The organism is Algibacter sp. 2305UL17-15 (assembly GCF_040720935.1).
GTDB lineage: Bacteria > Bacteroidota > Bacteroidia > Flavobacteriales > Flavobacteriaceae > Jejuia.
Map to the genome: position 1 here is coordinate 57,672 of NZ_JBFDAE010000013.1, position 57,671 is coordinate 115,342.

The 57,671-nt window shown below is 34.4% G+C and carries 54 protein-coding genes (2 of these 54 cut by a window edge); 21 read left to right on the forward strand and 33 right to left on the reverse strand.

Going from position 1 to position 57,671, the window contains the following annotated elements; all coding sequences use genetic code 11:
- On the reverse strand, nt 1-2,807 hold the 5' portion of the coding sequence (locus tag ABXQ82_RS14060; protein WP_367060933.1) for a TonB-dependent receptor. The gene continues 310 nt to the left of window position 1, outside the view; 2,807 of the gene's 3,117 nt are visible here — the first part of the coding sequence; it begins with the start codon at nt 2,805-2,807; its stop codon lies off the left edge, out of view.
- Between the two features lie 250 nt (nt 2,808-3,057).
- Between ABXQ82_RS14060 and ABXQ82_RS14065 the strand changes: the two genes are divergently transcribed.
- From ABXQ82_RS14065 to ABXQ82_RS14110, 10 genes are all read left to right on the forward strand, one after another.
- On the forward strand, nt 3,058-4,131 hold the full coding sequence (locus ABXQ82_RS14065; protein WP_367060936.1) for a LacI family DNA-binding transcriptional regulator: 1,074 nt from the start codon (nt 3,058-3,060) through the stop codon (nt 4,129-4,131).
- Nucleotides 4,132-4,331: 200 nt separating this feature from the next.
- Nucleotides 4,332-5,690 (forward strand): MFS transporter, encoded by a 1,359-nt coding sequence (locus ABXQ82_RS14070; protein WP_367060939.1) that lies wholly within the window; start codon nt 4,332-4,334, stop codon nt 5,688-5,690.
- Between the two features lie 43 nt (nt 5,691-5,733).
- Nucleotides 5,734-6,414 (forward strand): beta-phosphoglucomutase, encoded by a 681-nt coding sequence (pgmB, locus tag ABXQ82_RS14075; protein WP_367060942.1) that lies wholly within the window; start codon nt 5,734-5,736, stop codon nt 6,412-6,414.
- A gap of 71 nt (nt 6,415-6,485) precedes the next feature.
- A complete protein-coding gene (locus tag ABXQ82_RS14080) occupies nt 6,486-8,795 on the forward strand; it encodes a glycoside hydrolase family 65 protein (protein ID WP_367060945.1) in 2,310 nt (769 codons plus the stop codon).
- Nucleotides 8,796-8,835: 40 nt separating this feature from the next.
- Nucleotides 8,836-10,953: a glycoside hydrolase family 97 protein gene (locus tag ABXQ82_RS14085; protein WP_367060948.1), complete on the forward strand. Its 2,118-nt coding sequence runs from the start codon at nt 8,836-8,838 to the stop codon at nt 10,951-10,953.
- Nucleotides 10,954-10,966: 13 nt separating this feature from the next.
- A complete protein-coding gene (locus tag ABXQ82_RS14090; RefSeq protein WP_367061106.1) occupies nt 10,967-12,946 on the forward strand; it encodes a glycoside hydrolase family 13 protein in 1,980 nt (659 codons plus the stop codon).
- Between the two features lie 75 nt (nt 12,947-13,021).
- On the forward strand, nt 13,022-14,203 hold the full coding sequence (locus ABXQ82_RS14095; protein WP_367060951.1) for an alpha/beta hydrolase-fold protein: 1,182 nt from the start codon (nt 13,022-13,024) through the stop codon (nt 14,201-14,203).
- A gap of 116 nt (nt 14,204-14,319) precedes the next feature.
- Nucleotides 14,320-16,197, forward strand: coding sequence for an alpha-amylase family glycosyl hydrolase (locus ABXQ82_RS14100; protein ID WP_367060954.1), 1,878 nt, complete (start codon nt 14,320-14,322; stop codon nt 16,195-16,197).
- A 71-nt stretch (nt 16,198-16,268) separates the two neighbouring features.
- Nucleotides 16,269-17,918: an alpha-amylase family glycosyl hydrolase gene (locus tag ABXQ82_RS14105; protein ID WP_367060957.1), complete on the forward strand. Its 1,650-nt coding sequence runs from the start codon at nt 16,269-16,271 to the stop codon at nt 17,916-17,918.
- 215 nt (nt 17,919-18,133) lie between these two features.
- Nucleotides 18,134-18,319 carry a hypothetical protein gene (locus tag ABXQ82_RS14110; RefSeq protein WP_367060960.1) on the forward strand — a complete coding sequence of 62 codons (186 nt, stop codon included), beginning with the start codon at nt 18,134-18,136 and terminating at the stop codon, nt 18,317-18,319.
- A 583-nt stretch (nt 18,320-18,902) separates the two neighbouring features.
- On the opposite strand, the gene msrA is transcribed toward ABXQ82_RS14110, so the two are convergent.
- The 3 genes from msrA to ABXQ82_RS14125 form a co-directional block, all read right to left on the reverse strand.
- Nucleotides 18,903-19,562: a peptide-methionine (S)-S-oxide reductase MsrA gene (gene msrA / locus ABXQ82_RS14115; protein WP_367060963.1), complete on the reverse strand. Its 660-nt coding sequence runs from the start codon at nt 19,560-19,562 to the stop codon at nt 18,903-18,905.
- Nucleotides 19,563-20,036: 474 nt separating this feature from the next.
- Nucleotides 20,037-20,816: a C4-type zinc ribbon domain-containing protein gene (locus ABXQ82_RS14120; protein ID WP_367060966.1), complete on the reverse strand. Its 780-nt coding sequence runs from the start codon at nt 20,814-20,816 to the stop codon at nt 20,037-20,039.
- 2 nt (nt 20,817-20,818) lie between these two features.
- The gene (locus tag ABXQ82_RS14125) at nt 20,819-21,913 is read right to left on the reverse strand and encodes a Nif3-like dinuclear metal center hexameric protein (protein WP_367060969.1); all 1,095 of its coding nucleotides are present in this window, start codon (nt 21,911-21,913) and stop codon (nt 20,819-20,821) included.
- Nucleotides 21,914-21,959: 46 nt separating this feature from the next.
- Between ABXQ82_RS14125 and lpxK the strand changes: the two genes are divergently transcribed.
- Nucleotides 21,960-22,967, forward strand: coding sequence for a tetraacyldisaccharide 4'-kinase (gene lpxK / locus ABXQ82_RS14130; RefSeq protein ID WP_367060972.1), 1,008 nt, complete (start codon nt 21,960-21,962; stop codon nt 22,965-22,967).
- On the opposite strand, the gene ABXQ82_RS14135 is transcribed toward lpxK, so the two are convergent.
- From ABXQ82_RS14135 to ABXQ82_RS14160, 6 genes are all read right to left on the reverse strand, one after another.
- Nucleotides 22,964-25,192 carry an ATP-binding protein gene (locus ABXQ82_RS14135; protein WP_367060975.1) on the reverse strand — a complete coding sequence of 743 codons (2,229 nt, stop codon included), beginning with the start codon at nt 25,190-25,192 and terminating at the stop codon, nt 22,964-22,966. The two genes, lpxK and ABXQ82_RS14135, sit on opposite strands and share 4 nt — an antisense overlap.
- A 77-nt stretch (nt 25,193-25,269) precedes the next feature.
- On the reverse strand, nt 25,270-26,148 hold the full coding sequence (lipA, locus tag ABXQ82_RS14140; RefSeq protein WP_367060978.1) for a lipoyl synthase: 879 nt from the start codon (nt 26,146-26,148) through the stop codon (nt 25,270-25,272).
- 194 nt (nt 26,149-26,342) lie between these two features.
- On the reverse strand, nt 26,343-27,587 hold the full coding sequence (locus ABXQ82_RS14145) for a divalent metal cation transporter (protein ID WP_367060981.1): 1,245 nt from the start codon (nt 27,585-27,587) through the stop codon (nt 26,343-26,345).
- Nucleotides 27,580-28,134 carry a sigma-70 family RNA polymerase sigma factor gene (locus ABXQ82_RS14150; RefSeq protein ID WP_367060984.1) on the reverse strand — a complete coding sequence of 185 codons (555 nt, stop codon included), beginning with the start codon at nt 28,132-28,134 and terminating at the stop codon, nt 27,580-27,582. The genes ABXQ82_RS14145 and ABXQ82_RS14150 overlap by 8 nt, the downstream gene beginning before the upstream one ends.
- Nucleotides 28,125-29,240 (reverse strand): glycosyltransferase, encoded by a 1,116-nt coding sequence (locus ABXQ82_RS14155; protein ID WP_367060987.1) that lies wholly within the window; start codon nt 29,238-29,240, stop codon nt 28,125-28,127. Before ABXQ82_RS14155 ends, ABXQ82_RS14150 begins: the two co-directional genes overlap by 10 nt.
- A 3-nt stretch (nt 29,241-29,243) precedes the next feature.
- Entirely contained in the window at nt 29,244-29,450 is a 207-nt protein-coding gene (locus tag ABXQ82_RS14160; protein ID WP_367060990.1) for a membrane or secreted protein, read from the reverse strand.
- Between the two features lie 146 nt (nt 29,451-29,596).
- Between ABXQ82_RS14160 and aqpZ the strand changes: the two genes are divergently transcribed.
- On the forward strand, nt 29,597-30,286 hold the full coding sequence (aqpZ, locus tag ABXQ82_RS14165) for an aquaporin Z (protein ID WP_367061109.1): 690 nt from the start codon (nt 29,597-29,599) through the stop codon (nt 30,284-30,286).
- A 101-nt stretch (nt 30,287-30,387) separates the two neighbouring features.
- Here aqpZ and ABXQ82_RS14170 read toward each other — a convergent pair whose 3' ends face one another.
- The 4 genes from ABXQ82_RS14170 to ABXQ82_RS14185 all read right to left on the reverse strand — a co-directional run bounded on the left by ABXQ82_RS14170 (nt 30,388) and on the right by ABXQ82_RS14185 (nt 34,002).
- Nucleotides 30,388-31,176, reverse strand: a complete 789-nt coding sequence (locus tag ABXQ82_RS14170) for an anti-sigma factor (protein ID WP_367060993.1) — start codon at nt 31,174-31,176, stop codon at nt 30,388-30,390.
- A gap of 11 nt (nt 31,177-31,187) precedes the next feature.
- Entirely contained in the window at nt 31,188-31,718 is a 531-nt protein-coding gene (locus ABXQ82_RS14175) for an RNA polymerase sigma factor (protein WP_367060996.1), read from the reverse strand.
- A gap of 80 nt (nt 31,719-31,798) precedes the next feature.
- Entirely contained in the window at nt 31,799-32,812 is a 1,014-nt protein-coding gene (gene murB, locus ABXQ82_RS14180; RefSeq protein WP_367060999.1) for a UDP-N-acetylmuramate dehydrogenase, read from the reverse strand.
- Nucleotides 32,812-34,002 carry a pyridoxal phosphate-dependent aminotransferase gene (locus ABXQ82_RS14185; protein ID WP_367061002.1) on the reverse strand — a complete coding sequence of 397 codons (1,191 nt, stop codon included), beginning with the start codon at nt 34,000-34,002 and terminating at the stop codon, nt 32,812-32,814. Before ABXQ82_RS14185 ends, murB begins: the two co-directional genes overlap by 1 nt.
- Nucleotides 34,003-34,124: 122 nt before the next feature.
- Here ABXQ82_RS14185 and ABXQ82_RS14190 point away from each other — a divergent pair, with 122 nt between their 5' ends.
- Nucleotides 34,125-35,462 carry an aspartyl protease family protein gene (locus ABXQ82_RS14190; RefSeq protein ID WP_367061005.1) on the forward strand — a complete coding sequence of 446 codons (1,338 nt, stop codon included), beginning with the start codon at nt 34,125-34,127 and terminating at the stop codon, nt 35,460-35,462.
- 40 nt (nt 35,463-35,502) lie between these two features.
- On the opposite strand, the gene ABXQ82_RS14195 is transcribed toward ABXQ82_RS14190, so the two are convergent.
- Complete coding sequence (locus ABXQ82_RS14195) at nt 35,503-35,931, reverse strand: DUF1573 domain-containing protein (RefSeq protein WP_367061008.1); 429 nt, start codon at nt 35,929-35,931, stop codon at nt 35,503-35,505.
- Between the two features lie 183 nt (nt 35,932-36,114).
- Between ABXQ82_RS14195 and ABXQ82_RS14200 the strand changes: the two genes are divergently transcribed.
- The gene (locus ABXQ82_RS14200) at nt 36,115-38,811 is read left to right on the forward strand and encodes a valine--tRNA ligase (RefSeq protein ID WP_367061011.1); all 2,697 of its coding nucleotides are present in this window, start codon (nt 36,115-36,117) and stop codon (nt 38,809-38,811) included.
- Between the two features lie 78 nt (nt 38,812-38,889).
- On the opposite strand, the gene ABXQ82_RS14205 is transcribed toward ABXQ82_RS14200, so the two are convergent.
- Together ABXQ82_RS14205 and ABXQ82_RS14210 are read right to left on the reverse strand one after the other, a co-directional pair.
- Complete coding sequence (locus tag ABXQ82_RS14205; protein ID WP_367061014.1) at nt 38,890-39,129, reverse strand: HepT-like ribonuclease domain-containing protein; 240 nt, start codon at nt 39,127-39,129, stop codon at nt 38,890-38,892.
- 102 nt (nt 39,130-39,231) lie between these two features.
- Nucleotides 39,232-39,531, reverse strand: coding sequence for a nucleotidyltransferase domain-containing protein (locus ABXQ82_RS14210; protein ID WP_367061017.1), 300 nt, complete (start codon nt 39,529-39,531; stop codon nt 39,232-39,234).
- A gap of 66 nt (nt 39,532-39,597) precedes the next feature.
- Here ABXQ82_RS14210 and ABXQ82_RS14215 point away from each other — a divergent pair, with 66 nt between their 5' ends.
- A complete protein-coding gene (locus ABXQ82_RS14215; RefSeq protein ID WP_367061019.1) occupies nt 39,598-39,846 on the forward strand; it encodes a hypothetical protein in 249 nt (82 codons plus the stop codon).
- Between the two features lie 149 nt (nt 39,847-39,995).
- On the opposite strand, the gene ABXQ82_RS14220 is transcribed toward ABXQ82_RS14215, so the two are convergent.
- The 8 genes from ABXQ82_RS14220 to rsfS all read right to left on the reverse strand — a co-directional run bounded on the left by ABXQ82_RS14220 (nt 39,996) and on the right by rsfS (nt 46,667).
- Nucleotides 39,996-40,574 (reverse strand): outer membrane beta-barrel protein, encoded by a 579-nt coding sequence (locus ABXQ82_RS14220; protein ID WP_367061021.1) that lies wholly within the window; start codon nt 40,572-40,574, stop codon nt 39,996-39,998.
- Between the two features lie 144 nt (nt 40,575-40,718).
- Nucleotides 40,719-41,876 (reverse strand): DUF6786 family protein, encoded by a 1,158-nt coding sequence (locus ABXQ82_RS14225; RefSeq protein WP_367061023.1) that lies wholly within the window; start codon nt 41,874-41,876, stop codon nt 40,719-40,721.
- A 16-nt stretch (nt 41,877-41,892) separates the two neighbouring features.
- A complete protein-coding gene (locus tag ABXQ82_RS14230; protein ID WP_367061026.1) occupies nt 41,893-42,159 on the reverse strand; it encodes an acyl-CoA-binding protein in 267 nt (88 codons plus the stop codon).
- Nucleotides 42,152-42,808, reverse strand: a complete 657-nt coding sequence (locus ABXQ82_RS14235) for a phosphatidylserine decarboxylase family protein (protein ID WP_367061029.1) — start codon at nt 42,806-42,808, stop codon at nt 42,152-42,154. Before ABXQ82_RS14235 ends, ABXQ82_RS14230 begins: the two co-directional genes overlap by 8 nt.
- Nucleotides 42,798-43,616 carry a phosphatidate cytidylyltransferase gene (locus tag ABXQ82_RS14240; protein WP_367061032.1) on the reverse strand — a complete coding sequence of 273 codons (819 nt, stop codon included), beginning with the start codon at nt 43,614-43,616 and terminating at the stop codon, nt 42,798-42,800. The genes ABXQ82_RS14235 and ABXQ82_RS14240 overlap by 11 nt, the downstream gene beginning before the upstream one ends.
- A gap of 14 nt (nt 43,617-43,630) precedes the next feature.
- Nucleotides 43,631-44,239, reverse strand: coding sequence for an LUD domain-containing protein (locus ABXQ82_RS14245; protein ID WP_367061035.1), 609 nt, complete (start codon nt 44,237-44,239; stop codon nt 43,631-43,633).
- A 109-nt stretch (nt 44,240-44,348) separates the two neighbouring features.
- Entirely contained in the window at nt 44,349-46,286 is a 1,938-nt protein-coding gene (gene ftsH / locus ABXQ82_RS14250) for an ATP-dependent zinc metalloprotease FtsH (protein ID WP_367061038.1), read from the reverse strand.
- Between the two features lie 9 nt (nt 46,287-46,295).
- Entirely contained in the window at nt 46,296-46,667 is a 372-nt protein-coding gene (rsfS, locus tag ABXQ82_RS14255; RefSeq protein ID WP_367061041.1) for a ribosome silencing factor, read from the reverse strand.
- Between the two features lie 93 nt (nt 46,668-46,760).
- Here rsfS and ABXQ82_RS14260 point away from each other — a divergent pair, with 93 nt between their 5' ends.
- Nucleotides 46,761-47,492: a biotin--[acetyl-CoA-carboxylase] ligase gene (locus tag ABXQ82_RS14260; RefSeq protein WP_367061044.1), complete on the forward strand. Its 732-nt coding sequence runs from the start codon at nt 46,761-46,763 to the stop codon at nt 47,490-47,492.
- On the opposite strand, the gene ABXQ82_RS14265 is transcribed toward ABXQ82_RS14260, so the two are convergent.
- Nucleotides 47,489-47,884 carry an SRPBCC family protein gene (locus ABXQ82_RS14265; RefSeq protein WP_367061047.1) on the reverse strand — a complete coding sequence of 132 codons (396 nt, stop codon included), beginning with the start codon at nt 47,882-47,884 and terminating at the stop codon, nt 47,489-47,491. The genes ABXQ82_RS14260 and ABXQ82_RS14265 overlap by 4 nt on opposite strands.
- A gap of 79 nt (nt 47,885-47,963) precedes the next feature.
- Nucleotides 47,964-48,608, reverse strand: a complete 645-nt coding sequence (gene pyrE / locus ABXQ82_RS14270; protein ID WP_367061050.1) for an orotate phosphoribosyltransferase — start codon at nt 48,606-48,608, stop codon at nt 47,964-47,966.
- Nucleotides 48,609-48,738: 130 nt separating this feature from the next.
- Here pyrE and ABXQ82_RS14275 point away from each other — a divergent pair, with 130 nt between their 5' ends.
- The 3 genes from ABXQ82_RS14275 (at nt 48,739) to ABXQ82_RS14285 (ending at nt 51,477) form a co-directional block, all read left to right on the forward strand.
- Nucleotides 48,739-49,320 carry an NUDIX domain-containing protein gene (locus ABXQ82_RS14275; RefSeq protein ID WP_367061053.1) on the forward strand — a complete coding sequence of 194 codons (582 nt, stop codon included), beginning with the start codon at nt 48,739-48,741 and terminating at the stop codon, nt 49,318-49,320.
- Nucleotides 49,321-49,391: 71 nt separating this feature from the next.
- Nucleotides 49,392-49,772, forward strand: coding sequence for a hypothetical protein (locus ABXQ82_RS14280; RefSeq protein ID WP_367061056.1), 381 nt, complete (start codon nt 49,392-49,394; stop codon nt 49,770-49,772).
- 91 nt (nt 49,773-49,863) lie between these two features.
- The gene (locus tag ABXQ82_RS14285; protein WP_367061059.1) at nt 49,864-51,477 is read left to right on the forward strand and encodes a SulP family inorganic anion transporter; all 1,614 of its coding nucleotides are present in this window, start codon (nt 49,864-49,866) and stop codon (nt 51,475-51,477) included.
- Nucleotides 51,478-51,652: 175 nt separating this feature from the next.
- Here ABXQ82_RS14285 and ABXQ82_RS14290 read toward each other — a convergent pair whose 3' ends face one another.
- From ABXQ82_RS14290 to ABXQ82_RS14300, 3 genes are all read right to left on the reverse strand, one after another.
- Nucleotides 51,653-52,111: a HEAT repeat domain-containing protein gene (locus ABXQ82_RS14290; protein WP_367061062.1), complete on the reverse strand. Its 459-nt coding sequence runs from the start codon at nt 52,109-52,111 to the stop codon at nt 51,653-51,655.
- Between the two features lie 156 nt (nt 52,112-52,267).
- A complete protein-coding gene (gene coaD / locus ABXQ82_RS14295) occupies nt 52,268-52,723 on the reverse strand; it encodes a pantetheine-phosphate adenylyltransferase (protein ID WP_367061065.1) in 456 nt (151 codons plus the stop codon).
- 95 nt (nt 52,724-52,818) lie between these two features.
- Nucleotides 52,819-53,826, reverse strand: coding sequence for a D-alanine--D-alanine ligase (locus ABXQ82_RS14300; protein WP_367061068.1), 1,008 nt, complete (start codon nt 53,824-53,826; stop codon nt 52,819-52,821).
- A gap of 339 nt (nt 53,827-54,165) precedes the next feature.
- Between ABXQ82_RS14300 and ABXQ82_RS14305 the strand changes: the two genes are divergently transcribed.
- A complete protein-coding gene (locus tag ABXQ82_RS14305) occupies nt 54,166-54,720 on the forward strand; it encodes a PASTA domain-containing protein (RefSeq protein WP_367061071.1) in 555 nt (184 codons plus the stop codon).
- Between the two features lie 23 nt (nt 54,721-54,743).
- Nucleotides 54,744-55,778: an RluA family pseudouridine synthase gene (locus tag ABXQ82_RS14310; protein WP_367061074.1), complete on the forward strand. Its 1,035-nt coding sequence runs from the start codon at nt 54,744-54,746 to the stop codon at nt 55,776-55,778.
- A gap of 159 nt (nt 55,779-55,937) precedes the next feature.
- Here the strand turns inward: ABXQ82_RS14310 and ABXQ82_RS14315 are convergent, their stop codons facing one another.
- The 3 genes from ABXQ82_RS14315 to ABXQ82_RS14325 form a co-directional block, all read right to left on the reverse strand.
- The gene (locus ABXQ82_RS14315) at nt 55,938-56,555 is read right to left on the reverse strand and encodes a hypothetical protein (RefSeq protein ID WP_367061077.1); all 618 of its coding nucleotides are present in this window, start codon (nt 56,553-56,555) and stop codon (nt 55,938-55,940) included.
- A gap of 174 nt (nt 56,556-56,729) precedes the next feature.
- On the reverse strand, nt 56,730-57,548 hold the full coding sequence (locus ABXQ82_RS14320; protein WP_367061080.1) for a class I SAM-dependent methyltransferase: 819 nt from the start codon (nt 57,546-57,548) through the stop codon (nt 56,730-56,732).
- Between the two features lie 57 nt (nt 57,549-57,605).
- Nucleotides 57,606-57,671, reverse strand: the 3' end of a protein-coding gene (locus ABXQ82_RS14325; protein WP_367061083.1) for a hypothetical protein. 1,779 nt of this gene lie beyond the right edge of the window; 66 of the gene's 1,845 nt are visible here — the last part of the coding sequence; its start codon lies beyond the right edge, outside the window; it ends in the stop codon at nt 57,606-57,608.

Here is a 57,671-nt window from a genome sequence, read left to right on the forward strand (position 1 = left end):
TTACCATCTAAAGACAATGCATTTTCTATCGCACCATGTGTTAAGCGTCTTGAGTTGTAAATTTCGCCATCTAACTGACCTCTAAAGCTTGCGCTGAAATCCCAGTTTTTGTAGTTCATGTTAAAACCAAAACCAAATGTCCAGTTAGGTTGAATAGCTCTATAATATCTATCGGCTTCTGTAATTCTTCCGTCATCGTTTAAGTCAACGAAAGAACCTAATATTGGGTTGCCATCGGTGTCATATACTTGTTTTAGAACCCATGCAGAACCTGCTTGTTCTCCTAAGGCATGTCTTAATAATATATTCCCTGTTCCAATAGCTAGTCCACCATTTGGAGCGTTAATTTGCTCAACTCCTTCTAAGTCAGTTACCTCAGTAAAATTATATGATAAATTACCATTAAATGACAAATTGAAATCATCATTTTGTACAGGGTTTAAGTTTAAGTTCAACTCAAATCCTTTACTTTCAGTGGACCCTACATTTTGAATAACCTGATCGCTTAAAGCTTGTCCTGGAGGAACTCCGGTTAACACTAATAAATCTGTTGTTTCTCTTTTAAAGATATCAAAAGATCCTGAAAGGAAGCTATTTGCAAAAAAGTCAAAATCCACACCTGCATTATATGTTGTGGTTTTTTCCCAAGTTAAATCTGGGTTAAACTCTTTAGCATTATATAAGTTAACACCAGAGATATATTGACTTTCTGGAGAACCAATTTCGAATAAAGGAATAGATGGGTAAAAACCAACCTGTCCAGAAATATCTTGTTGCCCAGTTTCACCCCAACCAAATCTTAGTTTAAAATCGTTAACAAAGTTTACATCTTTTAAAAAACTTTCCTCTTTTACTTTCCAAGCTAATGCCGCAGAAGGGAAATAGCCCCAACGGTTTTCTTCTGTAAAGAAAGAAGATCCATCTGCTCTAAAAGAAGCTGTAAGTAAGTATTTGTTAGCTAAATTAATATTAGCTCGTCCAAAGAATGATTGCAAATTCAATTCGTTAAAATATCTATTATTAGGATTTAATGGGTCTATATTTGGAATTCTTTGACCTGTTGTAGGATCATTTTCAAATTCATCTTTATTACCATCATTTTTAAAGTTTTGGTATGAGTATCCTGCTTGAACATCAAAATTATTAATGAAGAAGTCGTCAAATTCTTTGCGGTACGCTAGGTAAGATTCCATAGTAACATTTGTAATATGCTGTCTTTCTCCAAAACTTTTTCCTGGATTAAATATAAATGTGCCAGGTGGAACATTAGTATCTGGTACTAGTGTGTATGAATTAATTGCATTCTCAGAAAAAAGCTCTTCAATTTCAGCTCTTGCTGCTTCTAGACCTAAATTTACAACAGCACGTAATTCTGGTAAAAAATGCATCTTATAATCAAGTTCTATATTACCAAGTAAACGATCTACCTTTTCAGGACGTCTTCTTTGTAATAAAACGCCTAATGGATTGCCTGCTCCAATTTTTGCGTTTGGGTTATTAGGGTTATCCGGAGCTTGTAATTGTTGGTAGAAACCACCAAAAATAGAATTTCTATCGTAAATTGGTTTGGTTGGATCCATTGAAATAGCTCCACCTAATGCACCACCTTCATCAATAGAATTTTTGTCAACAACGGTTCCTTTAGCATTAATGTCCACTTTTAAATGATCATCAAAAAACTTGGGAGTCAATCTTAATGATGCCGTAATTCTCTCATAGTCATTAGTTTTTACAACACCTTCAGTTTCATTATAACCAATAGAGGCTCTAAAAGGAACTTTTTTCAATAAATTGGCTCTTACGCCAAAGTTATAGTCTTTAGTTATAGCTGTTCTATAAATTACATCTTGCCAATCGGTATTGTAAATTTCACGTTGGATAGGGTTACCATCCGCATCTGTTAAATTAACGATTGTACTTGGCTGATTATTATCAACGCTCCCAACAGGTACACCTAAAGCTTCTAAATTATTTGGAAAGTATGTTTGTGCAAATCTTACAAATTCATTGCCATTCATAACTTGAACTTGGTCACTTGGGCTAATATTACTTAACGAGGTTCTAGCAGAAAAATTAAATTTAGCTTCTCCTGAAGTTCCTTTTTTGGTGGTAATAATAAGTACACCATTAGAAGCACGAGAACCGTAAATTGCAGTTGCAGAGGCGTCTTTAAGAATACTGAAACTTTCAATATCGTTAGGGTTTATCAAACTTAACGGGTTTCCTACACCGGCAACACCCCCATTGTCTAGTGGCACACCATCAATTACGATTAAAGGCGAATTGTTACCAGAAAGTGATGAACCACCTCTAATACGAATATTCGGAGCAGCATCTGGTTGTCCACCAGCACTTGTTATCCTTACACCCGCTGCCTTACCTTGTAACAATTGATCTGGAGATACAACTGCACCTTGGTTAAAGTCTTCCGACGAAATAACATCAACCGCACCCGTTAAATCTTCTTTTTTAACGCTACCATAACCAATAATAACAATTTCTTCCAATTGTGCAGCATCCTCAGTTAATTGTACATCTAAGGTGGTTTGTCCAGAAAAAGTGATTTCTTGAGATTGATAGCCCACATAAGAAAATACAATAACATCTCCGTTATTTACTTCAATAGTATAATTTCCATCAAAATCTGTGGCGGTTCCAGTTGATGTGCCTTTAATAACGACATTTACCCCTGGAAGAGGGATGGAAGTTGATTGTTCTGTTACTGTTCCTGTTAAAGACGTTTGCCCGAATATATAGGCGGGTGCCAAAAACAGAAAAAACAGTAAACTATTAAGTGTTGATTTCATACAAATTAGTTTAATTAATAAGTCATTTTAGTTTGTTTATATTTCCACTTCTCATATCAAAACTATATAAACAAATTGTAAATAAACAATTCCGGATTACGAAATATTCTACGAAAACGTTTTCGTGTTGACAACTTTTTGGTTTTTTGGCCTAAAACTGAGAAAAGCATATATTAACGACCTATTAAATAATTTCATTTCTTTATCCATAACAGCCGAATAATTGCTATTTTAGGCTGAATTAAAGATTATGAAAAGAAAGATAACATTAAAGCAAATTGCTAAGGAATTAGACGTTTCGGTTTCAACGGTTTCCAAAGCTTTGAGCAATAGCAAAGAGATTAGTGAAGATACGACGCAAAAAATTCAAGCGTTTGCTAAACTATACAACTACAAACCCAATAATATTGCACTTAGCTTAAAGAATAGAAAAACTAAGACCATCGGTATTTTAATTCCAGAAATTGTACATCATTTTTTCTCAACGGTTATTCGAGGTATTGAGAGAGTGGCTAATCGTCGCGGATATAACGTTATTGTTGGCTTGTCCAACGAATCGTTTACAAAAGAAATCATTAATATGGAAATGCTTGCCAATGGTAGTATTGACGGGTTTATTTTGTCTATATCCAAGGAAACTTTACTAAAGCAAGATTACCATCATTTTAACGCTACAATTAATCAAGGCATCCCTATTGTAATGTTTGATAGGGTTGTAAATGAAGTGGATTGCGACAAGGTAATTGTTGATGATTTTAACGGTGCGGTAAAAGCTGTTAAAAGGTTAGTAGAAAACGATTGCAAAAATATAGCATTAATAACCACGATGGATTACGTTAGCGTAGGCAGATTAAGAACCCAGGGTTATTTAGAGGCTTTACAACTTAGTGGCATTGAGGCAGATTCTAATTTAATTTTAAAGATTGACGACAGCTTAGACGTTGAAAATAATTTGGATGTTTTAGAAACTGAAATAGTTCAATTTTTAAAGTCAAACCCCAATATCGATGGTATTTTTGCAGTAAATGAACTGTATGCCGTTTCGGCAATGAAAGTGGCAAGAAAACTAGGATTTAAAATCCCAGACGATATACAGGTTATTGGTTTTACAGACGGTGTGCTTTCAAAACATGCAACGCCTAGTTTAACAACGGTTAGTCAGCACGGTCAAAAAATAGGAGAGCAATCTGCGAATTTATTGATAGATAGATTGGAAGCAGAAGACGCCAAAACCGAGCAATACTTCACTAATAACGAGAAAAAAAGTGATTTTATAAAGGTGGTTATCGAGACCGAAATTATTGAAAGAGAATCCACTAAATAGTTTCGTTAAAAACTATTGGTGCTAAAATTTTATTAGGAAAAATAAAATTCTTTTTTATCTTTGATTCGAAATCAAGACTTATATTTTTACTTCTCACAATAAGTTTTGATAAGTTTTATCAATTTAGAATTATTGATTTTCATTAGTTCTATTGATATAGGATCGCTTATCAAATAGTATTCATTTAAACATACTATTTAATGGAAAAGCGTAAATTAAGTTTCTGGCAAATCTGGAACATGAGTTTTGGATTTCTGGGAATCCAAATGGGGTTTGCACTCCAAAATGCCAACGCAAGTAGAATACTTCAAATTTTCGGAGCCGACGTTCATGAACTGTCCTGGTTTTGGATAATTGCACCTCTAATGGGTTTGATTGTTCAGCCAATTATAGGGCATTATAGTGATAAGACTTGGGGACGATTCGGCAGACGAAAACCTTACTTTTTAGTTGGGGCCATTTTAGCTTCCATAGGTTTAGTGCTCATGCCACAAGCAGATATTTTTATAGCCTTCTTGCCAGCTTTATGGGTTGGTGCAGGAATGTTAATGATTATGGATGCCTCTTTCAATATTGCCATGGAGCCTTTTCGAGCTTTAGTTGGGGATAATCTAAGAACAGACCAACGTACTTTAGGCTTTAGCGTTCAGACGGCACTTATTGGTTTTGGGGCGGTTATTGGGTCATGGTTACCCTATGCTTTGACGAATTGGTTTGGAGTTTCTAATGAAACTGTTGCAGGAACTGTCCCTTTTAATTTGATTTTGTCTTTCATTATTGGAGCTATTATTTTAGTCGTTTCAATTTTAGTAACCGTTTTAACAACTAAGGAATATTCGCCTGAAGAACTAGATAGTTTTGAAGATGAAGAAGTACATGCCGATACCGTAGTTAAAGAAGGAGAGGAGGCAAAATCCAGTTTAATGGATATTTTTGAAGACTTCAAAAAAATGCCAACCACTATGCGCCAATTAAGTTGGGTGCAATTCTTTTCATGGTTTGGGCTTTTTGGGATGTGGGTATTTGCTACCCCGGCCATTGCGCAACATCTCTATGGTTTGCCATATACCGATAGTAGTAGTGCTGCATATCAAGATGCAGGAGACTGGATAGGGATTCTGTTTGGGGTTTATAACCTGATTTCTGCGTTTTATGCTTTTGCATTGCCTTACATAGCTAAAAAAATCGGACGTAAAAAAACACATTCCATATCTCTAATTATTGGAGGTTTAGGATTGTTATCCATCTACATTATGCCAGATAAAAATTGGCTTATTTTTTCTATGATAGGAGTAGGGATTGCTTGGGCAAGTATTTTGGCTATGCCTTATGCTATTCTTGCAGGCTCTATTTCACCAAAGAAAATGGGGGTTTACATGGGGATATTTAATTTCTTCATTGTAATACCCCAAATAATCAATGCCTTAATTGGCGGCCCACTTGTAAAATATGCTTATGGCAATCAAGCCATATTTGCTTTAATGATGAGTGGTGTTAGTTTTTTAATTGCAGCGTCTTTAGTTTATAAAGTTAAAGATGTTGATGATATAGTTCAATAAAATAATAAATATTCCCTCTCCTTCGGAGAGGGTTAGGGAGAGGATGAAAAAAATAGGAGTCATATTCGATTTAGACGGTGTCATCGTCGATACAGCAAAATATCATTTTTTAGCTTGGAAAGACCTTGCGGATCATTTGGGTTTTGAGTTTACCGAAGCGCACAACGAACTTTTAAAAGGTGTGAGTCGCGTAAGATCATTAGAGATTCTTTTAGATATCGGAAACGTTGAACTTTCCGAAGAAAAAAAGCAAGAATTTCTAATCAGTAAAAACGAAGAATATCTCAAGTATATTACTGAAATGGGACCAGAAGAAATTCTCCCAGGGGCAAGTGAATTATTGGATGCGCTTGATGCATTAGGAATTCAATATGTATTAGGTTCCGCAAGTAAAAATGCACCATTAATTCTAAAACAAGTCAATTTATACGAAAGATTTGCAGGAATTGTTGACGGAAATAGCGTTTCTAAAGCAAAGCCAGATCCAGAAGTGTTTTTAATAGGTGCTAAAAAACTCAATTTAAAACCAGAACAATGTATCGTTTTTGAAGATGCCATTGCGGGCGTAGAAGCTGCAAATACTGCAAATATGATTTCCATCGGAATTGGAGATGAAAAAACACTTCATGAAGCCGATTTTAATTTTAAGGATTTAACTGAAATTAGTTCAAGTTTTATCAAGGAATTAACGATTAGAAAAGAGAAAAAAGAACAAAGAATATAGATAAGAAAAAGTCGGTTGGGAAACTACGCCGTCTATTTTCTATGGTCTATTTTCTAATATCTTAAAAAAAAATGAATCAAGATTATATAAAACCAGATAATTGGTCTATCATAGAAGAAGGTTTTGATGCAAGTCGCGTTAAATCTTCCGAGAGCTTATTCAGTATTGGCAATGGTGCCATGGGGCAACGTGCTAATTTTGAAGAGCAGTATTCCGGTGATACCTTTCAAGGCAGCTATATCGCTGGGGTATATTATCCAGATAAAACCCGTGTGGGTTGGTGGAAAAACGGCTATCCAGAATATTTTGCCAAAGTATTGAACGCACCAAATTGGATTGGAATTAACGTTACAGTAAACGGCGAACCACTAGATTTAAGCACCTGTAAGTCTGTTGATAATTTTAAACGAGAACTCAATATGAAAGAAGGTTGGTTGTCACGCTATTTTAAAGCGACCTTAGCAAACGATGTTCAAGTTGAAGTATCTGTAAAGCGTTTTTTAAGTTTAGATTTAGATGAAATAGGTGTCATAAATTACGAGGTTACACCTTTGAATGTGGATGCTGAAATCATATTTCAACCGTATTTAGATTCAGGAATTACAAATGAAGATACCAATTGGGACGATAAATTTTGGGATACTACAGATGTAAGTCATGTAAACAATCAAGCTTTTATTGAAGCTAAAACCATGAAAACCGATTTCCATACCTGTACATTCATGGAATCGAAAGTTTACATTTCGGGTAAGCCCATTATGGTTGAGCATAACATAACTGCAGATTCAAATCTGGTGTCATTTAGTTATGCATACCCAGTAAAAAAAGGCGATGCATATAGCATTCAAAAGTTTGGTGGCTATACTGTAGATAGAAATCACGATAAATCCAAATTAGTAAAAGTTGCAAAAGAAGTTCTTAAAACCGCCACTAAAAAAGGGTTTAATCAATTGCTTGAAGAACAAAAACAAGCTTGGGAAACTATTTGGGACATAGCAGATATTACCATTGATGGCGATGTAAAAGCACAACAAGGTATTCGCTTTAATATTTTTCAATTGAACCAAACCTACCTAGGTAAAGATTCAAAATTGAATATCGGCCCTAAAGGTTTTACAGGCGAAAAATATGGCGGAAGCACCTATTGGGATACCGAAGCCTATTGCATTCCATTTTATATGGCAACCAAAGACCAAAAGGTAGCCAGAACACTATTAGAATACCGTTATAATCATTTGAAAAAAGCCATCGAAAATGCTGAAAAGTTAGGTTTTAAGAATGGAGCAGCTTTATATCCAATGGTTACCATGAATGGTGAGGAGTGCCACAATGAATGGGAAATTACCTTTGAGGAAATCCATAGAAATGGTGCTATTGCATTCGCAATTTATAACTACCACCGTTACACGGGAGATTACAGTTATATTCCAGAAAAAGGGCTAGAAGTTCTAATAGGGATTGCTCGTTTTTGGCAACAGCGTGCAAACTTTTCTTCAGATAAAAATCAATATGTTATCCTTGGTGTTACAGGGCCAAATGAATATGAAAATAACGTCAATAATAATTGGTACACAAACTATTTGGCAAAATGGTGTATAGATTATACGCTAGAGCAAATTGAGAGAATTGAAGTAGAATATACTTCAGACTTTTCAAGAATTGCTGAAAAAGTAAATCTGTCTAAAAAGGAATTGGCGTTATGGAAAGCTGTAGCAGATAACATGTATTTCCCGTATTCTGAAAAACATCAAGTGTATCTACAGCAGGATGGCTTTTTAGATAAGGAATTGATTTCAGTTAAAGATTTGCCAAAATCAGAAAGACCCATAAACCAAAAATGGAGCTGGGATAGAATCTTACGTTCACCATACATTAAACAAGCGGATACTTTACAAGGATTTTACTTTTTTGAAGATCAGTTTTCTGATGAAGAGCTAGAGTGTCATTTCGATTTTTATGAACCGTTTACAGTCCACGAAAGTTCATTGTCACCTTGTGTACACAGTATTCAAGCTGCAAAATTAGACAGAATGGAGCAAGCCTATACCTTCTATTTACGAACGTCTCGTTTAGATTTAGACGACTATAATCATGAAGTACACGAAGGTTTACACATTACGTCCATGGCAGGTACCTGGATGAGTATTGTTGAAGGTTTTGGAGGCATGCGTGTTAAAGACAACACCTTGTCGTTCACACCTAAAATCCCGAAACAATGGAAAGGCTATTCATTTAAAGTGAATTTTAGAAATCATATTATAAAAGTAAATATTACTCAAAATCAAACAAATTTTGAAATGATTTGTGGTGATGCTCTTGAGATTCTTGTTAACGATAAATCTTTAATGCTAAAAAATAAAGGATTACGCGCAGTAAGCTAATGAAGCTTTTGAAACCAATTTTAACGCTAAAACAAAAACCATGAAATTTTTATATATATTAAGTATAACTGTATTGTTTTCATTTTTCAATCTTGTTAATTCACAAGCATTGAAATCGCCCAATGGAGAATTGACCATGCAATTTTCTTTGGAAAAAGACGGAATGCCAACCTATGAGTTATCCTATAAAAACAAAGCAGTTATAAAACCAAGCCACTTAGGTTTAGAGTTAAAAGATGATGATACATCGTTATTGAATGACTTTAAAATCCTAAATACTGACACATCAACTTTTGATGACACTTGGATACCAGTTTGGGGAGAGGAAAAAGAAATTCGTAATAATTACAACGAATTGGCTGTAAGCCTAAAACAAAATAAAACCAATAGAATTGTTATGATTCGTTTTAGATTATTCAACGAAGGTTTAGGTTTTCGTTATGAATTTCCAGAGCAAGACAATCTAGTGTATTTCGTCATCAAAGAAGAAAAGTCACAATTTGCCATGACAGGAGATCATACGGCGTTTTGGATTCCAGGAGATTACGATACCCAAGAATATGATTATACAGAATCTAAATTATCAGAAATTAGAGGCTTTTCAGAAGAAGCGGTGACCGTAAACTTATCTCAAAAATCCTATTCTCCAACAGGGGTTCAAACCTCTTTAATTATGAAAACGAATGATGGTTTGTATATCAATTTGCATGAAGCCGCATTAATCAATTATTCATGTATGCATTTGAATTTAGACGATGAAAATATGGTATTTGAATCGTGGTTAACACCAGATGCAAATGGCGATAAGGGCTATATGCAAGCACCGTGTAACTCGCCATGGCGGACTATTATGGTAAGTGATGATGCACGGGATATTCTGGCATCAAAAATGACATTAAACCTGAACGAGCCTTGTAAAATTGAAGATACCTCATGGATAAAGCCAGTAAAATATATAGGCGTTTGGTGGGAAATGATTACCGGAAAAAGCTCATGGGATTATACCGATGAGGTAGCCGCGGTACAATTAGGTGTTACAGATTATTCAAAATTAAAACCAAACGGAACACATGCCGCAAATAACGCCAATGTAAAACGGCATATAGATTTTGCTTCAGAGCACGGGTTTGATGCGGTTTTGGTCGAAGGTTGGAACGAAGGTTGGGAAGATTGGTTCGGGCACTCAAAAGATTATGTATTCGATTTTGTAACCCCTTATCCAGATTTTGATGTTGAAGCTATTCATGCTTATGCAAAATCAAAAGGTGTTGAAATGATGATGCACCATGAAACTTCAAGTTCTGTTCGTAATTACGAGCGCCATATGGATAAAGCCTATCAGTTTATGAAAGACAATGGCTATAATTCAGTAAAAAGTGGTTACGTAGGCGATATTTTACCGCGAGGCGAAAACCATTACAATCAATGGATAGTAAACCATTATCAATATGCCATTGAAAAAGCAGCAGATTATAAAATCATGGTCAATGCCCATGAAGCTGTGAGACCAACGGGAATTTGCAGAACATACCCTAATTTAATAGGAAATGAATCGGCTAGAGGAACGGAATATCAAGCGTTTGGTGGATCAAAACCAAACCATGTTACCGTGTTGCCGTTTACGAGACTAATTGGAGGCCCGATGGATTACACCCCTGGAATTTTCGAAATGGATATTAGTAAATTCAGCCCAAATAATAATTCTCACTTAAACGCTACTATTGCAAACCAATTGGCGTTATACGTTACTATGTACAGCCCGCTCCAAATGGCAGCAGATTTGCCAGAACACTATGAGCAATTTATGGATGCCTTTCAATTTATAAAAGATGTAGCTATAGATTGGGATAAAAGTGTGTATTTAGAAGCTGAGCCTGGGGATTATATTACCGTAGCTAGAAAAGAAAAGGGAAGTGCTAATTGGTTTGTTGGTAATGTGAACGGGAATAAAAAAAGAACCTCAAACATCATATTTGATTTCCTTGAAAAAGGAAAAAAATATAAAGCTACCATTTATGCCGATGGTAAAGATGCGCATTACAAAACCAATCCGCAAGCTTATACCATTAAAACTAAAAAAGTGACTAGCAAGTCAAAACTTTCTCAATTATCAGCTCCAGGTGGCGGTTATGCGATTAGTATTGAAGAGATTAAATAAAAGCAATATTATGATGAGTAATTATTCAAAAACCCGAAAAATCAATAAACTTTCAATTTGGACTGTTTTTGTATGTGTATTTACTTTAAATTTAGCTTGTAAAAAAGAAGGAGATACAAAAATGGATAAGGTTAATGAAAATGTTTCGATAGTTGAAAAACAGGATGTTAACCGTATTGAACCCTTAAACTGGTGGGTAGGTTTTAAGAATCCAAAATTGCAACTTTTAGTGCACCACCCTAATATTTCCAAAAGAACCCCAGAAATTTCATATCATGGTGTTTCCATTGAAAATGTGCATAAAGCAGATAGCCCTAATTATCTGTTTATAGATTTGAATATTTCTGAATCTGCAAAGGCTGGAAAATTCAATATCACTTTTAAAGCAGAAAATAAAGAAGATTTAGTACATACCTATGAGTTGAAATCAAGAGTAAAACCATCAGAAGATTATATAGGTTTTGATAGTTCTGACGCTATTTATTTAATCACACCTGATCGATTTGCAAACGGAATGCCAAAAAATGATATTGTTGAAGCACTTAACGAGAATACTATCGACAGGAGTGATAATTATGCAAGACATGGTGGCGATATAAAAGGCATTACAAATCATTTAGACTATATAGAAGATTTAGGGTTTACAGCTATTTGGCCTTGTCCGTTATTAACTAACGACATGTCCAAAGGCTCTTATCACGGTTACGCTATTACAGATTATTATCAAATAGATCCACGCTTTGGCACCTTGGAAGCGTATCTGGAAATGTCCTCCAAACTATCAGAAAAAGGCATGAAGCTTATCATGGATCAAGTGGCAAACCATTGCGGTTTACAGCATTGGTGGATGAAAGATTTACCATTTAAGGATTGGATAAACCATCAGGAATATTATGAAAAGCATATTGATAATTGGGATGGCGGTAAGGACATTATCACAAATCACAGACGTACCACAAATCAAGATATATATGCCTCTAAAATAGATAAGCAGAATATGAATGTGGGTTGGTTTGTATCTGCAATGCCAGATTTAAACCAACGCAATCCGTTTATGGCTACCTATACCGTTCAAAACAGTATTTGGTGGATTGAAACTGCAAATCTTGGGGGTATTCGTCAAGACACCTATCCTTATCCGGACAAACATTTTATGAGCCGTTGGGCGGGCGACATTATGAACGAATATCCTAATTTCAGTATCGTTGGCGAAGAGTGGAGTTACAATCCGCTGTTGGTTGGCTATTGGCAGGATGGTGCAAATAATAAGGACGGTTACAAGTCAAATTTAAAATCGCCAATGGATTTCCCAATGCAACGCGCTATTGTTGAAGCCTTAAATGAATACGAAGAATGGGATAAAGGTTTGGTTAAAATGTATCAAGGTCTTGCAAACGATTTCCATTATGCAACGCCTAAGGATATTATGCTTTTTCCTGATAACCATGATATGAGTCGCATTTTTACCCAGCTTCACGGAGATATTGCCAACACAAAAATGGCATTGAGTTATGTACTGACATTACCTAGAATTCCGCAACTATATTACGGGACCGAAATTTTAATGAACGATTTTGATAAACCTGGAGACCACGGATTAGTGCGTACGGATTTCCCCGGAGGTTGGGAAGGCGATGCCATTAATGCGTTTACAGGCGAAGGTTTAAATGATGCCCAAAAGGATATGCAATCCTATGTAAAAAAACTTCTGAATTATAGAAAAAACAGTAAAGCTATCCATGAGGGTAAAACCATTCATTTTGCACCTGAAAATAGTGTTTATGTACTATTCAGAATCCATGGTGATGAAACTGTAGTACACATTATTAATAAAAATGACAGTCCTATAGAATTAGATTTGAATAGATTTGAAGAAGTGGGTTTAAAAGGGAAATCGGTTAAAAATATCATTACTGATTATCAGTTTTTCTGGGGAGATAATATCACTTTAAAGGAAAAGGGAAGTGTCATTTTGACAACTAAATTGGATTAAAAATAAATCATTATCGACCTGCGAGGTTTTAAAAACCTTGTAGGTCTCTTTTCAGTTGCAATTCAAAAACATCTAATGAAAAAACATCTACTTATCATATGTTGTATAGTTCTCCTATGGTCCTGTAAAAACAAGACGCAACAGGACGATAATACAATTTTAATCGATGAGCTGGTAACGTTTGTCATAAACGATTTCCCTAAAGCACATAATTTTGATGATGATATTTTCATTTCTGGAGATTTTGAAGGTTGGTCTGGAGGACAAGAACAATTCAAATTAAAAAAAGAGAATAACCAATATGTAATCACAATTCCTAAGTATAAAAAAAATATAAGTTATAAGTTTACAAAAGGAAATTGGGAAACAGTTGAGTGTGAACCAAATGGTAACCCCAAAGAGAACAGAACGTATTCATTTTCTAAATTAAAGGATACAGTTGTAATAAGTATTTTAAATTGGACAGATAAAAGACAACAAAACAAACCTTCAACCGCTACAAGTAACGTTCAGGTATTTGCAGAGAATTTCGAAATCCCGCAATTAAATCGAAAGCGAAGAATCAGTATTTATTTACCGCCAAATTACAGTACTTCAAAAGAAAGTTATCCGGTTTTATACATTCAAGATGGTCAGAATGTATTTGATGTTTCAACGTCGTATAGTGGCGAATGGGAAGTGGATGAAACCTTAAATAAAATGTATGACGAATCGGGTTTTGGGCTCATTGTTGTTGCTGTAGATCATGGTGGAGAAAAACGTTTAAACGAATATTCCCCTTGGAATAATGATAAATATGGAAAAGGAGAAGGGAAACTGTATTTGGACTTTTTGGTAAATATATTAAAGCCCGAAATAGATAAAAGGTTCAGAACAAAACTAGATAGTCAGAACACCGTAGTAATGGGTTCGTCTATGGGCGGTTTGTTTGCGCATTATGCAGCAATAGATCGACCGGATGTATTTGGAAAAGCTGGTGTGTTTTCACCATCATTTTGGTATGCGGATTCCGTGTTTAAGCTTCCGACAGTAACATCTAATTTAAAAGATAGTCGGTTTTATTATGTAGCAGGAGAAAAAGAGGGCAGCAATGTGGCACAACTCATGAACAAAATGGTAGGCTTAATAAAAGCGAATGGATTTTCAGAAAACCGTATTCACAATAAGATTGTTGAAAACGGAACGCATAGCGAATCGTTTTGGAAAACAGAATTCCAAAGTGCCATAAGCTGGTTGTTTAATATAGAAGAACAATAAAATGAAACCAGAATGATTAAAAACAACCATAAAAGACACAATAAAATGACTGTTTTTCTCAAACTGGTTATACCTGACTTCCGTTAAAGAGGTCTAAGCACTAAAAAAGTAAACAGATGAAATCAATAAAATACATATTAATAGCAATAGTAATGTTAGGATTAAGTTGTACGCAACAAAAAAAAGTAGAAAATAAAACTGCTAAAAAGGAGCAGATTACAAAAAAGAAACAAGTCGTTTACCAAGTATTTACAAGATTATTTGGTAATACAAACACCACCAATAAACCCTGGGGTACTATTGAGGAAAACGGTGTTGGTAAATTCAACGATTTTACACCAAAAGCATTAAATGAAATTAAGGATTTAGGCGTGAGCCACATTTGGTTTACGGGCGTGCCACACCATGCTGTAATTAATGATTACACGAACTATGGCATTTCAAATGACGATCCCGATGTTGTAAAAGGTCGTGCCGGTTCACCTTATGCAGTTAAAGATTATTACAATGTGAACCCAGATTTGGCGGTAAATGTAGAAAATAGGTTAGAGGAATTTAAAGCACTTATAAAACGCACACATGAAGCCGATTTAAAAGTGATTATTGATATTGTGCCTAATCACGTAGCTCGAAGTTATAAAAGCATTTCGAAGCCAAAAGGTGTAAGGAATTTTGGTGAAGACGATGATACATCGGTAACTTATCATGTAGATAATAATTTTTATTATAATCCAAAAGACGTATTTAAAGTGCCCATTTGGAAAAATGGTTATACGCCATTAGGTAAAGAAAAACATGTTTTAGAAGATAGTGAATTTCCAGAAAAACCTGCAAAATGGACAGGAAACGGGTCTCGGTTGTCGCAACCCGATATGGATGATTGGTATGAAACCGTAAAAGTAAATTATGGCATTTCTCCTGAAGGAAAAAAGGATTTTGACGAATTACCTGAAGATTTTGGAAATGAAGACTATATAACACATTATGGCTTTTGGAAAAACAAAACCGTACCAAATTCATGGGTGAAATTTAAGGATATAGCATTGTATTGGCTGGATATGGGTGTGGATGGTTTTCGTTATGATATGGCAGAAATGGTGCCCGTTGAATTTTGGAGTTATATGAATTCCAGTATCAAGATGAAAAATCCTGATGCGTTTTTATTGGCTGAAGTTTATAACCCAAAACTTTATAGAGATTATATAAAGAAAGGAAAAATGGACTATCTGTATGATAAAGTCCAATTGTATGATACCATAAAAAGTGTGATGCAAGGCAAAGGAAAAACAGATCATATTCCACCAATTCTTGATGATTTAATGGATATTGAACATCACATGCTACATTTTTTGGAAAACCATGACGAACAGCGTTTGGCAAGTCCGGATTTTGCTGGAAGTGCGGAAAAAGGAAACCCCGCAATGGTGGTTTCGGCAGCTTCTACAACGGCGCCAACCATGATTTATTTTGGTCAGGAAGTTGGTGAGGATGGTTCAGAAGAAACAGGATTTGGAGATCCAACCAGAACGTCAATATTTGATTATGTAGGTGTGCCGGCACATCAACGTTGGGTAAACAACAAACAATTTGATGGTGGGCAATTAACAGGTGAAGAAAAGGATTTAAGAGACTTCTATAAAAGAGTATTGAATTTTACAATAAACAGTAGCGCTTTGGCTGGGGATTATCAAGATATTCATTTGTATAATCGACTGAATACTAAAGATTACAATGATAAGGTTTTGTCTTTTGTGAGATGGAGTGATGATGAACAACTTATTATTGTTTCAAATTTTGATGCTGAAAACGGAAGTGAATTTGAACTGAAAATCCCTGATAGCGTCATCAAAAACTGGAATCTGAGTGATGATAGTTATGAGTTGACAGACCAACTATACAATGAATTTAGTGCAACCCTAAAGATTGAAAATGGTGTCGGTACCATCAAAATAAAGTTGGATGCATTAGAGGCTTTCATCTTAAAAATTCAATAAAAACTAATTAGACCTCTTAGTTTTAACCCTGATAGCTATCGGGACTTATAGGTCTTTGAAACACTAATAAAATGAAGTATTTTTTAATCGTAGTAGCATGCTTGGTTTTTTTTAATTGTGAAGACAAAAAGGAGGCACTTCTAGAAAAGCCAGAAACCCCTTTTGTTTGGGAAGCTGCAAATGTATATTTTTTATTGACTGATAGATTTAATAATGGCGACACTTCAAACGATGTTAATTTCAACAGGAATTTAGAAACAGGAAAGCTTCGTGGATTTGAGGGAGGAGATATTAAAGGAATCACTCAAAAAATAAAAGAGGGTTATTTTTCCGATTTAGGCATCAATGCCATTTGGATGACACCAATCGTAGAGCAAATACATGGCGGAACTGATGAAGGTACAGGGATTTCCTATGGATTTCATGGCTATTGGGCAAGCGATTGGACAAATCTAGATCCAAATTTCGGCACTAAAAAAGATTTACAGGAGCTGGTTGAAGTGGCTCACAAAAATGGCATCCGTATTTTATTGGATGCGGTTATAAACCATACGGGACCGGTTACCGATAAAGATCCCGTATGGCCTTCAACTTGGGTGCGTACCGAACCACAATGTGATTATGCGTCTTACGACAATACAATTTCGTGCACATTGGTTAAAAACCTTCCAGACATTAAAACTGAAAGTGATGAAGCTGTAGAGTTGCCACCGCAATTGGTTGAAAAATGGAAAGCCGAAGGCAGATATGAGCAAGAAGTTGCCGAATTAGATGCGTTTTTCAAAAGAACAGGATATCCAAGAGCACCTCGATTTTATATCATGAAATGGCTCACAGATTATATCACAGACTTTGGGATTGATGGCTATCGTGTGGATACCGTTAAACATGTAGAGGAATCTGTATGGCAAGAATTTAAGGCGGCATGTGATTTCGCTTTCGCGGAATACAAAAAGAACAATCCTGATAATGTTCTTGATGATAATGGTTTCTATTTGGTTGGAGAGGTTTATAACTACGGAATTTCAGCCACTAAAGCTTTTGATTTTGGAGATAAGAAAGTCAATTACTTTGACAATGCTTTTGATGGACTCATTAATTTTGAAATGAAATGGCATGCAGCTCAAATGACAACAGAAGAGCACTTCAAAAAATATTCAGAAATACTAAATTCAGATTTAAAAGGCTATAGTGTTTTAAATTATTTAAGTTCTCATGATGATAGTCAACCATTTGATGCATCAAGAGAAAAGGCTTTTGAAACGGCTACCAAATTGTTGTTATGCCCAGGCGCATCACAGGTGTATTATGGTGATGAATCTGCACGTTCTTTAGTGGTTGCAGGTACGGTAGGCGATGCCACATTGCGCTCTTTTATGAATTGGGAGGCTATTAAAAATAACCAAGAAACCAAATTGGTTTTGGAACATTGGCAAAAATTGGGGCAGTTTCGCGCCAACCATCCTGCTATTGGCGCTGGAGTACATCAAATGATAACGGAAACTCCTTATTTATTTTATAGAAGTTTTTCAAAAGGTGATTTTAAAGATTTGGTTGTAGTTGGACTGGATTTACCAATTGGCAAAAAAGTTTTAGATGTTTCGAAAGTATTTAAAAACGGTGATGAACTTCGCGATGGGTATTCAGGTGTTTCTTGCACAGTCAAAGCAGGTAAGGTTACTATAAATTCAGAATACAATATAGTGCTTTTAGAAAAGTAATCTTATTTTGAGATTAGATAATCTTTGCCCTTAACTAAACTATACTGTCGGTTGTCCTCGAATTTTTCACAGACTTGTAATCCTTGTTATTGGTTTTTGTATTCAAAATAATCTTGTTGAAATTGATTATTAAGATACTGAAAATCAATAGATTAAATAAGTTAATGGTGTTGTTTCTCAACTAATTAAGCTTGTTTTTTTCTTGTTCTCAATCCTTGATTTGCATATGTTGCAATGTATTAGATACTTCGGAATTTATAAAAGATACATTTGATATTGTGTTTACCGGTAATGGCGTAATTGGATGGTTGCCCGATTTAAAACCTTGGGGATTAAGTAAGGAATATGGCTGGAATCATGGTTTAGGTGAAGTGGTTTCTGCTTTAACTGAAGCGGGATAGCATATTGAATAGTTAAGAGAGTTTGATGAAAGTCCTTATGATGTGTTGCCTAATTTGATAAAGAACGAATCTGGGATGTTTGTGACAAAAGATAAGTTGTATCCTTTGATTTTTACTTGAGGGCTGTAAAAAATAGGAATTAAAGGTAAAAACTATCCTGTAACAATTAATGCAATTAAGCTGATTAGCCAAACCCAAAGCCCTATTTTTCCAACAGAATTCCAAATAGACCATTTAAGATTAGCTTTTCTAGAAGCTTTATAACTATTAAATTCTAAATTTCCACTTGAATTCCTGCTGTTGAATTTTTCTTCTTCTACTTTATACCCAAGTCTTCCACCAATAATAAAGAGTAAAAGACAATAAAAAACGTTTTGCTGAAAAGCGGATGCCCGGTTAAAACATCCCAAGCACTTTGTGAAAATTCCATTTATTTATATTTGAAAATTTAGATTAAAGTTCTAATAAAGTAAGTCATTTTCAACTTCTTATTGTAAAACTAAAATAGCGAACTTTTGTTAACTAAAATTGAGTTTAATAAAGTTGACTCTGAAGAGTTGATTTGAGCATGCAATATATACTATTAATGACTTTCCTTCAATAACTCCTCAGGAAACTGAGCCTGAAACCGTTTTAATCTTGGAATAGATACATTACGGATATACCCATTATTTGGATGTAAACGTTCGTAGTTTTGATGGTACGCTTCTCCCACCCAAAATTTTTGAAATGGATAGATTTCTGCTGCTATTTTAGCATCCAGTTTTTTTGCTAAGGCTTCTTTTTTTTCTAAGATGATTTTCTTTTGTGCGTCGTTTTGGTAAAAAATAATGGAGCGGTATTGAGAGCCTTTATCTGGCCCTTGTCCGTTAACTTGTGTTGGGTTTTGGGAGGCGAAATAGGCATCTACTAAGGTTGCAAAACTGACTATTTTTGGGTTGTAAATAACTTCTACAGCTTCTGCGTGTCCTGTGCGCCCAGTATTGCTGGCTTCGTAGGTAGGGTTTTCTGAATGTCCGCCAGAATAGCCGTTTATAACTTCGTCAACGCCTTTAATACTTTCGTAAATGGCTTCCACACACCAAAAACAACCACTTGCAAAATATGCTTTTGCTTTTCCGTTTTTAATGGGGACTTCAATGGGTTTTGCGTTTATAACAGCCTCTTGATCTTTAGTATTTTGGGCTGAGTTTTTACAGCTGAATAGGAGTGCTAAAACTAAAAGGGGGATAAATTTTTTCATAATGATTTTTCTTTTTCTAATAGACGTATAAAAATACGAAACCTTAATTCGTTGTTTGTGAAAGTTGTTTTAAAATGAGTTTGGTATTTATAGGTTCAGTTTTTGGGCTAATTATCACCATCACAAAATTTATATGTTTGATTAATCCTAAAGGGATTATATACTTATAGACACAATTTATGTTTTTTTTATTCGACCCTGACAGGGTCGTATTAAACATATCGCTGTTTTATTTTTCTATACCTATTTGAATCCTTCGGATTTTTTGGTTTCACGCTATCACTATCACCAAGATTTTGCTTAACCGCAGAATTTTTTAGTTTTCAGGATGACTCCGCGCAACTCTGTGCTCCCCCTGTGAATCTCAGCGTTACAACGCCCATAAGCCTTTTTAACTCAAGGAGTATCCAAAATTATTAGGCATAAAAAAACCCTCAGAAAACTGAAGGTTTTAAATATCTATTTAAAAATGGATTATAGTTTTTTAAACATTTTTTCCATTTTTGCTTTTTGTTCATCGGCTAAAGCGGCATCAACTAAAATGCGTCCGCTATGCTCATCTGTAATTACTTTTTTACGCGCTGCAATTTCTACCTGTACTTGCGGTGGGATTGTAAAGAACGATCCACCAGCTGCACCTCTTTCAATGGGTACAACCGCTAATCCGTTTTTTACATTCTTACGAATTCTATTATAAGCTTTTACCAAACGCTCTTCAATCTGTGTTTTGTAAGCGTCTGATTTTTCAATTAAAGCTTTCTCTTCTTTTTCAGTTTCGGACAAAATAGCATTCAATTCACTTTTCTTGTGTTTTAAATGTGTTTCGCGCTCTTTTAATTGCTCTTTTGTTGCAGCAATCACTTCTTTTTTCTGCTCTATTTGCGCCTTAAATTCCTTGATGTGCTTCTCAGCCAATTCAATTTCTAATTCTTGAAATTCTACCTCTTTAGAAAGTGAGTTGAACTCTCTGTTATTTCTAACATTTTTTTGCTGCTCACCATATTTCTTAATAAGTGACTTAGACTCTTCAATTAAGTTCTTTTTAGATGAAATATCGTTGTCTATTACCTCTAAACCACTAACAAGTTTTTCTAATCTTGTGCTTAATCCAGCAACTTCATCTTCTAAATCTCTTACTTCTAAAGGCAATTCTCCGCGTACATTACGGATTTCGTCAATGCGAGAATCTATAAGTTGTAAATCGTATAAAGCTCTTAAACGATCTTCAACACTAACTTCTTTCTTTTTAGCCATACTTAAAAATACTTAACAGGATTGGTATTTGTCTTTGATAAAACGACTGCAAAATTAGTAATTTTTTTTGTAAGATGCTCTACTAAACCATTTTTTGTGAATTGCTCACTTTCATAATGGCCAATATCGGCTAAAAGGATGCTGTTTTCGGCTGAAAAAAAGTCGTGATATTTTAAATCGGCAGTTATAAATGCATCAGCACCAGTAGCTTTTGCAGCATTTATTGCAAAACTCCCTGAGCCACCTAATACCGCTACTTTTTTAATGGTTTTATTTAAAAATGAAGAATGGCGAATAAAACCTGTCTGCATTTTAGTTTTAACATGGTTGAGAAAATCTGTTTCGGACATTGGTGTGGCTAATTCCCCAACCATTCCCATTCCGATATGCTGATTTTTGTTTTCAATGGTAACCACTTCGTAAGCTACTTCTTCATAAGAATGTGTGTTGAAAAGCGTTTGCAATATTCGGGATTCTAGATGTTTTGGGAAGGTTATCGTAATTTTAGTTTCGGTTTCTGTATGTGTTTCTCCTTTTTTTCCTTTTGTGGGAGACGATTGGTCATTGCCTCTAAAAGTACCGTAACCTTCTACGTTAAAACTGCAATTTGTGTAATTGCCAATACTTCCCGCGCCTGCATTGAATAAAGCATTTCTTAAAGTTTCAGCTTCGTTTTTAGGAACGTAAGTGGTTAATTTTTTGATGGTTTCGCTTTGCGGAATTAAAATACGTTTGTTAGCTAATTCTAATTGATTGCAAATTATAGCGTTTACACCTTTAAATGCATTATCAAGCGCAGTATGCATGCTATAAATGGCGATATCATTTTTAATGGCTTTAAGAACTACACGCTCCACATACGTTTTTCCTGTTATTTTCTTCAAACCTTTAAAAATAATAGGGTGGAAGCTTACAATAAGATTACAGTTTTCTGAAATGGCTTCGTCAACAACTGCTTCAAGCGTGTCTAATGTAACTAAAACTCCAGTCAGTTTAGTGTTTTTATCACCGACTAAAAGACCAACATTATCAAAACCTTCTGCATAGGATAATGGCGCCAGTTCTTCTAAATGATTAATAACATCTTGTACAATCATAATTAATTTGTTTGCTTCAAAGATAAAATATTATACATTCGCTTAAATGAAGCTTCTTAGAAAAATATTATTTCCAATGGTCCCTATTTACTATGCCATCACATGGTGTAGGAATATATTGTATGATTTTGGACTAAAAAAATCGACTTCTTTTGACTTGCCTGTAATTTGTGTTGGCAATTTAAGTGTTGGTGGTACAGGGAAAACCCCGATGATTGAGTATTTAATCAGACTTTTAAAAGACGACTATAAAGTGGCGACATTAAGTAGGGGTTACAAAAGAAAAACGGAGGGTTTTCAATTGGCTGACGAAAATGCGACTGCTGAAACTATTGGAGATGAGCCGTTTCAGTTTTACCATAAATTTAAAAATGAGATTAATGTAGCGGTTGATAGCAATCGCGTTAACGGCATTGGGCAATTATTAAAATTGAAACATTTGCCAGAAGTGGTTTTGTTGGATGACGCCTTTCAGCACAGAAAAGTGAAAGCGGGATTTAATATCATGCTTACGACTTATAATAATCCATATTTTAAGGATACCGTTTTGCCTACGGGCAATTTAAGAGAGCCAAGAAGTGGTGCAAAAAGGGCGCACATAATTGTGGTTACAAAGTGTCCTAAACATATGAGTTATTATGAGAAAGTGGGTTTTTTACGTAGAATTAATGCAACAAACGATCAACAGGTTTTTTTTAGTTCCATTTCTTATGCAGATGAAGTTATTTCTGAAAATGCAGCGTTGCAATTAAATGAACTTAAAGATTTTGCTTTAGTGACGGGTATTGCAAATGCAAGTCCGCTCATCAAATTTCTAAAGAATAAAAATTTGAAGTTTGAACATTCAAACTTTAAAGACCACCATGAGTTTTCTGCAAACGATATTTCAGCATTAGAATCTAAAAAACTCATAATTACTACAGAGAAAGATTTTATGCGTTTAAAACAGTATAAATCACTAAAAGACAAATTGTTTTATTTACCAATAACAGTATCAATTTCTGATGGAAATAAATTTAATGAAGCAATTCTGAATTTTATGAAATCCTATTAAGCAGTCGCCGTATTTTTACTAGAAAGCGCATTGAACAGTTTTTTCTCAAACTCTTCTTGCTTGAATGGCTTAGGAATAATATCCGTAAATCCTGCTTCATCAAACTCATGCATTTTATCTTCTATCGTTACCGCAGTAAGTGCAAAAATAGTTAACTCTTTATCAAAAGTCCGCACGATTTTGGTAGCCTCAATACCACTAATCCCTGGCATGTGGATATCCATTAAGATAATATCGTATTTGTTGGTCTTAATCATATCAACAGCAGCTTCGCCATTATCAACAATTTCACAGTAAAGATCCATTTTGTTAAGAATCTTTTTTGTTATCATTTGGTTGATCTTGTTGTCTTCAACAACTAAGATTTTCACGGTACTTAGATCTATGTTAGAAGGTCTGGCATCTAATTTTTTGACTGCTTTTTTAGCCGATTTTTCCTTTTCCGCATTATATTCTAAAGGAATTTCAAAGAAAAAAGTAGTGCCTTTTCCTAATTCACTTTGCAAATAAATTTTACCTTTTAAAATATCAATCAATCCTTTTACAATCGATAACCCTAGACCAGTACCGCCATATTTGCGATTAATTTGAATGGACCCTTGTGAGAAACTTTCAAACATATGGTCTTGTTTTTCTTTGGTGATACCAATACCGTTGTCTTCTACCTCGAAACGGAGTTCGTATATGTTATCCTTCTGACCAATTTTGTAAACCCGTATCCAAATATCTCCATCCTTTGTAAACTTAATAGAGTTACCTATTAAATTAATAAGGATTTGAGAAATTTTTAATTGATCTGCAATAAAGTTTTCCGGTAAATCTTTATCGTATTCAAAATGAATGGTGATGTTATTGTCTATTGCCGAATTATTTAAGGCTAAAACAATATTGTTGATTTTCTTTTTAAGGCTGAATGGTTCAGGATCTATTTCTACTTTATTAGCTTCAATTTTATTAATCTGAAGAATATCATTGATGAAAGTCAATAAATAATCTCCTGAAAACTTCAATGATTTTAAATGTTGAATTTGTTCAGGTTTCGGATTTTCATCTAAAAGCATGTTGCTCAAACCAGTAACGGCGTAAAGCGGTGTTCTTAATTCATGAGTAACAGTTGACAGGAAGTTGGCTTTGGTTTTTGAAGCTAGTTCCGCTTTTTCTTTGGCAATAATAAGTTCATTATTCTTTTTATGAAGCATATTATTGGTCTTAAGCCTGATGTTATTATTCTTGTACAGCGATAATGTTAGCAGCGATAAAATAGTAATTAACGCAACGCTCAAGATAGATATTAGTGTGCCTAAATCGTTTTGACTTTTTGCTTCTTCAAGTTCAGCTTTTTGCTTTTTATTATTCTCAATTTGATCGTTTATTAAAAACTGAATACGTTTTTCAGGCGAAAGATTTGCTCGTTTTACTCCTCTTAATGAATCTGATAGGTTTATATGATATTTTAAGTAATTATTGGCAAGTTGATGGTTTTGAGTGTTTTCGTAAATTGTACTTAGAACTAAATATGCAGTGTTCTTAATGGTGTTATAACCGTTGCTTTTGGCAATTGCTAAACCTTCTTTAGTGAAATTTAAGGCTTTTTCAGGTTCGTTTAAAGCATCATAGACTTTCCCATGACACACCAAAGCACTACTTAAAATTTTGTTTAGTTCTTTTTTTCTGGCGATAACTACAGCTTGCTCAACTAGCTCTCTAGCTTTTCTATAGTTTTTTAATTCAAAATATGCATTACCCTCGGCTAGAAGTGTTTCCGCTAGTTCTAAATCTAGTTGTTCTTCTTGAAATTTAGATTTCGCCGCCCTATAAGAGTCTAGGGCCTGATAAATATTGTTCTTGGCCATGTAAACATCACCAAATGTTTTAAACGAACGACCAAGGTTTTTGTTGTCGTTAGTAATGCGCTGCATTTCAACCGCTTTGTTCAAAGATTGTATAGCAACATCTTCTTCTTCTATAATAAGATGAAGTTTTCCTTTTATGGATTGAATAAGTCCAATGCTTTTTTTATTGTTGGATTCTTCAGCAAGTGCTAATGCCTCATCTAAAGTTTTTTGAGCTTCAAAGTATTTGAAGTTTGAGATATCATTTTGCGACTGCTCAATCCTATAGTTAATGTTATTTTGTATAATTTCAGGGTCTTCCTCAAGAGTTTGAGAAAACATACTGAATGATAACAACATTAAAACTATATATATGTTTTTAATTTGGGACATTTTAGTTTTAAATAGGTGGACAAATATAATTATTTATTCGATAAAGTACACCTTTTTTCCGATAAATTGCGTTTTGTCTAGTTTATATGCTTTTGAGCCTTGTATGACGAACGCACCAAGGCACTACTTTCTACATGTCTAAATCCTAGATTAAGCCCAATTTCTTTGAATTCATCAAACTCGTCGGGGTTAATAAAACGTTTCACTGGCAAATGTTTTTTACTAGGCTGTAAATATTGTCCAATGGTTACAACATCTACATTATTATCTTTTAAATCATGCAAAGTCTCGATAACTTCTTCCCTGGTTTCTCCCAAACCTAGCATAATGCCTGATTTTGTGCGTCTTTGACCTTGCTGTTTTAAATACTTTAAAACACCCAAGCTTCTGTCATATTTCGCTTGAATACGCACTTCTCTCGTTAATCTTCTAACGGTTTCAATATTATGGGAAACCACCTCTGGGGCAACATTAATAATTCTATCAATGTGATTTTCAACACCTTGAAAATCAGGTATTAATGTTTCTAAAGTCGTCTCAGGATTCATTCTGCGTACTGCATTAACAGTTTCAGCCCACATGATACTGCCCATATCTTTTAAATCATCTCTATCAACACTCGTTAAAACCGCATGTTTAATTTGCATGATTTTTATGGATCGCGCTACCTTTTCGGGTTCATCCCAATCCACGGTTTCTGGTCTTCCAGTTTTTACGCCACAAAACCCGCAAGAACGTGTACAAACATTTCCAAGAATCATAAAGGTTGCAGTACCTTCTCCCCAACATTCGCCCATATTAGGACAGCTTCCAGAAGCACAAATGGTGTTGAGTTTATATTTATCAACCAGACCTCTTAATTCGGTATATTTTTTACCAGTTGGCAATTTAACACGCAACCATTTAGGTTTGGGGTGTCGCTCTGGTAATATGTTGGAAATAGTTTCTTTTTGCATCGTTAAAAAATGAAATGCAAAGATACGAAGTATTCTTTTAAATGCGCTTTAGAAAAAGTTTCACAGGGACACACGGAGAAACACAAAGTAGCACAGAGAGTTCTTGATTTTATATGGAATTTTAGCATTGTAGAATTATTAACAAATTTCTCAGCGAATCTCAGCGAAAACTCAGCGCATCTCTGAGTAATAACTCATAAAGTAGTGAGATACCACACGCTAAATCCAATTAAAAAGATAATTCCCAACCAACTTAAAATATGTAAATTTTTTGATGGGCGCCAGGCTTTGGGTGTATGCTTACTGGAAATAAGTTTGTAATTTATTATGGCATAAAAAGGTGCAGTAATGAATGATAGAATTGTTGCAATTTTAATTAATAGCCCCATTTCTGAACCTAGAAATAAGAATATGTAAATTGTGCCAAGGCATAACAGTATGATCCAGAAGAGATAACCGAACTTAAAAGGTTTGTTTAAAAGCAATTCTGAAGTTCTATCCATAGACCTTGGCGAAGCATCTAGCGTCGTTAACGTTGTACTAAACATAGTCGTAAATGCTGCAACGCCAATAATAATGTACGCCCAATCTCCTAAACTAGTAGTGTACATGTCTATTAATTGTCCCGCAAAAACATTAGCAGAACTACTAAAAGTTTCACCACTACTAAACATCACCAAAGCACCTAATAAAACGAACCCAATGCCCAATACGATTGTGCCAATGTACCCCACATTAAAATCGAAAAGCGCACCCTTGGTTGAAAATGACTTTTCACTTTTCTTTTTTTCTAGTGTCCAGAGCGAATGCCAAACAGAAATATCCAATGGTCCTGGCATCCAGCCCATAAAAGCGATTAAAAAGGCTATTTCTAGATTGTTTTCTGGAAGAACTTGGGCCATTGAAAGTGCTGTTGTGTTATTAAATAATGCCATGGTTACGGCAACGACTGTGCTTATGGAAAGCGTAATGATAATCACCTTAATAAGATGGTCTAGCAATTTATATTTCCCGAGAAGAAGAAGCGATAGACAAATACCCAAAATTATAATGGACCAAATTTGAACACTGGAAATACTAAAGCTTCCTACAGTAATTGGTGCAAAATCATAAAATAGGGTAGAGGCAATACCTGCGGTAACAATGGTTACAGCCATTTGTATCACAAACATAGTGCCCAGTGTAATTATATAGTAAGCAATTAAAGTGCCTTTACCTAGTTTTTTGTAACCGTCCAAAAGACTTTCTCCTGTGGCTGCGGCATAGCGAGGGCCGTATTGAAAAAATGGATATTTAAAGAGCGTAACTAAAACCAGCGCCCAAATTAAGCCCAAACCAAAATCTGCCCCAGCTCTTGTGGATTGTACCAAATGCGAAACCCCAATGGCTGCACCAGCAAATAGTAGTCCCGGACCTAGATTTTTAAGTTTATTAATCATTTTGGGTTTTAATTACTTCTGCAAGTAATTTTTTAGCACGCAATAATTTTACTTTCACGTTATTGATAGGTTCATTAAGTTCTTTTGAAATTTCTTTATAGCTTAATTCTTGAAAGTACCTCAGGTTTATAATCGTTTGATAATGAGGTTTTAACTTCTTAATGTCACGTAATAGTTTTGCGAGATTCTGTTCCGTAATTAACTTATCTTCAACGGAAGGTGATTCGTCTAAAACCTGAAATGCTTTTGTGTCATCATCTTTAGAAATAGCATGTTTGATAGAGTTTTTTTCTTTCCGAAGTAAATCAATATGAATGTTTTTTGAAATAGTGATTAACCATGTTTTGAACTTGTAATTTTCATCAAAAGTTGCTATTCTGTCAAAAGCTTTTGAGAATGTTTGGATGGTAATATCTTCGGCATCATTTTCATTTTGAACGCGTTTTAATTGAAAACCATATACAGCGTCCCAATATAAATCCAATAAGTAATTAAATGCTTTTTGGTCGTTTTTTTTAGCGCGAGAGATGGCTTCTTCTATTTCCAATGCTTGGGTTTTGAGATTTTATTTGATATAAATATAGCTAATTGAAAAGTTATTAAAAAGATTTCTAAAAAGGGCAGAAATGGTAATAAATCTTTTTCGTGAAGTTTTTTTGCTGAAAACACATAGACAATATACTGAACGGTAATTCTAAAAAGGATAAGGCAAATAGCAAGAATTGGAGCGTATAATACAGATAAAAGCAATATCGCCAAACCCCAAAATAGTACATTGGTAATATAGAACAACGCTAATAAAACTTTATGGTTTCTCTTATAGTATTTTGCAGTAGAAACATGTCTTCTTTTTTGTACATACCAGTCTTTAAAAGATTTTTTAGGGATAGAGCTTGTCAAACTTTTTTCTGAAAAGCAGATAGCAGTATTTGAGTTTGTAGCCGCTTCATTTACAAATAAATCATCATCTCCAGAACTTATGTTCATATGTCCCATAAAGCCATTCACTTTAAAGAACTGCTTTTTTGTATAGGCTAAATTTCTGCCAACACCCATGTATGGCATTCCTAGTTTTGCAAACGAAAAATAAGAGATAGCCGCAGTAAGCGTTTCAAACCTGATTAACTTATTTAAAAATGAATTTTTGATTTTATCGTAAGCACCATAACCTAATACAATTGATTTTTCTGAATTAAAATGGGATGCCATTTCAGAAATCCAATGCTTTGAAAGGGGTTTACAGTCTGCATCCGTAAATAATAACACATTATGTGTTGCTGCTTTTACGCCTAATGTTAATGGATATTTTTTATTGCCCCAAAAAGTTTCCAAAGGCTTAACGTTAACAATTTTTATGTTTTCATGCTGATTAGCGAAGGTTTCCATAACCTCTAAAGTGTCGTCATGAGAACCATCATTAATCAACACAATTTCAAAATTTTTATAGTCTTGATCAATGATTGAAGGTAAAAACGTTTTTAAGTTTTCGGCTTCATTTTTAGCACACACAAGAACTGATACAGGTGTGTTTGATCTTTTATTTGAAGTTTTTTGTTTGAGAAAAGCAAATCTTCCAAAAATATTGAGATAGAAAATCACTTGAATTAAAACAACGCCCATAAAGGCGTAGAGGGCAATATCAAGAAACACCATGTACTATTTCGAATGTTGAGGTTCGTTACAGTCGCTAAATTGGTCAGGTGTTTTTCCGCAAAAACCACATGAGTCCCCATCTTTATTAAGCATAGGGTTTTGGCTAGCGCAAGTACCCGCAAATTTACCATCTTTTTTTGCCCAAATTTTTATGGCAATTCCAGCAACGCCAAGACCTAAAAGAACAAGTGTGATTAAAAGCAATTTCATGAAAAATATTTTATACAAAGATACAATTTTTAGTATTTTTTTATTGTCGAGAGGCTTATAATTATTTGTTTGTGACTTTTTGAATTATTAGGTGTCTCATTACTAATCATTTATATTTTGATTACTAACCAATTAAATCACATAACATTATGAAAAAATTATTTGCAGAATTCTTCGGGACTTTTTGGCTTGTTTTTGGAGGTTGTGGTAGCGCTATCTTTGCTGCCGCTTTTCCAGAATTGGGTATAGGATTTGCTGGTGTAGCACTAGCATTTGGTCTTACCGTATTAACAATGGCATATGCCGTAGGACATATTTCGGGCGGACATTTTAACCCAGCAGTTTCCTTAGGTTTATGGGCTGGTGGTAAGTTTGAAGCCAAAGAAATTATAGGTTATATTATTGCTCAATTAATTGGAGCAATTGCTGCTGCTGGAGTTCTATTCCTTATTGTATCTGGCAAATCTGATTTTACAGATATTGGGGGTTTTGCATCAAACGGTTATGGAGCGTTATCTCCAGGAGGTTTCAGTATGATGTCGGTTTTTATCGCTGAGTTTTTACTAACCCTATTTTTCCTTTTAATTATTTTAGGAAGCACAAACGTTAGAGCACCGAAAGGGTTTGCGCCAATAGCTATTGGTTTAGGTTTAACCTTAATTCACTTAATAAGTATCCCGATTTCAAATACATCTGTTAATCCAGCGAGATCTACAAGTCAAGCATTATTTGCTGGGGGCGACTTTACTGCCCAACTATGGTTGTTTTGGTTAGCGCCAATTGCGGGTGCTATTGTTGCAGGTTTTATACATAAAGCATTTTTCGATAAGGAATAAAAAGAATAACCCTGATAAGAGTTATTAATAGCAAGTAAAAAGCCTCTTTCCATTTGGAAAAGAGGCTTTTTCAATTTTGAGATAGTCCGTTTGTTAAAAATTTATCGTAAACTAATTTCGGCTACTGTATTTTCTAAAGAAGCTACTGTGTTTCCTCCTCTAGGTTCAATTGTAATATTTAAACCATTTGCATTTTCAGTAAAAGGAATCCGTTTCAATTGTCTATCGGTTTCAGTCAAAATACCCAAGCTTACCATTTTACCTTGTAAATCTGCCCAGATTTGATAACATTTTTCTTCTGGTAATTGTGGTAAGGATACCACATCTATCATTGATGTTTTTTCCTTTGGATTGATATAGGCTACGGTTTTTAAGTTTTTAGCGCGATCATTTCCTTGCATAATATATTTATACGTTTCAGGATCGTTTAAACGCTTAAACTGTGCCATGACCTCGTCTAGCTTCTTATTGTTCATTTCAATATCACCTCTTAAATCAAAGATTTCTTCAACAACAACTTGATTTTCTTTGTTTAATTTTTGATTTTGATTGTAGAACAAATAAGATGTACCGGCAAAAATTAAAGCTGCAACACTTGCTGCAACACTTAGTTTATACCATTTCCTATCCCTGATCCTTGGTTTCAATTGTACCACCGGAGCATCATCTAGTTCATTTAAAATAGTTTCTAAAATACGTTTTGGAGCTTCAACTGCATTACTTTTTGCAACTATTTCTAAATTATGTTGCAAGGTATCGTAGGCATTCTGCACCTCTGGGTATTTTGAAATATAAGCTTCAACCTCTTCAGTTTCGTTAAAGGTTGTTGCACCTATTAGATATTTATCTAAAAGGCCTGAATTTAAAAAAGTAGTTACTTCCTCATTCATGACTTTATTTATTAGGGATTGTAGATTTTTTTCAATTCTCGCAATCCAATTTTTAATCTTGATTTTATAGTCCCCAACGGAATATCAAGTTCTTCACTTGCTTCCTGTTGCGTCATTCCTTCAAAGAATAGTGCACTTATCACTATCTGATACTTCTCATCCAAGGAGCCTAAATGTTTTTTGATATCTAGCACGTCTTGGTTCAAAGAGTTCGTTGTAACATTATATACGCTAGAACTATCAATCTGGACTTCTTTCTCGATTTTATTTTTTAAAGATCTTGTTTTGTCAATGGCAGTATTGTATGCAATTCTGTAAAGCCATGTAAATAATTTTGCTTTGTCAGCATCGTATTTTTTTGAATATCTCCAAATTTTCACAAAGCTTTCCTGTAGTACGTCTTGAGCGGTGTCATCGTCTTTAATGATTTTTTTAATAACACCATAGAGTGCATCTGCATAATTTTCATATAGCAATGAAATGGCTCTTTTGTCGCCAGTCTTCAATAAATCAACAATTTCTTTTTCTATGTTCGAAATCAATTTAAAATGGTGTTTTTTATACCTGATGAATTAGAATTTAATCTGTTCAAAGTTAGAAATTTCTTTTAATACTGAATAATCTATAAAATGTTAACCTCGGCTTCAATAGAAATATCAAAAAGTCTTTGAACTGTTTTTTGAATCAATTTTGAAAGGTTTAAGATATCGAGACCACTTGCGCCACCATAATTAACAAGTACTAAAGCTTGATTTTTATGAACGCCATAATTGCCAAAACGTTTGCCTTTAAAGCCTGCTTTTTCAATAAGCCATCCCGCAGGAACTTTTACTGCTGCTTCTGATATGATATAACTAGGAATATCGCTAAAGTTTTCTTGAAGTTTGATAAAGTGTGCTTTAGGGATTACTGGGTTTTTAAAAAAACTACCGCTATTACCAATAACTTTTGGATTTGGTAATTTACTTTCCCTTATGGCAATAACTGCGTTCGAAATATCTTTAATTGTTGGATTGTCAATGTTTTGGCTTTCTAATTCGGAAGTTATAGCACCATAATCCATATGAAGCCTATGGTTTCTTTTTGTCAATTTAAAAAGAACGGAGGTAAGAATGAATTTGCCTTTTGCTTCTTGTTTAAAAATTGAATTTCTATACCCGAAATTACAATCTTCCTTTAAAAACGTTTTAGTTTCTTTTGATGCCATATGAATAGCATCACAAGACACAAAAGTATCTTTTAATTCCACGCCATAAGCACCAATATTTTGAATGGGGGCTGTGCCAACATTTCCGGGGATTAAGGATAAGTTTTCTAAACCGCCATAATTTTGGTTTAAACACCAAACTACAAATTCGTGCCAGTTTTCGCCAGCATTGGCTCTAACAAAAACATAATCCTCATCTTCTTTTTCAACCGAAATACCTTTTAGATTGATATGGATTACAAGCTTATCCTGCTTTTGGGTCAACAACATATTACTGCCGCCACCTAAAATAAGTTTATCGGGATAGTTGCTTAAATCAAGTACATTATTTAAATCTTCGGTATTAGCAACAGAAATAAAGTGTTTTGCTTTAGCATCAATACCAAACGTATTATAGTTTTTTAGAGATATGTTTTGCTGAATTTGCATTAATCTTTGTAAACTTTTAGAGCTTCTTTAAGGATGTTAACAGCTTTTATTAGACGTTCTTTTTTAAGAACGTATGCTATTCTAATTTGGTTCAGGCCAACATTAGGTGTTGAATAAAACCCTGCGGCAGGGGCGACCATTACAGTTTCGTTTTCAAAACTAAAAGATTCTAAAAGCCATTGTGCAAAATGATCTGAATTTTTTACAGGTAATTCTACAATACAATAAAATGCGCCTTTTGGTGTAGCAACTCTTACGCCTTCAATTGTGTTGAGTTCAGAAATCAAGGTGTTTCGTCTTTCAACATATTCTTTTTTTACATCTTCAAAATAGCTCTGTGGTGTATTTAATGCCGCTTCACTTGCAATTTGAGCATAGGTTGGCGGACTTAAACGTGCTTGCGCAAATTTCAAAGCTGTATGTCTAACTGATTGATTTCTAGTTACTAAACATCCTATTCTTGCGCCACACATACTGTAGCGTTTAGACACAGAATCAATCATTATGGTATGCTCATCTAATCCTTCTAATTCTAAAATGGAATAGTGCGATAGTCCATCATAAGCAAATTCACGATATACTTCATCCGAAATTAAGAATAAATCGTGCTTTTTTACAAGTTGGGCTAGTTGCTCAATTTCATCTTTAGAATATAAATATCCAGTTGGGTTTCCAGGGTTACAGATAAGGATAGCCTTGGTTTTAGAAGTAATTAATTTTTCAAATTCTTCTATAGGGGGTAATGCAAAATCATCCTCAATTCTAGAAATTATGGGTTTAATCTCTATACCTGTACCATTAGCAAAAGCAGTATAATTAGCGTAAAACGGTTCACAAATAACCACTTCGTTACCAGGATCCATAATACTGTTAAAAACAAAAGCAATGGCTTCACTAGCTCCCGTAGTCACAATTATGTCGGTATGTGATACGTCGATGTTATGCGAATCGTAATATGCCGCAATTTTTTTTCTGTAAGCATCAGAGCCTTCAGAGCGCGAGTAGGATAAAATTTCAATATCATTTTCCTTTACTGCCTTTAATGCAACTTGGGGTGTTTTAATATCGGGTTGGCCAATGTTGAGGTAATAAACAGATTTTCCCTCTGCTTCAGCTTGTTCAGCAAAAGGCACTAGTTTACGTATTGGAGATTGGGGCATATTGCGCCCTTTTTGAGATATAGATGGCATTTAATTGTTATTGATGTGCAAATTTGAGAAAATTATCTTAAATTTTTTTTAAAAAGCAACGTTAAATCGCAAGGTAACTCTAAAGATTTGTAAATTGAAATATATAACGTTTAAGTTGTGTTATGAAGGAATTATTGTGTTTGTTCATCCTGTTTTTTTGTTTTTCTAATAATATAGAGGCGCAGGACAATTTTATAATTCAAAATAAAAGGGGAAAAGATAGGGTAAGGTTTAAACTGATTAATAATTTAATTATTTTTCCTGTTGAAGTAAACGGGGTTAAATTGTCTTTTTTGTTGGATACAGGTGTAAGTAAACCAATGATTTTTAATATTTTGAATGTGTCCGACAGTTTAAAAATAGATAATACCGAAACGATATTTTTAAGGGGATTGGGGGAGGGAGAGTCCATTGAAGCCCTTAAGTCTAAAAACAATATTTTAAAAATTGGACATGCCATCAAGCTAAATCAGGATTTGTATGCTATTTACAACAGGCATTTGGACTTTACACCTAAATTGGGAGTGCCTATCCATGGGATTATTGGATATGATATTTTAAAGGATTTTGTTGTTGAAATCAACTACTCTAAGAAATATTTAAAATTTCATGAGCCCTCCAGATATGAGTATAAAGACTGCGAATCCTGCGAAGTTTTTAATTTAGAGTTTTATAATAGTAAACCCTATTTTTATGGTATGGTAAACTTAAATGACAGGTCTATACCTGTAAAGTTGCTTATTGATTCTGGCGGAAGCGATGCGCTTTGGCTTTTTGAAGATAAAGAATTGGGGTTATCTGCTGGAACAAATTATTTTAAGGATTTTTTGGGCCACGGCCTTAACGGAAGTGTTTATGGTAAACGCTCTAAAGTAGATAGTTTTTCATTTAAGAGTTTTAAATTAAACAATGTTAATGTAGCCTATCCAGACTCTACATCTGTAAGTTTTGCAAGAGTAATAAAGGGTAGGAACGGTAGTATTTCAGGGAGTTTATTAAAGCGATTTAATATCATTCTTGATTATGGAAAGGCTAAAATGACACTCAAAAAGAACGGCAACTTCAAAAAGAAGTTCTATTATAACAAATCTGGAATTGTAGTGGAATATAGTGGTTATCGTTTCGTGAAAACAAGAAGAAATAAGGGATATGTTTTCAATGATCAGACCCTAGAGAACGATAACAAATCGGTATTTAATATTAAATATGATATTACTTTAAAGCCAGCCTTTGCCATTGTAGAATTACGAAAAGATTCACCTGCCGAAAAATCGGGATTACGAAAGGGAGATGTTATTTTGGCTATAAACGGCAAATCTACTCATAGTTATACATTACAACAAGTAACACAACTATTTCAAGATGAAGATGGAAAACTATTAAAGCTGAAGGTGGATAGAAATGATAGGGCTTTATCTTTTAGTTTTCGGTTACAGGACCTTTTAAAGAAAAAAACCTAAGCGTTAACTTAGGTTTTTTTAAAATTTTAATATAATAGTTTTATTGTTGTTCAACCACACTCTTTGTTTCTTTCTCAAGTACATTAATTTTACTTGGGTCAACAACTAAGCCTTTAATTTTAAGGGCCACAGTAGGTGTTTCAGCATTAGACATTACAGTAATTGTCTTTCTGATAGGGTTAACTCTGTTCGTGTCGTACTTCACTTTAATTTCTCCAGTTTTACCGGGCATAATAGGGTCTTTGGGTTTAGATGGAATAGTACATCCGCAAGACGATTTTACATCAGATATAATAAGAGGAGCATCTCCAGTATTTGTAAATTCAAATACTCTTACACCATTGGCACCTTTTTCAATGGTACCATAATCAATGGTAGTCTCCTTAAATTCAATTTTCGCTACTTTTTCCTGAGCATTTAGAGAAAAACTAATCAACCCTACAAATAAAATTGTAATTAAATGTTTCATCTGTTTCTTTTTAATGGTTATTATTTTGTTGTAAACATATGTACTTTTTCCACAACATGCAAAAATAATAGACGAATTGCCTCAATCTTAACATATCTCATACATCATAACTTTATATCAGCTTTCACGGAAAAAGAAATATAAGTACTTTTGCACATCAAAAGACAAAAACTGTTCCAAAGTATGCAAATTCCATCAAAATATGATGCTAGTAAGGTAGAAAATAAGTGGTATGACTACTGGATGAAACATAATTATTTTCATTCAACACCAGATGAAAGAGAACCTTATACCATAGTGATTCCGCCACCAAATGTAACTGGTGTGTTGCATATGGGGCATATGTTGAACAATACCATTCAAGATGTGTTAATCCGTCGCGCACGTTTACAAGGTAAAAATGCATGTTGGGTGCCTGGGACAGATCATGCCTCAATTGCTACAGAGGCTAAGGTAGTTGCCAAGTTAAAGGAACAAGGGATTGATAAAAACGATTTGTCTCGTGATGAGTTTTTAAAACATGCTTGGGACTGGACGGAAGAATATGGCGGCGTAATTTTAGAACAATTGAAGAAATTAGGTTGTTCTTGTGATTGGGATCGTACTAAGTTTACTATGGATGACGATATGTCAGAAGCAGTGATCAAGGTTTTTGTGGATTTATACAGGAAAGGGTTGATTTACAGAGGGTATCGTATGGTAAATTGGGATCCAGAAGCAAAAACTACACTATCCGATGAAGAAGTTATCCATGAAGAACGCCAAGGGAATTTATATTACATAAAATACAGAATCCTCTCCCCAGCCCTCTCCGAAGAAGAGGGGACCATAAGTGAAGGTTCTCCTCCTTCGGAGGGGTTAGGGGAGGCTTTTTTAACCATCGCCACAACCCGTCCCGAAACCATTTTTGGAGATACTGCAATTTGTATCAATCCTAATGATGAACGTTTTACGCATTTAAAAGGGAAAAAGGCGATCGTACCTATTTGTAACAGAGTTGTTCCAATTATTGAAGATGAGTATGTAGATTTAGAATTTGGAACAGGATGTTTAAAAGTAACGCCTGCACATGATGAAAATGATAAAGTTTTAGGCGATAAACATGATTTAGAAGTTATCGATATCTTTAATGAAGATGCGAGTTTAAATAGCTTCGGATTGCAGTTTGAAGGTCAAGATAGATTTGTAGCAAGAAAAGCTGTTGTAAAAGAATTAGAAACTTTAGGTGTTTTGGTAAAAACCGAAACACATATCAATAAAGTAGGCACTTCCGAAAGAACCAAAGCCGTTATTGAGCCAAGGTTAAGCGATCAATGGTTCTTAAAAATGGAAGGTTTGGCAAAACCAGCTATTGAAGCGGTTTTAGGAGCAAATGCTGAAATTAAATTATTTCCAAAGAAGTTCGAAAACACCTATCGTCATTGGATGGAGAATATTCGAGATTGGAATATTTCACGCCAGTTATTATGGGGACAACAAATTCCTGCCTATTTCTATGGCGATGGAAAAGAAGATTTTGTGGTTGCAGAAACTATTGAAGAAGCAGTTAAACTCGCAAGAGAGAGAACTTCAAACTCCGAACTTCAAACTTCTGACTTAAAACAAGATACTGACGCTCTAGACACATGGTTTTCCTCATGGTTATGGCCAATGTCTGTTTTTGATGGTATTCGCAATCCAGAAAACGAGGAAATAAACTATTACTATCCAACAAACGATTTAGTAACAGGGCCAGACATTTTATTCTTTTGGGTAGCACGAATGATTGTTGCTGGATACGAGTTTAGAGACGAAAAACCTTTTAATAATGTGTATTTAACAGGTTTGGTTCGTGATAAGCAACGGAGAAAAATGAGTAAGTCTTTGGGGAATTCTCCCGATGCTTTAAAGTTGATAGAAGAATACGGTGCAGATGGAGTTCGGGTTGGGCTTTTATTAAGTTCTGCAGCAGGAAATGATTTAATGTTTGATGAAGCTTTATGCCAACAAGGAAAAGGTTTTGGAAACAAAATTTGGAATGCGTTCCGTTTGGTTCAAGGTTGGGATATTGATGATGCTTTAGAGCAACCAGAAACTGCAAAAGTTGGTTTAGAATGGTACACCGCTAAGTTTCAAAAGGCTTTAACTGAAATTGAAGACCATTTTAGTAAATACAGGTTGAGCGATGCTTTAATGAGTATTTATAAACTTATCATGGACGATTTTTCATCTTGGTTATTAGAAATTGTAAAACCAGCATACCAGCAGCCAATAGATGCTAAAACGTATAAAGCAGTTATTGTTGCTTTTGAAGATAATTTGAAAGTATTACATCCTTTCATGCCTTTTTTAACGGAAGATATTTGGCAATATATTGCAGAACGTACTCCAGAAGAAGCATTAATTGTTGCCAAATGGCCAGAAGCTAAATCGATAAATAATACTTTAATTTCTGAATTTGAATTTGCTTCGGAAGTGATTTCGGGAATTAGAAACATCAGGAAAGAAAAAAATATTCCTTTTAAGGATGCTATTGGTTTTTCAGTAATTAATAATGAAAAAGTTCATACAACCTTTGACGCAGTAATTGCTAAACTAGGCAATCTAGAAACGATTGATTATGTAAATGAAGCTGTTGAAGGGGCGCTAACATATCGTGTAAAATCTAACGAGTATTTTATACCCATGTCCGGCGCCATTGATGTAGAAGCTGAAATTGAAAAACTAACAGAAGAATTAAGTTATACTGAAGGGTTCTTAAAGTCTGTACAAAAAAAATTATCCAACGAGCGTTTTGTAAATAATGCACCAGAGCAAGTAGTGGCTAGTGAAAAGAAAAAAGAGGCGGATGCGTTGGCTAAGATTGAGACTTTAAAGGCTAGTTTGGGGAGTTTGGGGTAGGTTCGTTTAATGTTTTCGGGTATTAAAAGTAGTGAATTAAAAGCACTACTTTTGAGCTGTTATATTGCCTACCTTTTTTTACTTGTTTTCAGAGATTAAATTCTCAACTTCCATTTTTAGTTTCGGAATATGATGGATAATAATTGACCAAATATTTTCATCAGAGATGCTATCGTATGCATGAATAACTTCATTCCTTAGCCCAATTATAGCTTTTGCATTAGAAATTAATTTTTCAAAATTAGAATCTCGTTTTAGAATTCGATTAACAGCTTCTCCAATAATTTCTAAATTTCTTTCTACAGCCCTTTTAAGCATTGTTTTTTTCGATACTTAGAAAAGTCTTTTTCAGTATTTTCAAAATAAGAATCAATTTCTTTTAGGGAAAAATGGATATCATATAGCCATTTTAAAATTCTTTCATCCATAAATTAATTCTTTATTTCTATTTATGGAATTAATCAAAATAGGATTTTTCAGAGTTTGTTCTTCTACTAAATCTATATCTCGTTTAAAGAGTTTACCCAATTTTTCTTTAAAAGAAATATAATTGTCAAAATATAAACTTAAGTCCGAAATATTAAATTTTACAAGAAAGTCTATATCACTTTTCTCAGTAAAAGTTTCGTTTGTAGCAGAACCAAATAGATATAGTTTCTCAACCTTGTGTTTTTTACACAACGCTTTTACAAGTTCTATATTTTTATCTATCAATAACATATTCAAAGATAATTAAAAATAACTCACGTTATGTATTATGGGATTTTTTATGGCCAGTAAAGGTTTTTGGATATAAGATCTAACAAGTATTTTATACCCATGTCAGGTGCCATTGATGTTGAAGCTGAAATTGAAAAACTAACGGAAGAATTAAGTTATACTGAAGGGTTCTTAAAGTCTGTGCAAAAAAAATTATCCAAGGAGCGTTTTGTAAATAATGCACCAGAGCAAGTAATGGCTAGTGAAAAGAAAAAAGAAGCTGATGTGTTGGTTAAGGTTGAGACTTTAAAGAGTAGTTTGGGGAGTTTGGGGTAGGGTCGATTAGCGGTTTCGTATAAGAATAGTTGTGGGTTTATGTGCGACGTTTTCCGAATGAAAATCAGATGCAAGTAAACAAAGCAACTCACATTGGATTAGGATAAAACTAGCAATTTTTTCTACACTTCTTTGTTAGACAACATTTTTTAAAACCTAAACCCAAAGCCAAATTTTAATTGATTGTAATTTACTCCAATAGTTTCGTTATTAAAATTTGATTTATTGAAAGTCCTTACTGAATGAAAATATGCTTGAATAAAGAGACTATTTGTGAAATCATATTGCATGCCTAATTTCAAGTTAAAACCAGGGTCTTTTTCTTTTCGTGTTTTAATTGTTGGAAATTCATTAGTACCACTAAGGTATTGATAATCATAATTCAAATAGGTAAACCCAACTCCTGCAAATGGATGGATTTTTTCTGCTGACGGAATAGTCATTTCAGCGAATCCGTCAACATGATAGAAAAAGAAATCCCTATTTAAATCTTGATTGCTGAAATGAAGATTGCCCTTTAAATAGTCAAAAGTTACCGATGCACCATAGCGAAATAATTCACTCTTCACAAATCTATAATTAATGCTTGCGTCTATAATTCCTGAAAGGTTTTCAAATCCGTTAGACATTGCCAAGGGATAATTGACCTCGAAGCTGATTTTTTTGTTTTGCGAAAATGCTGTTAATGAGATGAAAAATAGAAATACTAATCTGTGTTTTGTTTTCATTCAATATTTAGATTAAGAACTGTCGTTTTTAATGCTGACTAATGGTTCTCTGATAAAAAACCATTTTATCATTCCTTATCAACCTGTCGGCAGACAGAAACGAATTTAGTGGAAATTTTTTACATTAAGCTTGTTGAATCGTATTTATTCCTTAAATTCACAGTCCTCCAAATCAATTCCAAGAAGCGCATTAGCAATCTCACTAAGTTCAGTTTCGCTTCCAGAAAAATGATAGACTCTATGCCAATGCGTGTCAGTTTCATTGGGTTGCATTTCTTTTAAAGCTGCATTAGATTCTAATTCAAAAAAATCTTTATTGTTGTTGTAAATAGGAATGGCTTCACCCTTATAAGGTTCATCTTGAATACTGATAAATGAGTTTGAGTATAAGCTATCATTTTCTTTTTTGTATTCAACTATCGTCAATCGGTTTTTACTTTTTGTATAACAGCCATACATGTTTGGTGCAAATTGCGGTGGAATTCCAATTTTGGTTTTGTACTTGCCATCGCCTTTAAATAGTAGTGTGTTTTCCTTTAAAAGCAGACGAGTTTCGTCTAAAGTTCCAAAATAGGTATAAATATTATCTAAATTTCCTTGATGTTGCAAAGGGATAATTACAACTGAATCATCTGTGCCCTTATACATGCCTGCACTCCATAAACCTATTAACCCCGTGTTTTTTGTCCAAGGAATACTATCGGTATTGGTTAAGGTGTTTTTGGTTTCAAAAGCAACGAAGTTCATGCTACTATCAAAATCAATATTTAGATTTTGTTTGATGGCTTCAGAATTAAAAAGGGTAATAGTCCTATCTATTTTTAAATTGAATATCGTGCCAACGAAATTAGTTAACCTCATGTTTTTGGTAAGAGAAACTACATCTTTTTCAATAGCGACCAATTGATAAGGTTCTGCATCGATAGTTTCAGGAACTTTCCAGTTAGCATCGCTTATGGGTTTAATTTGCTGATAATAAAATGAAAACTGACTTCCCAAAGGCCCCAACCATAAACGCTCTTCGCCTCCAATATTTTTGTTTTTAGAGATGGTATCAGCTAAAGCAATCGTATTGATCCAACCGTTGTAATCTCCATCTAAACCATCATAAGTGCTTGCTAAAATTTTTCCTTGATGGAATGGAGATACCATTAGTCTTGCTTTTCCATTGTTTGAGATCAATTCAACAACCTCAGTTTGGGATTTTATGGTATTTAGAAGATTTTGATAACTGTGTTCTGATGGAGAACAACACCCAAAAAAACATAATATAAGAATAAATGCTAATGGGATTTTCATCATAGAATACAGCTAAATTCTACTCGCGATATAAAAAGTAATTATTCACCAAATCAATATAAGCTTGTTTTGCTTCGTCTTCACTTACTTTTTTAACTTGAAAAAGAGCATTTGTTTTAAAGGCGTTTATAATTGGTTTTTTGCTCTTGGGCTTACTATAGTCGTTAGTCGCCTTTTTGTAGTAGGCGTAGAGTTTTAAAAGTATATCCGCAGGAAAAGGTTCAGTATGGGCATTTACACGCTCTACTGCTTCCTCAAATATAGTATTTAAAGATTTACTAGTCATTTATTTCGGCTATAATGCTTTCGCCACCACGTACTTTTTGGTTTAATTCAACTTTTATTTTTGTGTCCAAGGGCAAAAATAAATCTACCCTCGATCCAAATTTTATAAATCCAGAGTCTGCACCCTGAGTTGCATCATCATCAGTTTTGGCATAATTTACAATACGTTTCGCGAGTGCTCCTGCAATTTGACGGTACAATACTTTGCCGTATTTAGGGTTTTCCACAACAACAGTAGTTCTTTCGTTTTCCTCACTAGCTTTAGGGTGCCATGCCACTAAATATTTACCAGGGTGGTATTTACTAAACAATACTTTACCACTTATAGGATACCGCGTCACATGCACGTTTAAAGGTGACATGAAAACACTTACTTGCAAGCGTTTCTCTTTGAAATATTCTTTTTCAAACACTTCTTCAATGACCACGACTTTGCCATCAACTGGAGATAAAACATGATTATCATTCTGCTTGGTATGTCGTTTTGGATTTCTGAAAAATTGTAAAATTAGTATTAAAAATACTAAAAGCGCAATGAGAATTAATGTTCTCAACCAATCTATAGCAATAAAACTATCAACTAATAAAAAACAAGCAACTATAACAACTAGTGTTATGACTATTATTTTATGACCTTCTTTATGAAACATAGAGCGAAATTATTAAAAATAAGTAAATAAATGGTGAAGCAAAAATTATACTGTCTAAACGATCGAGTAATCCACCATGTCCTGGCATAATGGTACCGCTATCTTTTACATTAGCTTGTCGTTTAAATTTAGATTCTATTAAATCTCCAAGTGTTCCGAAAACACTTATAATGATGCTCAATATCAGCCAGTTTGTGAAATTAAGTGTTTCGGTGAAACTTGAAATAAAATAACTGGCAACACAAGCAAAAAACAGCCCTCCTAAAAAACCTTCTACTGTTTTTTTAGGTGAAATTTTTTCAAATAGTTTTTGTTTTCCAAAGTTTTTTCCAACCAGATATGCAAAAGAATCGTTAACCCAAACCAACATAAAAGCACCTAATAATATTTTTGGACTGAAAACACTTGCGATAAGGGCTAAAAAAACAAAGCCACTTGATAAATAGAAGGTTGTGATTAGAAAGCGTTTGGTATCGAACAAAGGAATGGTTTTGCGTGAAAACAAATCTTTAATTAGAAATAATTCTACAAAAATGGTGAGCACCATAAATATTTTGGTGGCTTCATTAAGACCAGTATCAGAATCTAACACCAATCGCCAATAGCCAAAAACAACGTACAGAATAACAAATATGAAATAAGGAATACTACTTTTTAATTGAATTAATTTTTTAAATTCAATTAATGAGATGATGCCAAAAACAAAAAACAAAATGATAAATCCATGGGGAGAATCAATGCTTAAAACGAAAATCAATAAAATTACATAGAGCAAACCAGATAGTGAGCGCAATAAGATGTCTTTCATTTATGCTGTTTAAATTATAAATCCTCTAATAACAGCAAATATAAATTTTTTGCGCTACTTCCATAGCTTAAAAAGTCTTTTTCGTCAGAAGATTTAAAATGTTTTATGGTTGTAATGTTTGTGGGGATTTTTTGCCTGTTTTTAGATTTAATACCGCGTAAACCTTCTCCGATATTATCTACTATTTGGCTTGTTGTTCCAAAAACTATAAAATTAGCAGGTAATTCCGGGAGTTTTTTCCCCGCAATTTGGTTTGAGCTTATCAATAAAGAACCATCTGTAGCAATTAAGTTTTCGCAGGTTGTTAAAAAATATTCGGCTTCACTCAGTTTTTTGGTGGGTAATATGTCGCATGATTTAAATTTTTCAGATAAGTTGTCGTCTATGATTAAGACTGGTTTTTCATCCCATCCATTTTCTTGGCAGATATAACTAAAATTTTGGAAAACTTCGTTTAGATTATCGCAATATAAGAACTTACCACCATTAGCTTTAAAGTTAATTGTAAACTTTTCATCTATTGGTAATTTGAGCTCGGGCATGTATCTGCCCCTGTCTTTCGATTTTATTTCCTTTTCAGATTGTTCTGATTTCGATCCAAAAAGTTTCTTAAAAAGATTCATTCAGGTACCTGCTATTAACCTTAATTATTGAGAGTTTTTCAAATATAGAAAATCTTAAATTAATCATGAGATTAATTTAAGATTTTTACCAAAAGCTTAACGCTATTGGCTATGTATCTATAGTTTCATGTTCACTTTTTTCAAAAGGACGCTTTCCAAAAATTAATTCTAAATTATCTTTAAATATCACTTCTTTTTCAAGAAGCACTTCCGCCAACTCAGTTAATTTATCTTTATTGGCTTCTAGTAATTTTAAAGCTCTTTGATATTGTTCTTCAATAATATCCGAAATTTCTTTATCTATTAATTCTGCCGTTTTTTCGCTGTACGGTTTTGTAAACCCATATTCACTTTGTCCAGAATCGTAATAGGTTAAGTTTCCAACCTTATCGCTCAATCCATAAATGGTGACCATTGCCCGGGCTTGTTTCGTGACTTTTTCCAAATCGCTTAGAGCACCCGTTGAAATTTTATCAAAAATCACTTTTTCAGCAGCACGACCACCAAGAGCAGCACACATTTCGTCAAGCATTTGCTCTGGACGAACAATTAGGCGTTCTTCTGGTAAATACCATGCAGCACCCAAAGAGCGTCCACGAGGTACAATAGTAACTTTTACAAGTGGGGCAGCATGTTCTAACATCCAGCTTACAGTAGCGTGCCCAGCTTCGTGATATGCAACCGCTTTTTTCTCACTTGGTGTAATTATTTTATTTTTCTTTTCTAAACCACCAATAATTCTATCTACAGCATCCAAGAAATCTTGTTTGTCAACAGCCTTTTTACCGTTTCTGGCAGCTATAAGTGCAGCTTCATTACAAACATTGGCGATATCTGCACCAGAAAAACCTGGTGTTTGTTTAGAAAGGAAATCCATATCTAAGTCCTTTTTCTTTTTTAAAGGCCTTAAATGCACTTCAAAAATTTCTTTACGTTCACGAACGTCTGGTAAATCCACAAAAATCTGTCTATCAAAACGCCCTGCACGCATTAAGGCTTTATCTAAAATATCAGCCCTGTTGGTTGCTGCAATAACTATAACATTGGTGTTCGTTCCAAAACCGTCCATTTCGGTCAACAACTGGTTTAGCGTGTTTTCGCGCTCGTCATTACTTCCGGACATGGCGTTTTTTCCACGAGCTCTACCAATAGCATCAATTTCATCTATAAAAATAATGGAGGGCGATTTTTCTTTGGCTTGTTTGAACAAATCCCGTACTCTAGAAGCACCAACACCCACAAACATTTCCACAAAATCTGAACCTGATAATGAGAAGAAAGGCACTTTGGCTTCGCCAGCAACGGCTCTTGCCAATAGGGTTTTTCCAGTTCCTGGAGGCCCTACAAGTAATGCGCCCTTTGGTATCTTACCACCTAAGGTTGTATATTTTTCAGGGAATTTTAAGAAATCTACAATTTCCTGAACTTCTTCTTTTGCACCTTCCAGACCTGCAACATCTTTAAATGTTGTTTTTACTTCCGTATTTTGGTCAAACAGTTTTGCTTTAGACTTTCCGATATTGAATATCTGTCCTCCAGCACCCCCGCCAGCGCCACCAGACATTCTGCGCATGATAAAAATCCAAACGCCAATTAGTAGTACAAATGGTAAAATACCTAGCAAGAAATCTGCTAAATGATTTTCTTCAGTTATATATGCAGGCTCTAAATCTAGATTGTTTTCAGCAATCACTTCATTCAGCTTGTTTTGAAAAATTTCAAGCTCACCAAATTCAAATCTGTAATTTGGTGCTACTACCGAAGTAGGAATTAAACTTGTAGGCTTCGTTTTTTTATGTATTTCTTTTTGGGCAGCTTCTTTGGTTAGATAAACTTTAGCTAATCGCCTATTTACTATTTCAACCCTAGCTACATCACCATCTTCAACAAATTTAAAAAACTGAGTTGGGTTGGTAGAATTGCCACTTTCTAATCCGCTATTATTGAAAAGTGTAAACACCAAAAACAGGGATAATATAACCCCGTAAATCCAATACGGACTAAATTTTGGTTTCTTTTCTTTTATATTTTTCTTGTCGTTTGCCATTTCTTTTGTTTAGTAACTTGTTTCTATTACTGTTGTTTTTGCGTCTCCCCAAAGGCTCTCAATATCGTAGTATTCCCTAATATGTTTTTGGAACACATGAACAGCAATATTAACATAGTCTAATAAAACCCATTCCGCATTATCTGCACCTTCAACGTGCCATGGGTTATCCTTGAGTTCCTTGCTTACTTTTTTCTGGATAGAGTTTACAATAGCGTTAACTTGAGTGTTTGAAGTACCTTCACAAATTATGAAATAATCACAAACAGTATTTTCAATGTCTCTTAAATCTAAAATGTTTATTTCGTTGCCTTTAACATCCTCAATCCCACTAATGATAACTGATATTAACTGATCTGCGCTTATTTTTTCTTTCGCCATTAATTTTATTTAATTTGTGCAAAGTTATTATTTTTTTAGTTCTTTATACTTTAAAATTATCACAAGATTTTAAATACTAAAAATAACCTCTAAATGCCTATAATCAAACTTGATGCCATTGACTCCACGAATAGTTTTTTAAAGGAACTAATTAGCACTCAATCTGTGGAAAATTTTACGGTTGTTACGGCAAAACACCAAACAAATGGGCGTGGGCAAATGGGAGCAATTTGGTCGTCAGAATCATCAAAAAACTTGATGTTTAGTGTGTTTATAGATACTTCTGAGTTTGAAATAGAATATCCTTTCTACCTAAGTATTGCGACTTCTTTGGCTTTGCATCATAGTTTAAATGAGCTCTTAATTCCGCAATTGTTCATTAAATGGCCTAACGACATTTTGTCACAAAACAAGAAGATTTGTGGGGTTCTAATTGAAAATGTCATAAAACAAGGGGTTGTTAATGGCTCAATAATTGGCGTTGGTTTAAATGTGAACCAAACGGAATTTAATGATTTGCCAAATGCATCTTCACTAAAAATGATTACAGGTAAAGTTTTCAATTTAGACGACGTGTTGGCGTCTATAATTTTCAATTTGAAACATTATTTCTCCCTTTTAGAAAGCGGGAGTTTGAACCCATTAAAAGAAGACTACGAATCTTGTCTATTCAGAAAAAATAAACCCTCAACATTTAGGGATGCTGAGGGCAATTTGTTTTCTGGATATATAAAATCTGTTTTAGAAACGGGAAACTTGCAAGTACTGATAGAAGATGATATTACAAAGTCTTTTGACTTAAAAGATATAACGTTACTGTATTAAACAGACTTAGGTAAGTTAGTAACAAGTGTTTCAATAAACTTGCTTATTGGACCTTTTATCATCATGCTCATCATTGGGTTAAAGTCGCCGCTAAATTCCAATTTCACATCGCTATCCGTGTCAGCACCTTCCAAAATATGTGCTACTAAAGAAAAGTCTATTTTACCTCCTGCCGCACCAAATTCAATTTTATTGGGTGGTCTAACTGCTTTCTTTTTAAGGATGATTTCTGGCATGCCTTTTAAAGCGAATAAAAATTTATCATCACCAAGAACTTCAAACTTACTAATGTTTTCTGGCATTAACGATTCAAAATTTTTCACATCTGATATAAAATTAAATACTTCTTCAGGAGTTTTAGATACACTAACTTTTGGAGATTCTAAATTCATAATGTTGTTAAGTTGTTATTTGTTAAGACGTTTAGTTGTCCGTCTAAACGACTTTTCAACTAAACAACGTACATTTTTATCAAATAGCGTTCCATTCACTAGGATTGGTGTTCCATTCCGTCAATGTGTCCAATTCTTTTTTTGTGATGTATTTTGTTTGTAAAGCTTGTTCTAGCAAACTTTCATAGTTGCCCAAAGTATGTAATGTTACATTCTCTTTTTCAAAATTGGCTTTAGAAATTTCAAAACCGTAGGTAAATATTGCTACCATGCCTTTTACATTAATACCGGCATCTCTCAAGGCTTTAACAGCATTTAAACTGCTTTTTCCTGTACTAATTAAATCTTCAACAACAACAACATTTTGTCCGCTTTCAATAAAACCTTCAATTTGGTTTTTTCTGCCATGACCCTTAGCATCAGGTCTTACATAAATAAATGGTAATCCTAAATATTCTGCAACCAACATACCTATACCAATGGCACCAGTAGCAACTCCAGCAATAACATCGGGTTTCCCATATTGGCGTTCAATGTGTTTCGCCATGGTTTCTCGCACGTAATTGCGAATAGGAGGAAAGGATAGTATAATGCGGTTGTCGCAATAAATTGGCGATTTCCACCCAGAGGCCCATGTAAAAGGTGCTTTCGGACTTAGTTTTATGGCGTTAACTTGCAGCAAAACCTCTGCGGTTTTTTTTGCGATATCTTTGTTAAAAATCATAGCGCAAAATTAAACATATATTTAGTTTTATATTGCCAGTTTTTGACGAATAAATTATTTTTTTCAACAATTGTTGGTTTGAAGTTAAAAATGATATTTTTACCAAATCTTAAATAGCTATAAATTCTGTATGTATAAAATATTTGTTGGTGATAAACCGATGGTTTTAAGTACTGAAACTTCTGATGATAAAGGGGTTAAAAACTACAAACTCAGTAGAGTCCTTCTTAGAAATGTGATAAGAAAGCTTAATGAAAGCTCGCTTGAAGAAGCACGTTTAGTTCATAAAAATGAAAAGAAACTTCTTAAGAAGTTTTTAAAAAAATTACCAAATGTAGTTGCAGGAGGCGGTAAGGTATATAATGACGACGGAAAAGTGTTGTTCATTTTTAGAAATGGGAAATGGGATTTGCCTAAAGGAAAAATAGAAGGTAAAGAAAACATTGAGGAAACTGCTATTCGAGAAGTTGAAGAAGAAACCGGAGTTACTGGACTTGAAATTGTAAAACCATTAGAAACCACCTACCATATTTTTAAACGCAGAGGACGTTATAAAATAAAAATAACCTATTGGTTTGAAATGAAAACTTCTTTTGATGGAAAGCTCTATCCGCAAGAAAAAGAAGGGATTACCAAAGTAAAATGGTTGGGTAAAAAGAAAACCAAAAAGGCACTCAAAAATTCTTATGCAAATATTAGGTCTTTAGTTTAAAATAAAAAGCCTAACTTAGTCTTGTTAGTTGCTATTAACGAATGTAAATTTTCTCTCAAAGAAGAAGAACTATGAAAGAGTATAAGCTCTCGTTTGGCACTATTATTATATTGGAAGAAGACTTAGCAGAAGTGATTATTAACGAAGGCGTTGTAATGAATGAGGTTATGGTGGACTTGTACCATGATTTTTTATTAAGCTATTTAAAAGCTCCCTTTTCATTAATTATTAATAAAAAGAACTCCTATTCCTATACTTTTGAAGCCCAAAAAACAATTGCCAATTTAAAACAAATTCATTTAATGGCGGTTGTTGTAGGTTCTGCAGGTGCATTAATGTCAACCGAAACCTTGATTCAAATGAACGAAGAACAAGATTGGAATATCAAACTTTTTAATAAAAGAGGAGAGGCTTTAGAATGGGTTGAAAACCATTACCAACCGGTAACATAAAGGTTTTAAAATAATTACACTACAAATTATAGGTGCAATACTTGTGCATCCTGTTTTAAACTGTAAATTTGCAGCTTGAAAAAAATAAACCATGACCGAGTTTTTTAGAAAGCGCACCAAAAATGCCAAAAATGATATTTTAAGTGGATTAACCGTTGCTTTAGCATTGGTTCCAGAGGCCGTTGCATTCGCCTTTGTTGCAGGCGTAGATCCTTTAGTGGGTTTATATGCAGCATTTATGGTTGGTTTAATCACTTCCGTTTTTGGAGGTCGCCCAGGGATGATTAGCGGTGCTACAGGGGCTTTAGCAGTAGTAATGGTAAGTTTAGTTGCAGATGGAAATGCCATGGGAGCAGAAGGAGAACAGTTAGGGCTTTACTATTTATTCGTAACCGTTATTTTAATGGGAATCATACAAATGTTGGCAGGCGTTTTAAAGCTAGGAAAATTTGTGAGATTAATTCCGCACCCAGTAATGATGGGGTTTGTTAACGGGTTGGCGATTGTTATTTTTATGTCTCAATTAAATTTATTTAAAGATGCCAATGGAGACTGGTTTAGCGGAGATTCTCTTTGGATAATGTTAGGTTTGGTTGTATTAACCATGGGAATCATGTTTGGTTTACCCAAACTAACCAAAAAATTACCAGAAGCTTTAATAGCCATTCTAGTAGTTTCTGCAATTGTGATTTTTGGAAATTTAGATGTTGCCACAGTTGGTAGTTTTATTCGTGACGGTGGTGGAGAAGGTTTAAAAGGTGGACTACCAAAATTTCAAACAGCCATTTTTAGTAAAGTACCATTCAATTTAGAAACCTTATGGTTTGTTGGGCCTTATGCTTTGATATTAGCAGCTATTGGTTTAATAGAATCTTTAATGACTCTAAATTTAATAGACGAGTTAACCGAAACTAGGGGAAATACAAACAGAGAATGTATGGCGCAGGGAGGCGCAAATATTATTACCGGTTTCTTTGGAGGTATGGGAGGTTGTGCTATGATTGGGCAATCTTTAATCAATATAAAAGGTGGTGGTCGTGGCAGGCTTTCTGGTCTGGTTGCGGCAGTTGCACTTTTAATCTTTATATTATTCGCCTCTAGTTTAATAGAACAAGTACCAATTGCAGCATTGGTAGGTGTTATGTTTATGGTTGTCATAGGCACATTTGCTTGGAGTAGTTTCAGAATTTTAGGAAAAATACCTTTAAGCGATGCCATTATATTAATTGCAGTATCTTTAATTACAGTTTGGAAAGACTTGGCAATAGCTGTAATTGCTGGAGTAATTATAAGTGCACTGGTATTCTCATGGGAAAATGCCAAACGCATTAGAGCCCGTAAGCGCATGAGGGAAGATGGTACAAAAGTTTACGAAATCTGGGGCCCTTTATTCTTCGGGTCAATTAAGGCATTTAACGAAAAGTTCGATGTAAAAAACGATCCAGATAACGTTGAAATCGACTTTGTGGAATCTCGCGTAAGTGATCATTCTGCTCTAGAAGCGATAACTAATCTCGTAGAAAAATACGAAGCAGCAGGTAAATCACTAAAATTAAAGCATCTAAGTGAAGACTGTAAAATACTCTTATACAAAGCAAGTCCTAAGTTTAGAGAGGTTATTGAAGAAGGGATAGACGATCCACGTTATCATTTAGCCGAAAATCCTGAAGCATTTCCTAAAGGCCTTTCTGAATATAAGTTTTAAGTTTTAAGTTCAGAGTTCAGAGTTCAGAGTTCAGAGTTCAGAGTTCAGAGTTTGGAGTTCGGAGTTGTCCATAAAGTTCAGATTTTATAATTACAGACAAAACTCTTTGCGCCTCTGCGACCCTGCCTGCCGGCAGGCAGGTTTGCGAGAAAATATTTTTGCAAGAAAATCAATGCTACCGAATAGACCGCTTCAACTGCTCCTTAACCCGATCAAAAGATTTTTTACTAGCGCGCTCCCAACGGTAAATAGTATGTTTTTTACCTTTGTTTGCCTCCACATTAGCATTAAGTTTAACCTCTTTATCGCGAAGCTCTTTTACCCAATTAAAACGTTTTTTGGTAATAGATATCACAAGATCCTCATGACAGCCCAAAGCTTCTAATGCATTTAAAGCCGCAATAGAGACATTCTGAACTTTATCATTCATAGCATGCAATAAAACAGGAACAGAAGAACACCGTCCAACTAGCTCCAAAGCTTCAGCAGCTAACTTTCTAGTATTATAATTACCATGTTTTAAAGTATATTCTAATTTATCAATAGCATTTGTATCCATCCAATAGGTAATCGCACTTTCAGAAGGCTGAAGCAGTTTCAACTTAAAAAACAAATATGTGATATTGTGTTTCATGGTTTTGGTTATTAACTACTTATATGTGGATAATTTGACCAAAATGTTACACTATTTTTTAGATTATCTAGAAAAGTAATGGAAGTGAACCATTATTTTTAATGACCTAATTTGAATGAAATTGACCATTTACTGCGACTGCGACTGAAAACTCATTTATTTCACCCGAACACTATCAGGTACCAACAATGTATAATCCCCATTATTTCGAATCACATCTCGAACAATAGAAGAAGCAATGTAAGACGTTTGTGCTGAGGTCAATAAAAATACAGTTTCAATAGGCGCAAGATCTCTGTTGGTATGTGCAATGGCTTTTTCAAATTCAAAATCTGCTGGATTTCTTAAACCCCTTAAGATAAAATCCACATCATTTTTTTGACAAAAATCAACTGTTAAACCTTCATAAGCGACCACTTTTACTTTAGGTTCATCTTTAAAAGCGTCTCTAATAAATTGTTGACGTTCTTCCAAAGAAAACATATATTTCTTATCGGCATTCACACCAATAGCTACAATAATTTCATCAAAAAGTGTCACACCACGTTTAATGATGTCTAAATGTCCTAAAGTTAAAGGGTCAAAAGACCCTGGGAATAGTGCACGTTTCATTAAATTGCTTTTTTGTCATTCCCGCGAAGGCGGGAACCCTCTTAATCTCCCCAAAGGGGGAGAAATTAATACGGTGTAAATATACAAATCTTTGTTTAGCTTTGGTTCCCCTCCTTTTGAAGGGTTAGGGGAGGCTTTGTTGCCTCTTGTATTGCATTATCAAACAAATCTGGCAATGAAATACCTGCAGCAGCAGCCTGTTGCGGTAAAATACTTTCTTTGGTTAACCCAGGCACAGTATTCATTTCTAATAAATGCGGTTCATCATCTTTAAAAATAAATTCACTTCTGGAGAAACCTTTCATTTTCAACACCTCATAGACTTTTCTCGCCAATACCGTTACTTTTATTTCTTGCTCGGTAGTTAATCTGGCAGGTGTGATTTCTTGAGATTTTCCTAGATATTTAGCTTCATAATCAAAGAAATCATTTTCAGAAACTATCTCGGTTATTGGCAAAACTTTGGTTTCACCTTTATAAGTAATCACACCAACCGAAACCTCGATACCATCTAAAAACGATTCAATAATAATTTCATCATCTTCTTTAAAAGCCACGTTAATGGCTTTTTGCAAATCTTCTTTGTGGTGCGCTTTGCTCACGCCGAAACTACTACCAGCTTTATTGGCTTTTACAAAACACGGTAAACCTACTTTTTTGATAATAGCATCTTCATCAATAGGATCGCCTAAATTTAAATAGTACGATGCCGCAGTTTTAATGCCGTAAGGCTTTAAAATGCTCAAACAATCCCGTTTGTTGAAAGTTACCGAAGCTTGATACATTGAGCAACTCGTGTGTGGAATCCCCAACAATTCAAAATACCCTTGCATATAGCCATCCTCCCCTGGAGAACCATGAATGGCATTAAATACACAATCAAAAGTGGTTTTAAAACTGCCAACATTTATGGAAAAGTCATTCTTATCGATAGGGAACTCTGTGTCTTCTTCATCAACATACACCCATTTATCTTTAAAAATATGAATGCGATAGGGATGGTATTTCGTTCGGTCTAAAGTCTCAAAAACCACATTGCCGCTGGTTAACGATATTTTATATTCACTAGAATAACCGCCCATGATTATGGCTATATTTTTCATATATGTTTTTTTGTCATTCCCGCGAAGGCGGGAATCTATTATTAATGAATATTATGTAAACTAAACCCAACAATAAAACGTAAATAAAGTTAGTTAAATTAGTGAGGCTAAAATATCATATAAATTGCAAAAGAAAAAACAGTTCTGTTTTATGCTCAAAAAAAACAGTTTTTAGTTTTTTAAACTTGTTCTTTTTCTCTTTTCCTGCGTTAAAATTTTAAACCGTAGCTTAGGCTATGCTTGAAAACTTTGTCTTGATAAAGAAAAAAACAACTGCCTCTAAAATTCTAAAAAAACTATTTGTTTTTGAGTATATTTGCCTAATCGAAAAACCTGTAAATGAGTATTTTTAAATTTCTTTTCAGTAAAACATTCCTAAAACAATTAGCATTAGCATTAATAGCCATTGTGGTTTTGTGTTTTTTAATGCTTAAATGGTTAAAATCAACTACCAATCACGGCGAGTTTGAAACGGTGCCTAACCTTACCGGAAAATCAATTAGTGTTGCCGAAATGGAACTGAAAGAAAACAATTTGGTCATGCAAATCCAAGATTCGGCTAATTTCAACCCAGATTATCCTAAGTTTTCTGTGATAGAACAAGAACCAGTTTCAGGCACAAAAGTAAAGGAAGATCGCAAAATATACCTCACGCTAAATCCATCTGGCTACCGTAAAATTTTAGTGCCAGATTTAAGAGAACGTACTTTTAGGCAAGCAAAACCGAATTTAGAAGCCTTAGGGTTTCAAGTTGGCAAAATTACTTATGTTGACAATCTCGGAAAAGATATTGTGTTGCAATTGAGGTATGATGGCAAACCAATTAGTCCAGGAGAAAAACTACCGAAAACTTCTAAAATAGACTTGGTGCTGGGCAACGGAAACCGTCCTTAGCATTAGAAAAACTATTGCATATCATGGAAGAAAACGGACCGCAATTACCCGAAGAAGATAATTTACATGAACATTACTCATTTACGGTAGATAAGGGGCAAGCACCTTTGCGTATCGATAAGTATCTCATGAATTTTATAGAGAATGCCACACGAAGTAAAATTCAAGCTGCTGCAAAATACGGCGGCATTCAAGTGAATGATGAACCCGTAAAATCCAATTATAAAGTAAAGCCTTTAGATAATATTAGGGTGTTGTTTGCCCACAAACCCTTTGAGGACTTATTGGTAGGCGAAGACATGCCATTGGATATTATCTATGAAGACGACGATTTGTTGGTGGTAAATAAAGCAGCAGGTATCGTGGTGCATCCAGGACACGGAAACTATTCCGGAACCTTAATTAACGGATTGATTTACAGGTTCGATAACTTACCAAACAATTCCAGCGAACGCCCAGGTTTGGTACATCGTATAGATAAAGACACCAGCGGATTATTGGTGGTTGCCAAAACCGAACAGGCCATGTCTCATTTGTCATTACAATTCGCAAAAAAAACGAGCGAGCGCGAATATGTTGCCCTAGTTTGGGGAAATGTTGAAGAAGATGAAGGCACTATTGAAGGCAATATCGGGCGCCATCCTAAAAACCGACTCCAAAATATTGTCTATCTAGATGACGAAGCCGAAAAAGGCAAGCCCGCCGTAACCCACTACAAAGTCCTAGAGCGTTTGGGCTACGTAACCTTGGTGTCCTGCAAACTGGAAACGGGGCGCACGCACCAAATCCGAGTGCATATGAAACACATTGGACACACACTGTTTAACGATGCTCGTTACGGAGGCGATGCTATTTTAAAAGGCACCACTTTTACAAAATACAAACAGTTTGTAGATAATTGTTTCAAAGTATTGCCTCGGCAAGCACTACATGCCAAGACCCTAGGATTTAAGCACCCTACAACGGGAGAATTTATGCGTTTTGAAACCCCAGTCCCAGACGATATGGTACAATGTATCGAAAAATGGCGCGGGTATTCTAAGTATCAGGAGTTGTAAATTCCTGCCAAGACAGGAATCTCAGAAATTTTAGTTTTTGAAATGATTTCATTTGTTGCATCGCTTCCTGGAAGTTTGTAACTGGTGTCCTTATGTTACGTTTTTAGTGGGGTACTAGTTACAAACTAGCACCAGCAGATGCAAAGATTCGGCTAAACATTAAACCTTTTTTAAAAGTTGTGCAATCCCAAATTCAGGGCTTGTATAAACTTCTTTTTTAATATCAGTTAAATAGTGTTTTGCACCTTCCATAGAAGCTTGAGCTAAGAAAATAACATCTACTTTAGAAGCCATAGTTTTAATGTTTTTGGCAATTTCTTTTTCATAAGTGGTGAAATCGCCATTTTCAAAATGAATCCAGTATTCAGAACAATCGCAATTTACAATTTCAATGGTTTTACCTTTTTCTGCTGCAAGCTTTACTATTAAATTCTCACTTACGGTTTTGGTAGAATTTGCGGTATAAACCAATCCTATTTTGGTGTAATTAGAGACTAAATAGTCAATAATAGGTTTATCAATTCTATAAACATCCTCGTGATTGTCGCTTTCGCTGCCGTAGGTAGAACAGGTACAAATTAAAAGCAAAGGTCTGTCTTTTCTAATAGTTTCAAGCTCTATATTAAAAAGGGAGGTATCTGTAACACCATTTAAAAGCGCATTATCCAGTAGCTCTTTATTCACATAATGTTTAGTCTCTATGGCTTTATTGTATTTTCTAACCAATGCTTCAAAGCGTTCTATATGAACTTTCGAGGTGTGTAAAAATGCTATCATTTTCTTTTTTTTTATGCTACAAAGTCAAGTTTGCTTTTATGATTGGTCTTCATATTCTAGACCTTTCAGGTCTCAAAAACCTAAAAGGTCTCAACTTCAGAGGGTCATTACCTTGCACTGAAGGTTGTTTTTTTTCGAATGACTAATAAATTCATTACAAATACACCTTATAAATCAATAAGAAAGATGCAAGTTAAAATGCTTTTTAGGTAATGATTCATTTTTATCAATAACCACGATGCCTTGTTCATACATGTCCATTGAGAAATTAACGTTGCTGTCTTTTTTAATAATTTCCCAAGTTTCTTTCATCCCGTCGCTCCAATAAATATCATCAAAAACAAATATCGCCGATTGTTTAATTTTAGATTTCAGAGCATTAAAATAGTCTCGTGTTGGTTCTTTTTTGTGGTTTCCGTCAATAAATATCAAATCATAAGTTATGTCTTTTTCAATGACTTTCGGGAATGTGTCATCATATAAACCTTGAACCACTTCAAAATTTGAAGGAGAAACGATTGTTGAAAATTGTGCAGCAGAAATGCTACAAAGTTGTGGTAAACCTTCCATTGTAATAAATTTTCCGTTTTTGCCTTTCATCGCCTCGAGCATATAAGAACCAGATATACCAAGGTTAGTGCCTATCTCCAAAATATTGGGGTTTTCTGTGTTTTTTACCATGTAATACAAAAACCGACACCATTTTTCCTTAGAAGCCGCTTTTCTACAAATATCTTGAACCAAGGCAGTTTCATCCAAAGAAAATATTTCATAAGTAATCTCCGTAGCATCAATAAGTAGTTTGTCTCTGTAAGTTTCGCAATTGTTAAACGCAATAATATCCTCTTTTTTGTGGGTGTTTGTTTTGGCTAATTTAAATGCATTTAAAACGTTTTGGAGTGTTTTGTTTTCTATTGAGGCAATCTTTTTTAATTCCTCGTTTTGGTTTAGTCTTCTGCTAAGAATTAATTTGTGTTTTTTTAGTTTGTTCACGTTGGGTTGTTTGGGTTTGTTTTTTTTAATTACTTGTAAACTAACAAAATCAGAAGTTTATTTGCTGAGAGCTTTTAAAATTCGTTCTTCATTAATAACAATATCCCTGAATAAAACATGAGG

Bases quoted from the DNA above. Each gene is read 5' to 3' on its own strand.
- ABXQ82_RS14230 (WP_367061026.1), bottom strand. From the start codon at position 42,159: ATGACTAGTAAATCTTTAAATACTATATTTGAGGAAGCAGTAGAGCGT.
- ABXQ82_RS14285 (WP_367061059.1), top strand. From the start codon at position 49,864: ATGACCGAGTTTTTTAGAAAGCGCACCAAAAATGCCAAAAATGATATT.
- ABXQ82_RS14065 (WP_367060936.1), top strand. From the start codon at position 3,058: ATGAAAAGAAAGATAACATTAAAGCAAATTGCTAAGGAATTAGACGTT.
- ABXQ82_RS14135 (WP_367060975.1), bottom strand. From the start codon at position 25,192: ATGTCCCAAATTAAAAACATATATATAGTTTTAATGTTGTTATCATTC.
- ABXQ82_RS14070 (WP_367060939.1), top strand. From the start codon at position 4,332: ATGGAAAAGCGTAAATTAAGTTTCTGGCAAATCTGGAACATGAGTTTT.
- ABXQ82_RS14120 (WP_367060966.1), bottom strand. From the start codon at position 20,816: ATGGCTAAAAAGAAAGAAGTTAGTGTTGAAGATCGTTTAAGAGCTTTA.
- ABXQ82_RS14095 (WP_367060951.1), top strand. From the start codon at position 13,022: ATGAAAAAACATCTACTTATCATATGTTGTATAGTTCTCCTATGGTCC.
- ABXQ82_RS14280 (WP_367061056.1), top strand. From the start codon at position 49,392: ATGAAAGAGTATAAGCTCTCGTTTGGCACTATTATTATATTGGAAGAA.
- ABXQ82_RS14105 (WP_367060957.1), top strand. From the start codon at position 16,269: ATGAAGTATTTTTTAATCGTAGTAGCATGCTTGGTTTTTTTTAATTGT.
- ABXQ82_RS14290 (WP_367061062.1), bottom strand. From the start codon at position 52,111: ATGAAACACAATATCACATATTTGTTTTTTAAGTTGAAACTGCTTCAG.
- ABXQ82_RS14225 (WP_367061023.1), bottom strand. From the start codon at position 41,876: ATGATGAAAATCCCATTAGCATTTATTCTTATATTATGTTTTTTTGGG.
- ABXQ82_RS14300 (WP_367061068.1), bottom strand. From the start codon at position 53,826: ATGAAAAATATAGCCATAATCATGGGCGGTTATTCTAGTGAATATAAA.
- ftsH (WP_367061038.1), bottom strand. From the start codon at position 46,286: ATGGCAAACGACAAGAAAAATATAAAAGAAAAGAAACCAAAATTTAGT.
- ABXQ82_RS14245 (WP_367061035.1), bottom strand. From the start codon at position 44,239: ATGAATCTTTTTAAGAAACTTTTTGGATCGAAATCAGAACAATCTGAA.
- ABXQ82_RS14185 (WP_367061002.1), bottom strand. From the start codon at position 34,002: ATGCCATCTATATCTCAAAAAGGGCGCAATATGCCCCAATCTCCAATA.
- ABXQ82_RS14205 (WP_367061014.1), bottom strand. From the start codon at position 39,129: ATGCTTAAAAGGGCTGTAGAAAGAAATTTAGAAATTATTGGAGAAGCT.
- ABXQ82_RS14155 (WP_367060987.1), bottom strand. From the start codon at position 29,240: ATGGTGTTTCTTGATATTGCCCTCTACGCCTTTATGGGCGTTGTTTTA.
- ABXQ82_RS14200 (WP_367061011.1), top strand. From the start codon at position 36,115: ATGCAAATTCCATCAAAATATGATGCTAGTAAGGTAGAAAATAAGTGG.
- pyrE (WP_367061050.1), bottom strand. From the start codon at position 48,608: ATGATTTTTAACAAAGATATCGCAAAAAAAACCGCAGAGGTTTTGCTG.
- murB (WP_367060999.1), bottom strand. From the start codon at position 32,812: ATGCAAATTCAGCAAAACATATCTCTAAAAAACTATAATACGTTTGGT.
- ABXQ82_RS14315 (WP_367061077.1), bottom strand. From the start codon at position 56,555: ATGATAGCATTTTTACACACCTCGAAAGTTCATATAGAACGCTTTGAA.
- ABXQ82_RS14305 (WP_367061071.1), top strand. From the start codon at position 54,166: ATGAGTATTTTTAAATTTCTTTTCAGTAAAACATTCCTAAAACAATTA.
- ABXQ82_RS14260 (WP_367061044.1), top strand. From the start codon at position 46,761: ATGCCTATAATCAAACTTGATGCCATTGACTCCACGAATAGTTTTTTA.
- msrA (WP_367060963.1), bottom strand. From the start codon at position 19,562: ATGAAAAAATTTATCCCCCTTTTAGTTTTAGCACTCCTATTCAGCTGT.
- ABXQ82_RS14100 (WP_367060954.1), top strand. From the start codon at position 14,320: ATGAAATCAATAAAATACATATTAATAGCAATAGTAATGTTAGGATTA.
- ABXQ82_RS14190 (WP_367061005.1), top strand. From the start codon at position 34,125: ATGAAGGAATTATTGTGTTTGTTCATCCTGTTTTTTTGTTTTTCTAAT.
- rsfS (WP_367061041.1), bottom strand. From the start codon at position 46,667: ATGGCGAAAGAAAAAATAAGCGCAGATCAGTTAATATCAGTTATCATT.
- ABXQ82_RS14210 (WP_367061017.1), bottom strand. From the start codon at position 39,531: ATGTTATTGATAGATAAAAATATAGAACTTGTAAAAGCGTTGTGTAAA.
- ABXQ82_RS14240 (WP_367061032.1), bottom strand. From the start codon at position 43,616: ATGAAAGACATCTTATTGCGCTCACTATCTGGTTTGCTCTATGTAATT.
- ABXQ82_RS14160 (WP_367060990.1), bottom strand. From the start codon at position 29,450: ATGAAATTGCTTTTAATCACACTTGTTCTTTTAGGTCTTGGCGTTGCT.
- ABXQ82_RS14275 (WP_367061053.1), top strand. From the start codon at position 48,739: ATGTATAAAATATTTGTTGGTGATAAACCGATGGTTTTAAGTACTGAA.
- ABXQ82_RS14220 (WP_367061021.1), bottom strand. From the start codon at position 40,574: ATGAAAACAAAACACAGATTAGTATTTCTATTTTTCATCTCATTAACA.
- lpxK (WP_367060972.1), top strand. From the start codon at position 21,960: ATGAAGCTTCTTAGAAAAATATTATTTCCAATGGTCCCTATTTACTAT.
- pgmB (WP_367060942.1), top strand. From the start codon at position 5,734: ATGAAAAAAATAGGAGTCATATTCGATTTAGACGGTGTCATCGTCGAT.
- ABXQ82_RS14195 (WP_367061008.1), bottom strand. From the start codon at position 35,931: ATGAAACATTTAATTACAATTTTATTTGTAGGGTTGATTAGTTTTTCT.
- ABXQ82_RS14170 (WP_367060993.1), bottom strand. From the start codon at position 31,176: ATGAATGAGGAAGTAACTACTTTTTTAAATTCAGGCCTTTTAGATAAA.
- ABXQ82_RS14080 (WP_367060945.1), top strand. From the start codon at position 6,486: ATGAATCAAGATTATATAAAACCAGATAATTGGTCTATCATAGAAGAA.
- ABXQ82_RS14265 (WP_367061047.1), bottom strand. From the start codon at position 47,884: ATGAATTTAGAATCTCCAAAAGTTAGTGTATCTAAAACTCCTGAAGAA.
- ABXQ82_RS14090 (WP_367061106.1), top strand. From the start codon at position 10,967: ATGAGTAATTATTCAAAAACCCGAAAAATCAATAAACTTTCAATTTGG.
- ABXQ82_RS14085 (WP_367060948.1), top strand. From the start codon at position 8,836: ATGAAATTTTTATATATATTAAGTATAACTGTATTGTTTTCATTTTTC.
- ABXQ82_RS14310 (WP_367061074.1), top strand. From the start codon at position 54,744: ATGGAAGAAAACGGACCGCAATTACCCGAAGAAGATAATTTACATGAA.
- ABXQ82_RS14145 (WP_367060981.1), bottom strand. From the start codon at position 27,587: ATGATTAATAAACTTAAAAATCTAGGTCCGGGACTACTATTTGCTGGT.
- coaD (WP_367061065.1), bottom strand. From the start codon at position 52,723: ATGAAACGTGCACTATTCCCAGGGTCTTTTGACCCTTTAACTTTAGGA.
- ABXQ82_RS14125 (WP_367060969.1), bottom strand. From the start codon at position 21,913: ATGATTGTACAAGATGTTATTAATCATTTAGAAGAACTGGCGCCATTA.
- ABXQ82_RS14235 (WP_367061029.1), bottom strand. From the start codon at position 42,808: ATGTTTCATAAAGAAGGTCATAAAATAATAGTCATAACACTAGTTGTT.
- lipA (WP_367060978.1), bottom strand. From the start codon at position 26,148: ATGCAAAAAGAAACTATTTCCAACATATTACCAGAGCGACACCCCAAA.